This window comes from Stenotrophomonas sp. YJH_SMC_69 (assembly GCF_059370495.1).
In genome coordinates, this window is the sequence record NZ_JCAFTS010000001.1 from 505,730 (window position 1) to 561,344 (window position 55,615).

Sequence of the window (55,615 nt, forward strand, 5' to 3'; positions counted from 1 at the left end):
GTCCTCGCGCAGGCGCTGCACGTAGTTCTGCAGCCAGGTCTCGTAGTCCTGGCGCAGCGGATGCTGCGGCTCGGCCAATACCTGCTGCAGTTCTTCCAGCACCGCCCGCGCCAGGCGCTCGGCCAGGCTGTCGCCGATCTCATCGATCGGCTTCACCCAGTTCACCGTGCTCGAGAGCGTCGGCCATTCGCGCTGGATGTAGCGCACGATCAGCTGCGAGGCGCGTTCCTTCACTTCTGGCTGTTCCAGCCAGCGGCCGAGCCGCTGCAGGCCCTCGTCCAGCACGCGCTGGTGGCGCCCGTCGGCGGTCAGCAGGGCAAGCAGCTCACCGGCGGTGGCGGCGGCATTCCACTGCCGCAGCTGCTGCACCACGAACGCATGCAGCTGCCGGCGCACCGCTGTCTCGTCGAAGAAGTCCAGTGCCTGCAGGGCCCAGCCGCGTGCCATGTCGGCCAGCATCCGCGAGCGCGCCGGGTCGGCCAGCCAACTGCCGAGGCGGCTGGCCGGATCGAACACCTGCAGCTTGGCCAGCAGCACCTGCGGTTCCAGGAACTGGTCACGCACGAACAGGGCGAGGCTGTCGCCGATGCGTTCCTTGCTGCGCGGGATGATCGCAGTGTGCGGAATCGGCAGGCCCATCGGGCGCCGGAACAGCGCGACGACGGCGAACCAGTCGGCCAGTGCGCCCACGGCTGCGGCCTCGCAGAACGCCGAGACCCAGGCCCAGATGCCGCGTTCGCCCTGCCAGTGGCTGACCGCGAATCCGGCCAGCATCAACAGCAGCAGGCCCAGTGCGAGGGCTTTCAGGCGTCGCAGCTGAGCGCGGCGCGGATCGTGGGCAGGCGTCATGCCGGAAGTCTAACCGCAGCCCGGTGACGCCTGTCTGTAGAGCCGAGCCCATGCTCGGCTGCCTTGCGCGTGGCAAAGAGCAGCCGAGCATGGGCTCGGCTCCACAGAAGCGCGTCGAGAGCGCTTACAGCGCTTCCAGTTGCTTGCGCAACGCAGCCAGCTGCGCGCGCAGGGTGTCGTTCTCGCGGGTCAGCGCGACGACGCGGCGGCGCAGTGCCGGGGCATCCTCGCCCAGTTGTTCCAGCGCCGACAGCACCTCGGCGTCGCGGCTGGCGATCTGCTCCTCGTCCGGTTCCTCGAAGTCCATCTCGGCCGCTTCCGGCTTCGGTGCGCGCGGCTTGCGCTTGGACTCGCGCACGCGCTTGGCGGCCTGCTTCAGCTCGTCCTTGCCACCGGCGGCGGCGGCGCGCTGCTCTTCTTCCGGCAGGTCGGCCACGGCGGCGGCGGCGCTGATCGAGATCACGCCGGCCTTGACCGCTTCCACCACCTCGGCGGCGGCCTGGGCGTGGATGCGCTCGATCATGCCGACCTGGCTGGTGCTCAGCTTGGCTTCGCGCGCCAGCTCGGCGCGGCTGATCTTCGGTGCCGGTTCCCACGGCGGACTGTCTTCACCGGTCTCATCGGCGACGTCGGCGGTGCCATCGCTCTCGCGCTGCAGCTGCGCCTGCTCGACCTGCTTGCGGGCGGCCAGGATGTCGCGCTTGCGCAGCGCCAGCACGCCGCGCTGGAAGTCGGACACGCTGCGGCGGCCCAGATGCTGTTCGATCATCCACAGGTGCACGTCTTCCATGCTCTGGAAGCGGGTGTTCTGCACGGTATTGAAGGGCAGGCCATGCTTCTGGCAGATGCCGAAACGGTTATGGCCATCGACCAGTACATTCCCCCACAACACCAGCGCATCGCGGCAGCCTTCGGCCAGGATGCTGCGCTCCAGCGCGTCATGTTCGTCCGCGGTCAGCGGGTCGATGTAGGCCTTGAGTTCTTCTTTGACGACGATATCCATGGGCACGGCAGCGAGCAGGAGCGGAACCGCCCATTGTACCCGCTCGCCACCATCGGCCCGGCTCAGGCGGTGGCCCGGATCATCTCGCCCAGGGTGCCGGTGATCTGGTCGATCTGCGCCTTGTCCACGATCAGCGGCGGCGACAGCGCGATGATGTCGCCGGTGCAGCGCACCAGCAGTCGGCCGTCGTGGAAGCAGCGCCGGTAGACCTCGTAGCCCCGGCTGCCCGGCGCATCGCGGCGAGGCGCCAGCTCAACCGCGCCGACCAGGCCGAAGTTGCGGATGTCGATCACGTTGGGCAGGCCCTGCAGCGCATGCAGTCGTTCCTGCCAGTACTCGCCCAGCTCGATGGCGCGCTCGAACAGACGCTCCTCGGCATAGACCTCCAGCGTCGCCAGCGCCGCGGCGCAGGCCAGCGGGTGCCCCGAACAGGTATAGCCATGGAAAAGCTCGATGGCCTGTGGCGGTGCCTGCATCAGGGTTGCATGCACGGCGTCGCTGGCCAGCACGCCACCCAGCGGTACCGCGCCGTTGCTGACCGCCTTGGCGAAGGTCAGCAGGTCCGGGGTGACCCCGAAGCGCTGCGCGGCGAAGGGCATCCCAACCCGGCCGAAACCGGTGATGACCTCGTCGAACACCAGCAGGATGCCGTGCTGGTCGCACAGTTCGCGCAGGCGCTGCAGGTAACCCGGTGCGGGCAGGATCACCCCGGCTGAGCCGGCAATGGGTTCAACGAATACGGCGGCAATCGTCGAGGCATCATGCAGCGCGATCAGCCGTTCCAGGTCATCGGCCAGCTCCGCGCCCTGGCGCGGCAGGCCCCTGCTGAACGCATTGCGCGGCAGGTCCAGGGTGTGGCGCAGGTAGTCGACGCCGCCCAGCTGCAGGCCGAACGGCTTGCGGTTGTTGGGCAGCCCGCCCAGCGCCATGCCGCCGAAACCCACCCCGTGGTAGGCCTTCTCGCGGCTGATGAAGCGCGTGCGCTGGCCCTCGCCGCGCTGGCGGTGGTAGGCCAGCACGATCTTCATCGCGGTATCCACCGCCTCGGAACCGGAGCTGGTGAAGAACACATGGTTGAGCGGGCCCGGCGCCAAGGCGGCCAGCCGCTGCGCCAGGGCGAACGCCGGCGGCGAGCCCATCTGGAAGGCCGGCGAATAGTCGAGCGTGCGCGCCTGCTCGACGATGGCCTCGACGATGCGCGGCCGTGCATGGCCCGCGTTGCAGCACCAGAGGCCGGCGGTGCCATCGAGGATCTGGCGGCCGTCGACATCCTCGTAGTGCATGCCCTCGGCACGCACCAGCACACGCGGCGCGGCCTTGAACTGGCGGTTGGCGGTGAACGGCATCCAGTACGCCTCCAATGACTCCGGGCGTCGGGTGGCCAGATCGTGCAGGTCGCTCGCGGAACGCTTCATGCCAGCTCCATCGGGTCCGATGGGGGAAATGTAGCGCAGCCACGTCACGGTGGAGTCGCGGCCGCGCCGGTATAACCGGGGAAACTGTTCCGAGGAGCCCGACATGGCCGACTTTCCCGACCACAGCCACTGGCAGGCGCTGGCCCAGCAGCTTTCGTTACCCGGACAGGCCTTTATCGAGGGTCGTTACACCGACGCTGCCAGCGGCGCGCGCTTCGACTGCATCAGCCCGATTGATGGTCGCGTGCTGGGGGTGGTCGCCGACTGCGATGCACAGGACGTGGAGCGCGCAGTGGGCGCGGCGCGGCGTGCCTTCGATGCGGGCCACTGGTCACAGGCCAGCCCGGCCCATCGCAAGCGCGTGCTGCTGGCGTTGGCGGCGTTGGTGGAAAAACACGCGGACGAGCTGGCCCTGCTGGAAACCCTGGACATGGGCAAGCCGGTGCGTGATGCGCGTCGTATCGACCTGCCCGGCGCGGTGCGCTGCCTGCGCTGGACGGCCGAAGCGGTGGACAAGCTGTACGGTGAGGTCGCGCCCACCGGCCCGCATGAGCTGGGCCTGGTCACGCGCGAGCCCGCCGGCGTGGTGGCGGCGATCGTGCCGTGGAATTTCCCGTTGCTGATGGCGTGCTGGAAGATCGCGCCTGCATTGGCCATGGGCAACTCGGTGGTGCTCAAGCCTTCCGAGCGCTCGCCCCTGAGTGCGTTGCGGCTGGCGGCGCTGGCCGCCGAAGCGGGGCTGCCGGAGGGCGTGCTGAACGTGCTGCCGGGCCACGGTGCGCGCGTCGGTGAGCCGTTGGCCCTGCACATGGATGTGGACGTGCTGGCGTTCACCGGCTCCACGGCCACCGGCGCGCGGCTGCTGCAGTATTCAGGGCGGTCCAACCTCAAGCGGGTCTGGCTGGAGTGTGGTGGCAAGAGCCCGCACGTGGTGTTTGCCGATGCCCCCGATCTGGATGCCGCTGCGAAGGCGGTGGCACGGGGCATCTTCTTCAACCAGGGCGAGGTCTGTACTGCCGGGTCACGGCTGCTGGTGCAGCGCTCGATCCGCGAGGATTTCGTGCACCAGGTGGTTGCCTACGGCCAGCACATGCAGCCGCGCCACCCGCTTGACGCCGACGCACCGATGGGCGCGCTGGTGGATGCCGCGCATCTGGACAAGGTGATGGGGGATATCGTGCGTGCCGAAAGCGAGGGCGCCCGCCTGCTGCTGGGCGGTCATCGCGCCGATGTCGAGGCGGGCGGTTGTTATGTGCAGCCCACGGTGTTCGATCAGGTGAGCCCCGACCAGGCATTGGCGCGCGAGGAAGTATTCGGGCCGGTGCTGGCGGTGCTCGGCTTTGACGACGAAGCCGAAGCGGTGCGCCTGGCCAATGACAGCCGCTACGGCCTCGCCGCCGGCCTGTGGACGCGCGATCTGGGCCGCGCCCACCGCGTCGCACGCCAGCTGCGCGCCGGCAGCGTCTGGGTGAACGGCTGGGATGGCGGTGACATGACCGCCCCGTTCGGTGGCTACAAGCAGTCCGGCAATGGGCGCGACAAATCGCTGCATGCGTTCGACAAGTACAGCGAGATCAAGGCCACCTGGATCCAGCTGTAACGGCGTCGGGGCTTGCGCCCACATGTAGAGCCGAGCCGATCCTCGGCTGCATTTCGTGGAATGGTCGAGCAGGGGCGAGAACCTGCAGAACAATGGCGCCTGCCACCCTCGTTGGCATCGGTGTCGGCTGAAACCATCGTCCCGTGCGGCCACCGGCCCGTGGCAGAATCGGGCGATCCGCCGTTACCCGTGTTGCCGATGTCGACGATCACCGCTGCCGCACCGCCCGTGAACTCTCCCCGCCGCGTCCTGTTGGCCAGCCTGATCGGCACCACCATCGAATTCTTCGATTTCTACATCTACGCCACGGCCGCAGTGCTGGTGTTCCCGCACCTGTTCTTCCCGGACAGCAGCGAACAGGCGGCGCTGTTGCAGTCACTGGCGACCTTCGCGGTGGCGTTCATCGCACGGCCGGTCGGCTCGGCGGTGTTCGGCCATTTCGGCGACCGCATCGGCCGCAAGGCCACCCTGGTCGCCGCGTTGCTGACCATGGGCCTGTCCACGGTGCTGATCGGTCTGCTGCCGACCCACGCGCAGATTGGCCTGTGGGCGCCCGCGCTGCTGGCGCTGTGCCGCTTCGGCCAGGGCCTGGGGCTGGGCGGCGAGTGGGGTGGGGCGGTGCTGCTGGCCACCGAGAACGCGCCGCCGGGCAAGCGCGCCTGGTACGGCATGTTCCCGCAGCTGGGCGCGCCGATCGGTTTCCTGTTGTCGGCGGGCATTTTCCTGGCGCTCGGCCGCTGCCTGAGCCAGGACGACTTCCTGCAGTGGGGCTGGCGTATTCCGTTCGTGGCCAGCGCGCTGCTGGTCGGCCTGGGCCTGTGGGTGCGCCTGAACATCCATGAGACGCCCGACTTCAAGCAGGCACTGGAGCGCAAGGCGCCGGTGCGGCTGCCGATGTGGACGGTGCTGCGTGACCATCCGGTGGCGATGCTGCTGGGCACGCTGGGGGCGTTCGCCACCTTCGTGCTGTTCTACCTGATGACCGTGTTCAGCCTCGGCCATGGCACCGCCGTGCTGGGCTACAGCCGCGAGCAGTTCCTGCTGATGCAGATGGCCGGCATGCTGTTCTTCGCGCTGGGCATCCCGTTGTCGGCGCGCTATGGCGACCGCTGGGGCACGCGTCGCACGATGATCGTGGCCAGCGTGCTGATCATCGGCTTCGGCGTGCTGTTCGCTCCGCTGTTCCAGCCGCACAGTCCCTGGCTGGTCACGGCGTTCCTGTGCCTGGGCCTGTTTCTGATGGGGCTGACCTACGGCCCCTGCGGCACCTTCCTGGCCGAGATCTACCCGGTGGAAGTGCGCTACACCGGCGCCTCGCTGTCATTCAACCTGGCCGGCATTCTGGGTGCGGCGCCGGCGCCGTACCTGGCCACCTGGCTGGCGGAACGCTTCGGCCTGGTCGCGGTCGGCTACTACCTGTGCCTGACTGCGGCAGCGACCCTGTGCGCGCTGGTGGCCCTGCACCGGCGCGCGCTGCGGCTCAGCCAAAGAAGCGCTTGAGCGTGCGCCCCAGCCAACCGCCGCCCTGGTGTTCGCGGGCGAACTGGTTCAAGTGCGCCTTGACCTGTTCGGCGTAGGCCTGGTCATCGCCGCGGATGTGGTTGAACAACCAGCGCGAGAGCATGGTGCGCAGTTCATCGCTGATGTCCTCGCCGGCCTGGAAGCGCATGCGGTACTCCGATACCCGCTTGATGAAGACTTCATGCACGCGCTTGTGCGCGGCACAGAACGGATAGCCCGCTTCCTCCATCAGTTCTTCCTCGAACGCGAAGTGCGACATGGTGTAGTCCACCACTTCGTCGATCACCTCGCCCACTGCCGCACGCTGCATGCTGGCCTGGGCCACGTGCAAATGGTTGAGCATCTCGATGATGCGGCGGTGTTGTTGGTCGATCACATCGATGCCGATGTTCAGATCGTCCTGCCAGACCAGTAGTGCCATCCCCGGCTCCCCTTCATGCGTATGTCGGGGCTGACTGTAGAGCTGCCGCGCTGGCGCGGCGTTGATCTGGATCAAGGCTGCCCGGTCAGGTCAGCGCGGGCTCGCGCGGGCGCAGCGGGCTGGCCACCGTGGTGCAGCTGACCCGGTTGCGGCCGCCGGCCTTGGCCAGGTACAGCTGGCGGTCGGCTTCGGAGATCAGCCGGTGCAGTGCATCGCGCTGCGGGCGCAGGCAGCACAGGCCGATGCTCACCGTCATGCGCAGGCTGGCGGTGCCGATGTCCACTTCCAGCGCGGCGATGCGCTGGCGCAGTTCCTCGAAGTACAGCAGGGCCTCGTCCTGCTCCATGTCCGGCACCAGCAGGCAGAACTCCTCGCCGCCGAAGCGGGCGGTCAGGTCGTGGCTGCGGGCATGCGCGGCCACCGCACCGGCCACCGCGCGCAGCGCGTCATCGCCGGCTTCGTGACCGTAGGTGTCGTTGATGTGCTTGAAGTGGTCGATGTCGATCATTGCCACCGCCACGCACTGGCCATGCAGCTGCAGTTGCGGCAGCTGGCGCTGGCTCTGTTCCAGGAAGCAGCGACGGTTGGGCAGGCCGGTGAGGAAGTCGCGGGTGGCCAGGTCCTGCAGCGTGCCGATCAGCTCCAGCTGATCCACGTTCTGCGAGACCCGGCAGAAGAACTCCTCGCGCGAGAACGGCTTGCGCAGGAAGTCGTTGGCGCCGTTCTTCAGGAAGCGCGGGATCAGCGAAGCGTCGGTGTTACCGGAAATGCCGATCACCGCCACCTTGTCGCGCGAGCGCAGGGTGCGCAGGCGGCGGGTGAACTCCACGCCCTGCATGCCGGGCATTTCCTGGTCGACCACGGCCAGGCGGATCGCAGGATGCGCGTCGATCGCGGCCAGGCCCTCGTTGCCGTCAGCGGCCTCGTGCACCTCGTGGCCGTACATGCGCAGCAGGGCGGCGGCATAGCCGCGCGCGGACGGCGAGTCGTCCACCACCAGTGCCGCAATGCGCCGGTTGCGCTCCAGGCGCTGCACCAGCCACACCAGGTAGTCGATGCTGCCCGGCGTGTTCTTCAGCACGTAGTCGATGATCTGCTGCTGCAGTACGCGCTTGCGCAGATCCTCGTCGTAGACGCTGCTGACCACCACGGTGGGCAGGCCGCGCCTGAGGAAGAACTCGACCACCGCGTCGCGGTCGCCGTCGGCCAGCACCAGCCCGGTCAGTACCAGGAACCAGCCCCCATCCTCGCTCAGCAGGCGATCGGCCTCGGCCAGGGTGGAAGCGATCACCACCGGCAGTTCCAGGCGCTGCTCGATGGCCTCGCGCAGCATGCCGGTGAACGCACGGGAGTTTTCGACCAGCAGGATCCGCTGCGGCAGCGGATCGGCCAGGTCGCCATCGACGGCGGCCTGCGGCAGGACGGGCATGATGCGGTGGCTCACGAGGGAGGGACTCGGCACGGATAGCGGCGGTTTCGGGTGCAACTTTAGCCGGAGCAGCGTGCCCTGCGCGTCGTTCACCGATCAGGCAGGCGATGCGAATGCCGCCGCTGTACCCGCAAGCGATTCGTGCAGGACGAGCCGGAGCCGGTTGCCACGGCAATGCACCGTGCCGCCGTAGGCCATTATCCGGCCGGCCAGACGCTCGATGGCCTGCTGAACGGTCCGGTTCGACAGCGTGCGACCGCGGTCAAGCAGGCCAACGACCACCACGATGCCGCGCCGGTCGCCCGCCTGGCCGCTCCGGGCGCGCACGCTGACCTGTCCCGACTCCAGTTCCAGCAGCAGCGACACCGCCTCGATCAGCGAGCGATAGATGGCGAGCTGCAGGTCGACAGTCAGCAGGCAGGGGTTGCCCTCCAGCCGGGGCGGAATCACGCGATGGGAGTTGTCCCAGCTTTCGCATGCGCCGCCAACCCGCAGCGCGATATACAGCCCAACCTGCTCCAGCCCCGTGGGGTAGACCAGACTGGCCTGTTCACGGAACAGCCGCGAGTGCACGGATGAGGCGTGCTGCAGGCTGTTGGCCACCGCATGATGCCCCTGCGCCTTCAGCCAGCTGACCATCTCGCCGAGCGAGCTGTCCATGCCTTCGCCGAGTTGCTTGAGATGGGAGGCGCGCTCGCGAAGCTCACGCTCACGGGTCTGGTGCGAACTACGTGCCAGGCGCAACGTGGTTTCCTCTGCCAGTCCACGGCACCGTGCACGCTCATGGTGATAGCTGATGCTGGACCCCAGGGCGAGCAGTGCGACACTCATCACGGCCATGTTCTGCTGGGTGGCGAAGGTGCCCAGGTCGAACGAGGACGGTAGGCCGGTGCTGGGTGTGGCGAAATGGAGTGGAAGGTTCAACAGCGGAATCGCGATGGCAGCGCCACGCCACCCATGCATGAAGGTCAGGGCGATCGCTGGGAGGGAGGACAGCAGTACCAGGTGGGTGCGTGTGGTGTGGGCGCTGATGGCCGTAAGCTGCATGCACAGGCCCAGGACCAGCATCACCAGGATGGCCGTGACCGTAGGCGCAGCAAAGCGGCGCGTCCAATTGGGGGCCGCGTGTCGTCGCGACCAGAGGAATGCCAACGGCACGAGGGTGATGATGGCGGCGAAGTGGCCAAAGATCGTGCGATCAACTGCGCTAAGCAGGTTGCTCGGCGGTGGGTTCGACCACAGAGCAAATGAAATGCCCATATTGAGAGCCGGGACGAACAACGCCGTGCAGAAGGTCAACGACAGCAACCAGAGGCCGGTGGCGGACTCCGATGGCATTCTAATGCGATGCAGGTAGACCACCAGCATCGCCACCGGCATCAGCAGCGTCGAGGCCAGGATGACCCAGGCCAGGCCGTAGCTGTCGATCATGGGAATGCGCAAGGTTGCGAAGTACGCGTACTCGCCAAGCAGCAGGTAGGGCCACAGGCGGGTCGGGACGATCAGTAGTGCCGCTGCCCGGATGCCCGCGGGCAGGAAGAACTGATCCAGCGAGAACTGACGCGAGGCAAGGCAGCCCAAGGCGTAGACGGCCGCGAGTGCGATTCCGACGGGTCGGATCCGGAAGCTCAGTTCAATTGCTTCTTTGAATCGGTCCAAGCCCGCGCCTCTCGTCTCCCGGCCAATGATGACTGACCACTTCCGCAGACACTATCGACAGTTGGAGATGGGTGCAATCGAGGTGTCTGGCCTCCCTTTGCGCTGCAATCGGCGGCTTCCCATGCTTCGAGGCCCTACATGCCCGGCAGTGCGGCGGCATAGCCACCAGAGGACGGTGAATCATCCACAATCAGTGCGCCCATGTGTCGATCGCGTTTCAGCCGTTGCACCCGCCACATTCGGCGGTTGATGCTGTCCGCTGTGTTCGCCGTCACACAATCGACGACATCCTGCTGTTGCACGCGCCTGTCCAGGTCCTTGTCGCAGATGCCGCTGACCCGCACCGTGCGCGGGTTTCGCCGCGGGTATTGGCGATTTCGGAGGCAGATTCGGCGTGGCATGGGTTTGCATCGATCCAGTGGATTATCTCCGACAGGCACTGCGGAGTCCGCCCGGTATATGCTGATGCGATTGGCGGTAGCATCCTTCTTGATCCGTATTGCATCCAACCTGGAGGTCAGTGTGAGAAGTTTCCGAATTCATGCATTTGCTGGTGCATTGATGTTGGTGCCGGTATCCGTTTTTGCTTTTGCCCCGAGTGACGACCATGGAATCAAGTTGGCCGGCCAAGGACTCGGCCAGTCGATTCCGCAGGCACAAGACCTCAGCGTGGATCCCGGCTGGTTGGTCTATGGGTTCGAGCGCGATGGCATGGATTATTTCCAGGTAAACGATCTCGCAGGGCACGTGCACATCGTGATCGGCAATGCTGCCGGCACGTTCTGGGTGCTGCCGGCAGGTGACCCGTCTGCGAAGGTGTCGTTGCCGGAGCAGCGCCTGCCTGTTCCCGCCAAGGCCACCAGAACGGTTGTCTATCGGGCCCCCGCATTCACGCTGGTCAGATATGCAAGCGGAGCTGATGTGTTGTGGGCAGTAGAGGCACCCTGATACTGACAGTTGCCGGGATATCGGCCAGCTTCAGTATCAGACTGCATGGGCACCCGGTGTTCGCCGGGTGCCCATGACGCCCTGGGCCAGGGGGACGAGCGGGACGTTATGCGATTCTGCTGTGTTGGTTCGATCCGGTCGCTTGACTGTGAAATGCACTACTGCAGCGCAGAGGGTGCGGGGCAGCCGTACCGCGATGGAGTACTGGCTACTGCCTCCAGTCTGGTTTCGCGGTCGAGGAACAGAATCCTGACCCGGTTGCGATAGCAGTCAACGGTCCCGTCATAGGGGAGGGTTCGCCCGGTCAGTCGCTCGAACGCTGCCATCGTTGTCTGCTTGGAAAGGCGTCTGCGCTGTTCCAGCAGTGACACGACCATGAGGATTCCGCGCCTGGAGCCCATTCTGCCGCACCTTGCACGAATGCGAATCTGACCACCTTCATGCTTGAGAAGAATGGAGACCGCGTCAATCAGTGTCCGGTAAGCGGCCAATTGCAGTTCCACGCTCAGGTTGCAGGGGTCGCCTTTCAGATCCGGGCGGAGAACGCGCTCCGTCAGCTTCCACGACTCACGGATGCCACCCGCCTGCAGGGCCACGTAAAGCCCAAGATGCTCCAGGCCCGAGGGATAGACCATGCTTGTCTGTTCGCGAAAGAGCCGCGAATGTACATTCGAGGTATGCAGAAGGCTGTTGGCCACTGCGTGATGTCCCTGGGCCTTGAGCCATTCGGCCAGCTCAACCAGCGACGTATCAATGCCGTCGCCGAGCTTGCGAAGGTGCAGGGCACGTTCACGCAGCTCCATCTCGCTGGCCAATTGCGAGCTCCTCGCCAGATGGATGGCGTCCCTTTCCCCCATCTCGCGCAGCCTGTAACGGTGGTAGAAGTGGGTGATGCGTGATCCGAGCAGCAGCAATACGATGCCGCTGATCGCCATGATCTGCTGGGTGATGAAGGCCGCTGGATCGAATGCGGTGGGATGGGTGTTGGGCGTGGTCAGGCCGATGACCATGTTGAGCACCGGCACTGCAAGGGCAGCCCCCTTCCAGCCATACAGGCAGGTAAGCGCGGCCGCGGGGAGTGCCAACAGCAGCAGGAACGTTGCCTTCAATGCAATCCAGTCTGCGGGCAGTTGAGTCGCTGCTATCCCGATCAGCAGCATCGATGAAAGTGCTGCCAGCATCGGGGTCTTTCGTCGAGCGTTCCACTCCTGCCCCACGTCCTGCCGCGCCCACAGCATGGCGATGGGGGCCACCGTCAGAATGCCGATGAAATCACCCACGCTGAAGCGCGCGGCATTGGTCAGGAAGGGTGTGGAAGGAGGTGTTGGCCAGAGCAGATGGGAAAAGCTGAGGTTGAGCAGAGTAATAACGACGCTGGAAGCGGCGGCAATCAACAAGAGGCCGATCGTCTGCGACTCCGCCATCAGTCGCCGTTGCAGCTTCACAATCAGCATCACCGCTGGCATGAGGAATGCGGAGGCAACAATGACCCATGTCAGGCCGTACTTCTCGATCATCGGCACGCGGGACTGTGCAAAGTACGCATATTCGCCCAGCAGCAGGTAGGGCCACAGGCGCGGCGGGCACAACAGCACGGCTGCCACCCGGATGCCGGCTGGCAAATAGAACTGATCCAGCGACAGCTGTCGGGTTGCCCAATAGGCAACTGCATAAAGCAAGGCAATCATCAGGCCAGCCGGACGAATGCGCACCTTCAGCAACAATCCTTCTTTCCACCAGTCCAATCGCACGTCCCCCTCTCCTACGTGTCCCCTGTCAGCATCCATTCGCCGCGGGGCCCGGTTTCTCAGGACGGTATCGGTCTGCGAACGATTATGCAATTGCATAGCTGCGCATTTAGGAAATTGTCCAGCCATCCATCACAGATGTCGCGTGAAAATCTGTGACGTGTGCAGCACGATCAGCGCTGCGGTACGTTTGTCAGAACGTTCAATACAGGTGGAGATGCAGAATCTTCACCACAACGCATCCCGCAGCTTGTACCAGGACATCGCCGCCACCAGCAGCGGCGTGCGCAGCAGCCGGCCGCCGGGGAAGGGCGCATGCCGAAGGCGCTGGAACACGTCCAGGCGCTCGCTCTGGCCGGCAATGGCGGCGGCGATCACCTCGCCGGCCAGCCCGGCGGCGGCCACCCCATGGCCGGAGAAGCCCTGCGCGAAGTACAGGTCGCCGTCCAGCCGGCCCCAATGCGGGGCGCGGTTGCGGGTGATGTCCACATAGCCGCCCCAGACCTGGTCCAGCGCCACGTCGGCCAGCTGTGGGAACACCTGGTGCATGCGCCGCTGCATCACCCCGCGCAGGCCGGGTGGGGGCAGCGCCGAGTAGCTGGCGCGCCCGCCAAACAGCAGCCGATGGTCATGGCTGAGGCGGAAATAGTCCAATGCCCAGGCGGTGTCGGCCACGGCCATGTCGTTGCCGATCAGGGCGCGGGCGCGCTCGGCCCCCAGCGGCGCGCTGGCGCCGATATAGGTGCCGACCGGCATGATCCGCCGTTCCAGCTCGGGCAACAGGCCCTGCAGCCAGGCATTTCCGGCCACCACCAGATGCGCGGCGCGTACGCTGCCCTGCGCGGTGTGCAGGGTGGGCTGCGGTCCGCGCTGCACGCGGGTTACCGCCGAATCCTCGTGGATCACCACGCCGGCCGCGCGCGCCGCATCGGCCAGACCGCGCGCATAGGCCAGCGGGTGCAGGTGCGCGCTGAGCGGATCGAACATCGCGGCACGATAGCGCGGGCTGTCCAGCTGCGCGCGCAGGGCGTCACGGTCCCACCACTGCATGGGGTAGTCGTAATGGCGTTGCAGGTGCTCGCAGTTGGCCCGCAGCTCGCGCTCATGGCGTTCGCGGATGGCGACGCTGGCGTGGCCTTCCACCCAATGGCAGTCAATGCCGTGGCGATTGATGCGGGCGCGCATCGCCTGCACCGCGTCGCGCGACCAGTCGAACAGGTGGCGCGCATCATCACGACCGAGCTGACGCTCCAGTTCGTCCACCTCGCAGCCATAGCCGACCAGCGCCTGCCCGCCGTTGCGGCCGGACGCGCCCCAGCCGATCCGCTGCGCTTCCAGCACTACCACGCGCCGGCCACGTGCCGCCAGTTCCAGGGCTGCGGTCAGGCCGGTATAGCCGGCGCCCAGCACCGCAACGTCGGCCTGCACATTACCCTGCAGCGGGGGCAGTGCGGGCGGTTCGGGCAGGCTGGCGGCGTACCAGCTGGGCGGGAACGCGGCGCTCACTGCAGGCCTCGCGGGTGCAGGGCGGGAGGGCGGAGCGGGGCAGGTCGATCGGCGTTCACCCCGGTAGTTTCGCCGATGCGTGACGGCTGTGGTGTGACGGCACCGACTTGCCGCCTTCGCCGGACGGCAGGTAACGTGTCGGCACGCCAAGGAGTGTCCCCATGCGCCGCCTGCCCTGGGTGGGCCTGCCCACCGACAGCACCGTGCTCGGCCATCACCGTTTCGCGATGGCCGGCGAGAAGTACGTGCGCGCGCTGGCCGAGGCGGCCGAGGTGACTCCGGTAGTGTTGCCGAGCCTGCAGCCACCGCTGCCGGCCGGTAACTGGCTGCAGGGGCTGGATGGCCTGCTGCTGACCGGCGCGGTCAGCAATATCGAACCGCAGCACTACGAAGGTGGCCGCAGCTGGCCAGGCAATCCACATGACCCGGCCCGCGATGCCAATGCCTTCGCGTTGCTGCACGAGGCACTGGCGCTGGACCTGCCGGTGCTGGCGATCTGCCGCGGCTTCCAGGAGTTGAACGTCGCGCTGGGCGGCAGCCTGCATCCGCAGGTGCACGCGGTGCCTGGCCTGGCCGACCATCGCGAAGAACCGCAGGCGCCGGTGGAGGTGCAGTATGGGCCGGCGCACGCGGTCACGCTGGCCGCCGATGGCTGGCTGGCGCAGTGGCACGGCAGTGGCCGCGCGCAGGTCAATTCGGTACACGGGCAGGGTGTCGCCCGCCTGGCGCAGGGGCTGCAGGTCGAGGCCGTGGCCGACGATGGGCTGGTCGAAGCGGCACGCAGCCTGCACCATCGTTTCGTGCTCGGCGTACAGTGGCACCCGGAGTGGCGTGTCATGCAGGCGCCGTTCTATCACGCTATTTTCCGTGCGTTCGGCCAGGCTTGCCGGCAGCACCAACAGAACCGACTGGATTCCCGATGAGTTCCCGAACGCGCCCGCGCAAGACGGCCACGCCCCCCGCACCGCAGGAAAGCACGCTGCTGCGCTGGCTGAAGGAGCGGCGCATCACCGAGGTGGAATGCCTGGTGCCGGACATCACCGGCAACGCGCGCGGCAAGATCATTCCCGCCGACAAGTTCTCGCACGACTACGGCACGCGCCTGCCTGAGGGCATCTTCGCCACCACCGTCACCGGCGAGTTCCCTGACGATTATTACGAGCTGACCTCGCCGTCCGACTCGGACATGATGCTGCGCCCCGATCCGGACACGGTGCGCATGGTGCCGTGGGCGGCCGACGCCACCGCGCAGGTCATCCACGATTGCTACACCAAGAGCGGTGAGCCGCACGAACTGGCGCCGCGCAACGTGCTGCGCCGCGTGCTGGCAGCCTACGCCGAGCTGGGCCTGCGCCCGGTGGTGGCGCCGGAACTGGAGTTCTTCCTGGTGCAGAAGAACACCGACCCGGACTTCCCGCTGCTGCCACCGGCCGGCCGCTCCGGGCGCCCGGAGACCGCGCGGCAGTCGTACTCGATCGATGCGGTCAACGAGTTCGACCCGATCCTCGACCTGATGTACGACTACGCCGATGCGATGAAGCTGGATGTGGACACGCTGATCCACGAGTCCGGCGCGGCGCAGCTGGAGGTCAACTTCACCCATGCCGATGCGATGGACCTGGCCGACCAGGTGTTCCTGTTCAAGCGCACCATGCGCGAAGCGGCGATGCGCCACGGGGTGTATGCCACGTTCCTGGCCAAGCCGATGGAAAACGAGCCGGGCAGTGCCATGCACATCCACCAGAGCCTGGTGCGGGTGAGCGATGGCAGCAACGTGTTCGCTGGCGAGACCGATGCCGAGGGCGAGTTCAGCCCGGTGTTCGGCCACTACCTGGGCGGCCTGCAGAAGTACGCACCGCAGGCGATGGCGTTCTTCGCGCCGAACGTGAACTCCTACCGCCGGCTGGTGTTCGGCGAAGTCTCGCCGAGCAACGTCCACTGGGGCTTCGACAACCGCACCTGCGGCCTGCGCGTGCCGCTGGATACGCCGGAGAACATGCGCGTGGAGAGCCGTTTCGCCGGGTCCGATGCCAATCCCTACCTGGCGATGGCCGCGACCCTGGCCTGCGGCCTGCTGGGCATCCGCGAGCGGCTGGCACCGGATGCGCCGGTGACCGGCAGCGCCAAGGAACTGGGCTACGACCTGCCGCGCTCGCTGGGCGAGGCGCTGGACGGGCTGGAGCGGTGCAGCGAGCTGCAGGCCCTGCTGGGTGAGCGCTTCTGCCGGGCCTACATCTCGGTCAAGCGCAAGGAATACGAGACCTTTTTCCGCGTCATCAGCTCGTGGGAGCGCGAGTTCCTGCTGCTGAACGTCTGAGCATCCGGAATAGAAAAATCCGCCGCCGGGGGGTAGGCTGGCACCCGTCGCCGGCCCCGCCGGCCCCCCCTTCCCGCATTCTGGAGCACCCGATGAAGCTGCGTATCCTCACGCTCGGCCTGGCCTCCGCCATGCTCGCCGCCTGCGGCGGTGGCAATGGCGGCGCGCAGGACAGCCAGGTCCTGAACGTCTACAACTACAGCGATTACATCGCCGAGGACACCATTCCGACCTTCGAGAAGGAGAGCGGGATCAAGGTGACCTACGATGTGTTCGACAGTGACGAGATGGTCGAGACCAAACTGCTGGCCGGCAACAGCGGCTATGACGTGGTGGTGCCGACCCTGAACTTCTTCGGTCGCCAGATCCAGGCCGGTGTGTTCCTGCCGCTGGACAAGAGCAAGATCCCGAACCTGGCCAACCTCGATCCGGCGGTGATGAAGCGCATCGCCACCCAGGACCCGGGCAACCAGTACGGCGTGCCGTACATGATCGGCACCACCGGCATCGGCTACAACGTGGACATGCTGAAGCAGCGCTTCGGCGGCAGCGCCGACATCGCCAACAGCTGGGACCTGGTGTTCAAGCCGGAGAACATCAGCAAGATGAAGGACTGCGGCGTGACCATCCTGGACACGCCGGCGGACATGATCCCGATCGCACTGCATTACCTGGGCCTGGACCCGCACAGCGGCGACCCGGCCGAGCTGCAGAAGGCCGCCGACCTGCTGAAGTCGATCCGCCCGTACGTGCAGAACTTCCACTCCTCGCAGTACGTGGGTTCGCTGGCCAACGGCGGTACCTGCCTGGTGGTCGGCTGGTCGGGTGACATCATCCAGGCCCGCGACCGCGCCGAGGAAGCCAGCAATGGCGTGCACGTGGCCTATTCGATCCCGAAGGAAGGCGCACCGCAGTGGTTCGACATGCTGGCGATCCCGAAGGACGCCAAGCATCCGGAAGCCGCGTACGCCTTCATCAACTACCTGCTGCAGCCGAAGGTTGCCGCGGCCAACACCAACTTCATCCACTACGCAAACCCGGTGCCGACCGCGACCCCGCTGGTGGACGAGGCGATCCGTACCGACCCGACCATCTACCCGCCGGCCGACGTGGCCGAGAAGATGTTCACCTACTCGATCAACACGCCGGAGACCGACAAGCTCTACACCCGGCTGTGGACCGAGGTGAAGACCGGGCGCTAAGGGCTGGCTGGCAGGTGGGTGCCGACCGTTGGTCGGCATGCTTTTCCGGCAGGGCCGACCAACGGTCGGCCCCCACCAGATCTGCAGATCCCCCCGGCCCGGTGGGTGCCACCCGTCGCCGTCATATCCCCTGCAGCCCCCGGCCGTTAGAATGGCGGCCGCTGTCCACCGCCCGCTCCCGGAGCCCCCATGCCCGTTGAAGCCCAGCCGGTAGCCGCCGTCGTCGACACGACCGGTGCGCCCGGCTATCTCTCCATTCGTGACCTGCGCAAGGAATTCGACGGTTTCGTCGCCGTCGACGACGTCAATCTGGACGTGCGCAAGGGCGAGATCTTTGCCCTGCTCGGTGGCTCCGGCAGCGGCAAGTCGACCCTGCTGCGCTGCCTGGGCGGCTTCGAGACGCCCACCAAGGGCAGCATCACCGTCGATGGCCAGCGCCTGGACGCGCTGCCGCCGTACCAGCGGCCGGTCAACATGATGTTCCAGTCCTATGCGCTGTTCCCGCACATGACGGTGGAGCAGAACATTGCCTTCGGCCTGAAGCAGGATGGCCTGGGCAAGGACGCGATTAGCAAGCGCGTCGGCGAGATGCTCGACCTGGTGCAGATGGGCCACCTGGGCAAGCGCAAGCCGCACCAGCTGTCCGGTGGCCAGCAGCAGCGCGTGGCGCTGGCGCGGTCGCTGGCCAAGGGGCCGAAGCTGCTGCTGCTGGACGAGCCGATGGGCGCACTGGACAAGAAGCTGCGCTCGCAGATGCAGCTGGAACTGGTCAGCATCATCGAGTCGTCGGGCGTGACCTGCGTGATGGTCACCCACGACCAGGAAGAAGCGATGACCATGGCTACCCGCATCGCGGTGATGGATGCCGGCTGGATCCAGCAGGTCGGCAAGCCGGACGAGGTCTACGAGCAGCCGGCCAACCGCTTCGTCGCCGAGTTCATCGGTTCGGTCAACCTGTTCGACGGGGTGATCGACGAGGACCTGCCCGAATACGTGACCGTGCGCTCGCCGCTGTTCCCGGCACCGATCTACATCGCCCATGGCATCACCTGTTACGAAGGGCAGCCGGTCGCATTCGCGCTGCGCCCGGAAAAGGTGATGATCGGCAAGGACGAGCCGGAAGGGCACACCAACAAAGCGCAGGGCGTGATCGAGGACATCGCCTATTTCGGCAGCCATTCGGTCTACCACGTGCGGCTGCCCAGCGGCGCCAAGGTGCTGGCCAACTTCGCCAACTCGCAGCGCTGGGCCAGCGACGGCCTGACCTGGGGTGACAGCGTATGGGTGCACTGGCGCGACAACGACGGCGTGGTGCTGACCTCATGAGCGTCGCCGGCCTGAAGCGCTGGCTGCCGGGGCTGCGTGCCACGGTGATCGGCATTCCGTACCTGTGGCTGCTGCTGTTCTTCGCAGTGCCGTTCCTGATCGTGCTGATGATCAGCTTCTCGCTCAGCCGGGTCGGCTCGCCGCCGTATACCTGGCTGCTGCAGTACGCCGACGGCGGCTTCTCGCTGAAGCTGAACCTGGAGAACTACCTGGCGCTGTTCCGCGATTCGATCTATGCGCAGGCGTTCCTGAGCTCGATCAAGATCGCGGCGATCTCCACCTTCTTCACCCTGCTGATCGGCTATCCGATGGCCTATGCCATCGCGCGCCTGTCGCCGGCCGCACGCAACGTGGCGATGATGCTGGTGGTGCTGCCGTCGTGGACCTCGTTCCTGATCCGCGTGTATGCGTGGAAGGCAATCCTGGACCGCAATGGCCTGCTCGACCAGTTCCTGCAGTTCACCGGCCTGCAGACGCTGATGACGTCGATGGGGCTGCCGAAACTGCAGCTGATCGATACGCCGACCGCCGCCTATATCGGCATCGTCTACTGCTACCTGCCGTTCATGGTGCTGCCGCTGTACGCCAACCTGGTCAAGCATGACCACCGCCTGCTGGAAGCGGCCTACGACCTCGGCGCCAAGCCGTGGCAGGCGTTCCTGCGCATCACGTTGCCGCTGTCGAAGGCCGGCATCATTGCCGGCTGCATGCTGGTGATGATCCCGGCCGTGGGTGAATTCGTGATCCCGGAAATGCTCGGTGGTTCGGAGACGCTGATGGTCGGCCGCCAGTTGTGGAACGAGTTCTTCAACAATCGCAACTGGCCGGGCGCTTCGGCGATGGCGGTGGCGATGATCCTGTTGCTGCTGGTGCCGATCCTGCTGTTCAACCGTTCCCAGCAGCGCCTGCTGGAAGGGAAGCAGGCATGAGCCCGCGTACCGCCAAGGGCCTGGGGCTGGGCGTGCTGCTGCTCGGCTTCGCCTTCCTGTACCTGCCGATCCTGTTGTTGATGTTCTACTCGTTCAACAGCTCGCGGCTGGCGATGGTCTGGGCCGGGTTCTCCACCCGCGCCTACAGCGACCTGTTCGCCGACCGCGCGCTGATGGACGCGATGTGGACCAGCCTGGTGGTGGCGTTCTGGACCGCCTGTACCGCCACCGTGCTGGGTACGCTGGCGGCGATGGTGATGACCCGCTTCAAGCGATTCCGTGGCAAGCCACTGTTCGGCGCGCTGGTGACCGCGCCGCTGGTGATGCCGGACGTGATCCTGGGCTTCTCGCTGATGGCGCTGCTGGCATCGATGGGCGCGATTCCCGGCTTCCCGGCGCGTGGCCTGGCCACCATCTGGATCGCGCACGTGACCTTCACCCTCTGCTTCGTCACCGTGGTGGTGTCCTCGCGCCTGCAGGAAATGGACCTGTCGCTGGAAGAAGCGGCGATGGACCTGGGCGCCAGCCGGTTGACCGTGTTCACCCGCATCACCCTGCCCATCATCGCACCGGCGCTGGTGGCGGGTTGGCTGCTGGCCTTCACCCTGTCGCTGGATGACGTGGTGGTGGCCAGCTTCGTGGCCACGCCGGGCTCGACCACGCTGCCGATGAAGGTGTTCGCTTCGGTGCGCATGGGCATCAGTCCGAAGATCAACGCGTTGGCCACGCTGCTGGTGTCGGCGGTGTCGATCGCTGCGGTGATCGGCTGGTACATCAACGCCCGCGCCGAGAAGCGGCGCCAGCGCGACCTGCAGCTGGCGCGGCAGGACAACGGCTGAGTACACGGCCTGTCGACAGCGCCGGCAACATCCGGCTCACGGACAGCGGCGCACAATGGGGGTCTTCCAGATGGAGATCCCCCATGACCGTCGAGATCATCGACCCGGCCACCGGCCAGGTGACCTACCGCCATGAACTGATGGGCGCTGCTGACATCGAGCAGCGCCTGCAGGCTGCCGCCGATGCCTTCCCCGGCTGGGCCGATCGCTCGCTGCAGGATCGCGGTGCCGTCCTTCGCCAGATCGCCGCGCAGCTGCGCACGCGTCGCGACGACCTGCAGCAGGCGATGACCCATGAGATGGGCAAGCTCAAGGCCGAGGCGCTGGCCGAGGTCGACAAGTGCGCTGCCGCCTGCGAGTACTACGCCGACCACGCGGCCGACTATCTCAAGCCGCAGCTGATCGATACCGAAGCCCAGCGCAGCTACGTGCGTTACGAGCCGATCGGCTGCGTGTTCGCGGTGATGCCATGGAATTTCCCGGTCTGGCAGGTGTTCCGTTTCCTGGCCCCGGCGTTCATGGCTGGCAACGTGGCCCTGCTCAAGCACGCCAGCAACGTGCCGCAGTGCGCCGACCTGATCCTGGCGGTGTGTCGTGACGGAGGCCTGCCTGAGGGCGTGTTCGACGTGCTGCACATCGACAACGACCAGGCTGCCGAGGTGCTGCGCGACGCACGGGTGAAGGCGGTGACGCTGACCGGCAGCGAACGGGCAGGGCGCTCGATCGCCTCCAATGCCGGCAGCCAGCTGAAGAAGTCGGTGATGGAGCTGGGTGGCAGCGATGCCTTCGTGGTACTCGACGATGCCGACCTCGACAAGGCCGTGGCGGCGGCGGTGAAGTCGCGTTTCGACAACAGCGGGCAGACCTGCATTGCGGCCAAGCGCTTCATCGTGGTCGATGCGGTGGCCGATGACTTCACCCGACGCTTCGTTGAAGCCGCGGGCCAGCGCCAGTATGGCGATCCCAGTGAGCGTGGCACCACGCTGGCGCCGATGGCGCGCGCGGACCTGCGCGATGAGCTGCACAAACAGGTGCAGGCCAGCGTGGCGAAAGGTGCGCGCGTTCTGGTCGGCGGCGAGCCCATTGCCGGCACCCATGCGGGCTATCCGGCGACCGTGCTCGATCAGGTCGGCCCAGGCATGCCTGCCTACGACGAGGAGCTGTTCGGGCCGGTGGCTGCGGTGATCCGGGTCAAGGATGAGGCCGAGGCGCTGCGCGTGGCCAACGACACCCGCTTCGGCCTGGGCGGCAGCGTGTGGACGCGCGACCCGGTGCGCGGCGAAGCCTTCGCGCAGCGCATGGAATGCGGCGCCGCGTTCGTCAACGCCATCGTCAAGAGCGACGCTCGGCTGCCGTTCGGTGGCAGCAAGCAGTCCGGCTTCGGCCGGGAGCTGGCCGACCACGGCATCCACGAGTTCATGAACATCAAGACCGTCTACGTGGCTTGATGCCGAACGGTAGTGCCGGCCGCTGGCCGGCATTGCCCTGGTTGCCGGCCAGCGGCCGGCACTACCAGAAGCGGGGCATATGCCACGACCAACGGTCGCGGCCTACCGTATTGCTGGGTATCGACGCCCCCGTGCATGGTGGGTATCGACCGTTGGTCGATTCGCGCTACAACCACTTCGCGCGCTTGAACAACCGGTACAGGCCCACGCACACACCGCCCACGCCGACAATCATCAGCGGATACGACCACGGCTGGCTCAGCTCGGGCATGTGGCTGAAGTTCATGCCGTACCAGCTGGTGATCAGCGTCGGCGCCGCCAGCAGTGCGGCCCATGCACCCAGGCGCTTGACCGTCTCGCCCTGCGCCAGCGTCACCAGCGACAGGTTCACGCTCAGTGCGGTGCCCAGCATCTCGCGCAGGGTGTCGATCACATCGCTGATGCGTACCGCGTGGTCATGCACGTCGCGCACGTAGAGCTTCACTTCATCGGGAATCAGGTCACCCTGGTAGCGGCGCAGCTGCGCCAGCACATCCTGCAGCGGTGCCACCGCCATCCGCATCTTGTTCAGTTCGCGCTTGAGCTCGTAAAGCCGTACCACCGTGCTGCGCTTGTAGCTGTCGGCAAAGATGTCCTTTTCCAGCAGGTCCAGGGTGTCGCGGAAGCGGTGCACGATCGGCAGGTAGTTGTCGACCACGAAGTCGGTCACCGCGTACAGGCAGTACGACGGGCCCATCTTCAGCAGCTGCGGTTCACGCTCGACCCGTGCACGCACCGGGGCGTAGGACAGCGAGGCGCCGTGGCGCACCGTCACCAGGAAACGCGGGCCGAGGAAGGCGTGGGTTTCGCCGTACTGGATGCGTTCGTCCACCATCTGCGCGGTGGTCACCACCACGAACAGCGAATTGCCGTAGGTCTCGACCTTGGGCCGCTGGTGCGCATTGCGCGCGTCCTCGATGGCCAGATCGTGCAGGCAGAACTCTTCCTGCAGTTTCAGCAGCACATCGTCGTTGGGGTCGTACAGGCCGACCCAGACGAAGCCGTTGCCACTGGCAATGACATCGCTGATGGCATCCAGGCTGATGTCGTGGCGTTTGCCGTCGTCATCGTAGTGGACGCAGTTGATGACGCAGGCGGGGTTGGCCGAGGCAGGGGCGGAAGCGGAGGCGGGCAATGACATGCCCGCCATCGTGCGTCAGTGCCGTGTTTCGGACAAGTGAGGACGGCGCCCCAGTACCCACGCCAGCGCGACGTGGACGGGCAGCAGCAGCACGATCCACTGCACGTTGTACTGCGCCTGCAGGCTCAGCCAGTGCAGCACCAGCGCCGCCACGGCCTGCACCGCCAGCAGCCACAGCACGACCCTGAACATGCGGCCCGGCGCGCGCCGGCGCAGCAGCGCGATCGCGCCTGGCAGCAGCAGCACGGCCAGTGGCGAAAGCAGCAGCAGGTTGCGGTTGGCCCAGGCGGCGTAGTGGGTGCTGAAGCCCCACAGGAACGCCAGCAGGCTGCCGGCGATGGCACACAGCAGCCAGAACGGCAGGGCCAGCCCGGCCAGCAGGCGCGGGCGGTTGCGCAGCGCCAGCACGCCGCCGGCCACGACCAGCCCAAGCAGCAGCCACGGCCACCAGCGGCGTGCGAATTCCTTCGGCTCCGGGTCGATGCGGTGCGGCAGCAGTTCCTGTTCGGACTGCACCAGCGGCCGGCCATCGCTGTTGCGCGCCTGGCGCAGCGCATCGGCCAGGCGCATCGGCACGAAGGCTTCCTGCCAGCGCGACAGCGGCTGGTCGGCGAACGGCCCGAGGCCGACATCGAAGCCCAGCCACATCCATGGTGCCGGCGAGGCCAGGCGCACCGATTCACTGCGGTAGGTATTGCCGCGCGAGCGCCCCGACAGCTGCGACTGCAGGCCGCCACCCAGCGCCTTGTCCACCGTGTCGCGTACCATCGTGGCGCAGTTGGCGGTGTAGTAGTCGTAGTGGTAGCGCGCGTTTTCCGGCTTGGCCCGCTCGGCCAGGGCGGCGGCCAGTGCACGTGCCTGCTCCGGGCGCAGGTCCAGCCACTGCACGCTGGCGCCACGGCCGGTCTCGTCGTAGTACGACAGATCCTGCTGCAGCGGCAGCGCCACCAGGTAGTACATCATGTCGCCGCGCACGAAGCGGCTGATGAAATCGTCCTCGGACGGATCGAAGTAGCCGAAGTTGTACGAGGTCGCTTCGCCGCTGAGCGGATCGATCACGACGATGGCGTCGTGGCCGAAGCGCTCGAAGAACACCGTGCCCGGCTGCATGGTCACCACCCCGATGCGCGGGGCGGGAGCCTCGGCGCTGGTGGCGGGTGCAGCAGGTTCGGGTGCCGCCGGCTGCGCGAAGGCGGCCAGCGGCAGGGCCGTGGCCAGCACGCACAGTGCCAGCCACAGCCTCAGGCGCAGTGCCAGGAGGGCGCCGCGCTTCAAGCGTCGTCCTGCGCGTCCGGCGGCAGCACGGTCACGTGGAAGGCCTGGACCCGGCGCGCATCGGCGCGGGCCACGCGGAACATGAAGCGGTCCAGCGCCAGCTCGTCACCGACTTCCGGCAGGTGGCCCACGGCCTCGGTGACCAGGCCACCGATGGTGTCGTAGTCCTCGTCGGAGAAGGTAGCGCCGAAGCGTTCGTTGAAGTCGCCGATCGGGGTCAGCGCGTCGACCACGTACTGGCCGTCGGACTGGATGGCGATCTGCGCCGACGGATCCTCGGCCTCGTCATGCTCGTCGTCGATCTCGCCGACGATCTGTTCCAGCACGTCCTCGATGGTGACCAGGCCGGCGACACCGCCGTACTCGTCGACCACGATGGCCATGTGGTTGCGCGACAGGCGGAATTCCTTCAGCAGCACGTTGAGCTTCTTCGCCTCCGGGATCAGCACTGCCGGGCGCAGCAGCTCGCGCACGTTGGCCGGGCCGTTGTCGGCGACCACGCCGCGCAGCAGGTCCTTGGCCAGCAGGATGCCAAGGATGTCGTCCTTGTTCTCGCCGTGCACCGGGAAGCGCGAATGGCCGGATTCGACCACCTGCTTCATCAGTTCCAGGAAGGGCGCTTCGACCGGCAGCGAAACCATCTGCGAGCGCGAGATCATCACGTCGCCCACGGTCAGCTCGGCCACCGAAATGGCGCCTTCCATCATCTTCAGGGTATCGGCGGCGATCAGGCCCTCTTCCTGCGCGGTGTGCAGGACAGCGACCAGCTCGTCGCGGGTATGGGGTTCGCCGGAGAAGGCGGAGGTCAGGCGTTCAAGCCAGCCGCGCTTCTTTTCACTGGGCTCCTGTGCGGAGCTACTACTGTCGTCTTCTGACATCTCTGGAAAAAGGGCACCCGGCAAGCCGGGCGTTGGCCCAAGTCTAGCAGGATGTGGCGGCCTGTCAGTGACCGTCGCTGCCCGGTCCGGTGATCGGCGGCGGGGCCAGTTCAGGCCGGGCGGGGGCTTCTTCCTCGGGCAGGTCCAGGCTGTAGGTGCAGCCGGCCAGGGTTTTGCCGGGATGGGAGGCCACGGTGGAGACGCTGAGGATGATCGACTCGATCCGGGCCTCGCCGGTCTTCGGATCGGTCACGTCGCGGCTGACCAGCTCGCGGCCGGCCATGAACTTGCCGTCCTGGTCGTAGCCGGTCTCCAGCCCCAGCTGCCTGGCCAGCGGCCGCGGATCGGCCTGGTCGAGGATCGCCATGACGCTGGACCCGGCCACGGCGACCCGTTCGGTGCGGGCGCCGAACACGCTGATCGGCTGGGCCAGCCGGTACTCGCTCATGAACTGGTTGCCCTGCGGCAGCGGCTGCAGGCCGTGGGCGACGGCTTTCAGCGGATCAGCCAGCAGGGGCGCCAACGCGGCCTGCTCGGCCACGCCCTGGCGGCATTCAATCAGGGCCGGCAGGTCCAGGGCAGCGGCCGGGGCGGACACGGCGAGCAGCAGGGGCAGGGCAATACGCAGCACGGGCACGGGATCCGCAACGGAAGGCAGGCCGGTGATCGTACCGGTCCCGGCCAGCCATCGCGAGCGCCCCAAGGCAATCAGGGCGGATGCCTGCGCGTGGTCGCTGGGTACCAGCGCAGCCTGACCGGGTAGCCCAGTTGCACTTGCAAGTGGTCGCGCACGGCCGCCGCCGTCGCGCGGTTGGCCGGGGTATCCCGCAGCTCAACCTCCAGTTCCCCGGTCGTGACATCCAGGCTATAGCCGAACAGGTCGGGCAGCTGGGCCAGCAGCCAGTCCCGCTGTGCGTGCAGGCGGCGCTGCATCTCCGCTTCGGTCATCGCGGCGCCGGTGATGTAGCGCACGCGTTGCGGGCCATCCGCCCCTGGATGTGTCTCATCGGCCGCGGGTGCTGGGCCAGTCAGTCGAACGACGACGTTCCAACCTGCCGCGTTGTCCACCCAGATTCCGGCGAGGCGTGCCGCGTGGCGCGCTTTCAAACGTTCCATCAATGCGTGCTGCTGCGCCTCGGCGACCGCCTGACGCGCCGTCTGTTGGCTGACGTCAAAGAACGCCTGCACCTCGGCGACCTTGGCGGCAATGTCGGCGGCGCTGTCGCTGGCCGGGAACGGCGACGGTCGTTCCCGGCCGGGGTCGATGCCCGGGGCAGTGGTCACCTGCAGAAGAGCGGCGATGAGTGCGGGCAGCAGCGCGATGGGCGCGTCCTCCGTGAAGATCCCGGTGTGCGTGGGCCTCAGCGCTCGCCGGCGTAGGGGTCGGCGATGCCGAGCTCGGCCAGGATCTCGCGCTCCAGCTGTTCCATGGCGTCGGCTTCCTTGTCGTCCTCGTGGTCCCAGCCGAGCAGGTGCAGCACGCCGTGCACGGTCAGGTGTGCGTAGTGGGCGTTGAGCGCCTTGCCCTGTTCATCGGCCTCGCGGGCCACCACCGGTGCGCAGATCACCAGGTCGCCCAGCAGCGGAAACTTCACGCCCTTGGGCAGCCCTTCGGGCACTTCGGCCGGGAAGCTGAGCACGTTGGTCGCGTAATCCTTGCCGCGATAATGGCGGTTCAATGACTGCCCTTCCTTGGCATCGACCACGCGGATGGCCAGGTCGGCCTCGCGGATGCGGCCTTTCAGCGCAGCAGCCACCCACTTGCGGAAGCTGACCGCCGCCGGCAGGCCGGTGCGCGGCAGGGCATAACTGACGGCGACGTCCAGTCGCACGGGACCACGGGTCATGGAGTTGCTCCAGGTTGGATCTGATGCAGGTCACGGCGATCGTAGGCGCTGACGATGCGCGCCACCAGCGGGTGGCGGACCACGTCGCGCGACTCGAAGAAGGTGAAGCTGACGCCCTCGACCTCGCGCAGCACGTCGATGGCATCGCGCAGGCCGGACTTCACGTGCTTGGGGAGATCGGTCTGGGTCAGGTCGCCGGTGACCACGGCGGTGGAACCGTAGCCGAGGCGGGTCAGGAACATCTTCATCTGCTCGATGGTGGTGTTCTGTGCTTCGTCCAGGATCACGAAGGCATCGTTGAGCGTGCGGCCACGCATGTAGGCCAGCGGCGCGATTTCGATGACGTTCTTTTCCAGCAGCTTGACGACCTTCTCCACGCCCATCATCTCGTAGAGGGCGTCGTACAGCGGTCGCAGGTAGGGGTCGACCTTCTGGCTCAGGTCACCGGGCAGGAAGCCCAGCTTCTCGCCGGCCTCCACCGCCGGGCGCACCAGGATCAGGCGCTGCACCCGTGATTCGTTCAGCGCTTCGACCGCGCTGGCCACGGCCAGGAAGGTCTTGCCGGTGCCGGCCGGGCCGATGCCGAAGTTGATGTCATGCGTGGCGATCTGGTGCAGGTAGCGGCCCTGGTTGGCACCGCGACCGCGCACCGTGCCGCGCTTGACCTTGATCGCCACCTCCTGCGCTTCGTAGGAGCGTTCGGCGATCTGCTCGACGTTGGCCTGCGCCAGGCGCAGGTGGATGGCGTGGTTGTCGAAGGTGGTTTCGCCGGCTTCGGCGTACAGCGCTTCAACCAGCTTCTGCGCCTCGACGATGGCTTCGTTGGGCCCGCTGATGCGGAACACGAAACCGCGGTTGGCGATCTCCACGCCGAGCTTCAGCTCGATCTGGCGCAGGTGCCCATCGAAGGGGCCGCACAGGTTGGCCAGCCGCTCGGTGTCTTCCGGCGACAGGGTGAAGTCTCGATGTTCGATGCTTTTCATTGCCTTGGGTGGGGCGGAAGCCTTCCACCGCAGTGTATTCAGGGAGGACAAGGGTAGCGCGCGCAGCGGGCGCGCGGCCAGCACGGGGTCGATACATGCTTTTCCACACCCGGTGTGGACGGGGGCTGCGGAAACCTGTGGATAGACCTCTACAGTGCTTGTGCCACAAGCGTCATGAGGGGGTGGTGAAAAAATCGTCACGGACCCGGGCGTGCCGGCACCCGCAGGACGGGCGGACCGGGAGGGAGGGCACGTCGCAGCGCGTGGCCGAGAACTTCCCGGGCACGCCGGCGTTCTTCGTGATCGCAGCGCAGGTTCCGCTGCCAGGCGAGCAACAGGATCCCGTGTTGCCGGTTTTCCACACCGGTTGTGGAATGATGCCGAATCAACCTGTGGATAGGTGGCGCGGAGCCTTGCAGCCAAAGGCTCGCCAACGCGTGGTGAAAAAACCGTCAGGGCTGATCGGAATCATAGAGGGTGCACGGGGCGGATGGCACCGTGGCGCCGTCGCAGGAGGGGATGGCATGGGCATCGGCAACGGGATGCGTGGAATCGGATTGGTGGGTATCGGCCTGCTGGCCGGGTGTGGGCAGGCGCCGCCTGCAGCGCTCGGCACGCTGGAGTGGGACCGGATCACGGTGCCGGCGCCGGCGGCCGAAGTGATCGCCACGGTGGAGGTGCGCGAGGGGCAGCAGGTCAAGGCCGGAGCAGTGCTGATGCAGCTCGACCCCGCCCGCGGCGACGCGCAGTTCGCCGCGGCGCAGGCCGACACGGTGCGCGCGCAGGCCCAGTTGGAAGAACTGAAGATCGGCCCGCGCCAGGAACAGATCGCGCAGGCCCAGGCGCAGCTGGCCGCGTTGCGCGCGCAGTCTGCTGAAGCCACGGCCTATTACCGTCGGGTGCAACCGCTGGCACGCCAGCGCCTGATCGCCGCCGCCGAGCTGGACCGTGCACGGGCGGCTGCCGGCAGTGCCGAGGCCAGCGTGCGGGCCGCCGAGCAGGCCTGGCTGGAACTGGTGCACGGCAGCCGCGCGCAGGACATCGCCCAGGGCCAGGCGGCCGCCGATGCCGCGCAGGCGCAGCAGGTGGTGCAGGGCGTCAACCTGCAGAAGTTGCAGCTGCGCGCGCCGCGCGATGGTGTTGTCGATGCCCTGCCTTACCGGCAGGGTGACCAGGCGCCGATCGGGGCGCCACTGGCGGTGATGCTGGTCGGCGAGCGCCCCTATGCACGAGTCTACCTGCCGCAGCCGCTGCGCCTGCAGGTCAAGGTCGGGCAGGCTGCGCAGGTGCAGCTGGAAGACGGCAGCACCGTGCTGAAGGGGCACGTGCGCTCAATCCGCAGCGAGCCCTCGTTCACCCCGTACTACGCACTGACCGGTGATGACGTCGAGCGCCTGAGCTATCTGGCCGAGATCGAAGTGGACACGGCCACCGACATGCAGAAGCTTCCGGCCGGACTGCCGGTGCAGGTGCGCTTCTGAACACCGGCGACGACATCGCGGTGCATGCGCAGGACTTGACCCGCCGCTTCGGCGATCTTCTGGCTGTGGACAATGTCGACCTGACCGTGCCGCGCGGGCAGGTGTACGGCTTCCTGGGGCCGAATGGATCCGGAAAGTCGACCACCATCCGCATGCTGTGCGGCCTGCTGGAGCCGAGCGCTGGGCAGATCCAGGTGCTGGGGCTGGCGGTTCCCGAGCAGGCCGAAGCACTGCGCCGGCGCATCGGCTACATGACCCAGCGCTTCTCGTTGTATGAGGACCTGTCGGTGCGCGAGAACCTGGAATTCCTCGCCGCCATCCAGGATCTGCCACGCGCGCAGGCCCGGCGGCGGGTCGACGAGCTGCTGCAGCAGTACCGTCTGCTGGACCGGCAGCCGCAGCTGGCCGGAACCCTCAGCGGTGGCCAGAAGCAGCGCCTCGCCCTGGCCGGCGCCGTCGTGCACGCGCCCGAGCTGCTGTTCCTGGACGAGCCGACCAGCGCGGTCGATCCGGAATCGCGCCGTGATTTCTGGGAAGCCCTGTTTGAACTTGCCGACGCCGGTACCACCGTGCTGGTGTCGACCCACTACATGGACGAGGCCGAGCGCTGCCACCGGATGGCAATCCTGGATCGTGGTGCACTGGTTGCCGATGGCACGCCGGCTGAGCTGTGCGCACGATTGGACGGCCGCACGTTGCAGGTCACGTCGTCGCAGCCGCGGCAGGCCAGCCGCGCACTGTCTGAGCTGCCCGGTGTGCTGAGCGTGGCGCAGATCGGCACCCAGCTGCGCGTGCTGTGCAATGAGGGCGCAGCGGACGTCGCAGTGCTGGCCCGTGCACTTGCCAACGCTGACCCGCAGGCCCGCATCCAGACGGTGGCGCCAAACCTGGAAGATGTGTTCGTGGCCGCCACCCGTGGCCGCGGCCGGGAGCCGGCGGCATGAACCTGCGCCGGCTGTCGGCGATCATGCTCAAGGAGCTGCGGCAGCTGCGCCGCGACCGCATCACGCTGGCGATGATCGTTGGCATTCCGGTGATGCAGCTGTTGCTGTTCGGCTATGCGATCAACCTCAACCTGCGTCATCTCGATGCGGGTGTCGCCGATCAGGCCAACAGCGCCGCTTCGCGCGCGCTGGTGCAGGACATGGTGGCCACCGGCGTGATCACGCCGCGCAGCGAAGCCTACACGCCTGCCCAGCTGATGCAGGCGCTGCGCCGTGGCGAGATCAGTGTCGGCATCGTGGTGCCGGCCGACTTCGAGCGTCGCCGCTTCGATGGACGCGAGGCGGTGCAGGTGCTGGTCGATGGCAGTGACACCGTGGTGCAGAGCGCGGCGATCCAGCTGGCGCAGGTGCCGCTGGACACGCGCCCGACCAGCAACACCCGTCCCCTGCGCGAAGGCAGCATCGCCAGTGGTCCGGTCGGCGTGACCAGCTTCTACAACCCGCAGCGGCGCTCGGCGGTGAACATCGTACCGGGCCTGATCGGGGTGATCCTGACCATGACCCTGGTGATGTTCACGGCGGTAGCGGTGGTGCGCGAACGCGAGCGCGGCAACATGGAACTGCTGATCGCCACGCCGGTGTCGCGCAGCGAGCTGATGGTCGGCAAGGTGCTGCCCTATGCGGCCATCGGCCTGCTGCAGACCACGCTGGTGCTGGTGCTGGGCACCTGGCTGTTCCAGGTACCCATTCGCGGCAGCCTGCTGGACATCTATCTGGCCGCGGTGCTGCTGGTGCTGGCCAACCTGGCGCTGGGCCTGCTGATCTCCACGCGTGCGCGCTCGCAGTTCCAGGCGATGCAGATGACCCTGTTCCTGTTCCTGCCGTCGATCCTGCTGTCGGGCTTCATGTTCCCGTTCGCAGGCATGCCGCGGCCGGTGCAGTGGCTGGCCGAGGTGCTGCCGCTGACCCACTTCCTGCGCCTGGTGCGCGGCATCATGCTGCGCGGCGCCTCATTGTGGGAGCTGTGGCACGACGCGCTGGCGCTGCTGGCCTTCATCGTGGTGATGATGACCCTGGCGATCCTGCGCTTCCGCAAGCGCCTGGATTGAAGGCAGGGGGTCGGATCCCCGCAGGGGCTCCGACCCCAATTTATCGGGCCGGCGGGTCGGAGCCCCTTTGGGGCTCCGACCCGAAGATTCATTCCGCCACCACCCGCGCGCGCAGCGAATTGGTCAGCGCTTCGGTGATCACCACATCCACGAACTGGCCGATCAGGCGCGCCGGCGCCGGGAAGTTCACCGAACGCATGTTCTCGGTCTTGCCGGTCAGCTCGTTCGGGTTCTTGCGCGAGGGCCCTTCCACCAGCACGGTCTGCACGGTGCCGACCATCTTCTCGGAAATGCCGGCGGCATGCGCATTGATGCGCTCCTGCAGGCGCGACAGGCGCGCGTGCTTTTCGGCATCGCTGATCGTGTCCTCCAGGTCCGCGGCCGGCGTGCCGGGGCGGCGTGAATAGATGAAGGAGAAGCTGTGGTCGAAGCCGATGTCCTCGATCAGCTTCATGGTCTTCTCGAAATCGGCGTCGGTCTCGCCGGGGAAGCCGACGATGAAGTCCGAGCTGATCGAGATGTCCGGGCGCACCGCCCGCAGCTTGCGGATCTTCGACTTGAACTCCAGCGCGGTGTAGCCGCGTTTCATCGCCGACAGCACGCGGTCGCTGCCGGCCTGTACCGGCAGGTGCAGGAAGTTGGCCAGCTGTGGCACGTCACGGAACGCATCGATCAGCGAATCGCTGAACTCCAGCGGATGCGAGGTGGTGAAGCGGATGCGGCCGACGCCATCGATCTCGGCGATGGTGCGGATCAGCAGGCCGAGGTCGGCGAACTCACCGTCACCATAGGGCCCGCGATACGCGTTGACGTTCTGCCCGAGCAGGTTGATCTCGCGCACGCCCTGTGCGGCCAGCTGCGCCACCTCCACCACCACGTCCTCGAACGGGCGGCTGACTTCGGTGCCGCGGGTGTAGGGCACCACGCAGAACGAACAGTACTTGGAACAGCCTTCCATGATCGACACGAATGCCGAGGGTCCTTCGGCGCGCGGCTCGGGCAGGCGATCGAATTTCTCGATCTCGGGGAAGCTGATGTCGACCTGCGGGCGCTTCTGTTCGCGGCGTGCGCGGATCAGCTCCGGCAGCCGGTGCAGGGTCTGCGGGCCGAACACCAGGTCGACGAACGGCGCACGCTTGATGATCGCTTCGCCTTCCTGCGAGGCGACGCAGCCGCCGACGCCGATGATGACTTCACGGCCCTTGTTCTTCAGCCCCTTCCACACGCCCAGCTGGCTGAACACCTTCTCCTGCGCCTTCTCGCGGATGGAGCAGGTGTTGACCAGGATGACGTCGGCGTCGTCCGGGCTGTCGGTCAGTTCCAGGCCATCGCTGGCGGCAAGCACGTCGGCCATCTTGGCCGAGTCGTACTCGTTCATCTGGCAACCGTGGGTCTTGATGTACAGCTTGCCTTTCACCTGGTCGGGCTTGCGCGGACCAGCGGGCAGGGCAACGAGGGGGGTACCGCCCGGTGTGGTGGGCGGAAAGACGTCTGGCGTCCCGGTCATGGCGCTTAATCCATTCGGGTGGCGGGAAAGCGGGTAATTCTACCCGCATCCCGCGCCAGCCGCCGCGCCCGTGCAACCGAGCCCATGCCCAGCGTGGCCATCACTGTAGAGCCGAGCCCGTGCTCGGCTGCCTTTGCAAGGCGGAGGAGCAGCCGAGCGTGGGCTCGGCTCTACAAGGGGCCGCTGCTTACGCCGCCAGCTCCGCATCGATCTGCCGCGAACGGTCGAAGGCGGTCATCGCGCTCATCCGTGCGATGTAATCGGCCGTGGCCGGCGCGGGCTGCACCAGGCCGAAGGCCGTGGTCCAGGCCAGCGCATTGCCCCACAGCACGTCGGCGGCGCTCATCGTCTCGCCGAGCAGGTAGGGGCCCTGCGCCAGCTGGGCCTCGATCACCTGCAGCACGGTCTCGGCGTCGTTGTACGGCGACATCAGGCGCGGCGGCGGCTCGCGGTGCATCGCCTTGTCGATCATCGCCGGCTCGAAACAGGCGCCATAGAAGGCCATCCAGCGCAGGTAGGGCCCGCGCAGGGCGTCGCCGATCGGCGGTGCCAGGCCGGCCTCCGGATACAGGTCGGCCAGGTACAGATAGATCGCCACCTGCTCGGTCACCAGCGCACCGTTGTGGACGATCGCCGGCACCTTGCCCATCGGGTTGATGGCCAGGTAGGCCGGGGCCAGGTTGGCGCCCGCCTTCAGGTCCAGCACCTGCATGCGGTAGTCGGCACCCAGTGCTTCGAGCAGGGCCACGGCGCCGCTCGAGCGGGAACGGGCGGCGTGGTACAGGGTGATCTGGCGTGAATTCATGGCATTGCTCCTTGCGGTGGGTGGTGAACTGGAGGCCATCCTGGGGCACTATTGCGGACGACTTCTGTCCTCGATCCTTCATGCGCCATACCGCCCATCGACTGCTGCGCCTGATCGCCCTGCTGCAGGCCCGTCGCCAGTGGTCCGGGGCCGAGCTCGCCGAGCGCATGGGCGTGGACCGGCGCAGCATCCGCCGTGACGTCGAGCGCCTGCGCGAGCTGGGTTATCCGGTCCGGGCCTCGTCCGGGGTTGGCGGCGGCTACCAGCTGGGGGCAGGGGCGCCGGTGCTGCCGATGCTGCTGGACGAGGAGGAGGCGACTACCCTGGCCATCGCCCTGCGCGCGGCCTCTGCGACCGTCGCCGGCATCGACGACACCGCGCGCGGCCTGTTGTCCAAGCTCGATCCGCTGGTGCCGACCCGTCGCCGCCAGCAGGCCGGCGAGGTGCATGCCGCCACCGCCACCCTGTCCGACCTTCCGTCCACCGACGCACGCCTGCTTGGGCAGCTGGCCCAGCACTGCCGGCAGGCGTCACGGCTGGCCTTCGAATACCGCAGTGCCCAGGAAGCGGTGACCCAGCGCGAGGTCGAGGCGCAGCACCTGGTCAACTACGGGCGGCGCTGGTACCTGCTGGCCTGGGACCTGGGCCGGCAGGACTGGCGCACCCTGCGCGTGGACCGGATGGGCGCGGTGCGCGAATGCGCCGAGCCGGGCATGCACCGCCGTACGCCCGCACCGCCGGATGTGATGGTGCGGCAGGCGGTCAGCCAGGCCCCGTTCGCCCTGCAGGCCATCGTCCGCCTGGCCGGCAGCCGCGCCGAGCTGGAAGGCCGCATCCCGCCCTGGTGTGGTGTGCTGGAGGACGATGGGCCCGACCATTGCCTGCTGCGCATGGGCGCCGAGAGCCGCGGCATGATGCTGGCGCAGATCCTCAGCCTGGACCGGGTGCCGGTGGCGGTGTGGACCACGCCGCCGGGCCTGCGCGATGAACTGGCACAGCGCCTGGCCGGATTGGGGCAGGTGCTGGCTGTGCCGCCCGTCACAGGCTGAGCCGCGTCGCTTGGCAAGCCCCGGCGAAGCTGGGACACTCGCCGGCATGAAGGGGATACTGGGGACAACGGCGATCATCATCGCTGCGCTGACCGCTGCGCCGGCCAGCGCGGGCACCCTGTTCAAGTGCCAGGGCGCCGACGGGGTCACCAGCTATGTCAGCAAGCGCCTGGCCGGGGCCCGCTGCAGCGCCATCAGCTACAGCCGCGACCTCCGCCCGGCACCGCGCCCGGTGGTGGCCGCGCCGAAGCCGGCGCCGACCACCGTGGCCAGCATCGAGCGCAACCCGGTGGCGGTGGCGGCCAGCGCTGCGACGCCGGCGGCTGCGCCAGCCGCCGTACCCGCGCCCCCGGTTGCCTCGCGCAGCGGGCGCATGGTCAGCGGCCAGGTCTATTCCTTCATGAAGGACGGCGTGCGCCACTACACCAGTGCGCGCCCGACCCAGGTCGCCAACCTCGGCCCGGTGCGCACCATCCGGTACAGTTTCATGGAGCGCTGCTACGCCTGTGGCGTCAACCCGCGCGTGGACTTCGGTTCGGTGCGGTTGAACACCACCGCGTTCCAGACCGAGATCAGCTCGGCCGCGCGCGAGTTCGGCGTCGACGAAGCCGTGGTGCGCGCCATCATCCACGCCGAGTCGGCCTACAACCCGACCGCGCTCAGCCGCGCCGGCGCGCAGGGCCTGATGCAGCTGATGCCGCCAACCGCGGCCCGTTTCGGAGTCAGCGATTCCTACGATGCCGGGCAGAACATCCGCGGTGGCGTGCAGTATCTTGCGTGGTTGTTGAAGCGTTTCAATGGCGACCTGACCCTGGCCGCGGCTGGCTACAACGCGGGCGAAGGCGCGGTTGACCGCCACGGTGGCGTGCCGCCCTACAGCGAGACCCAGTACTACGTGCGCCGGGTCGGGCAGCTGGCCGAGCGTTACCGCACCGCATTGACGCACCAGTAGTGCCGGCCGCTGGCCGGCAACCTTGGGCAATGGCCGGCACCGACCGGCCACTGGCTGGCAGCCCCGTAATCAATGTTGTTGCAATGCGTTGTGTGGCGCTCGACGGTTCCGCTACACTCGCCCATGATTCAATGCGGCTCTGGCCCCCACCGGATCCGCTGGCAGCCTTAAAGCTACCTAATCAATATCGGAGTGCCGGATGGCCAACGATGGGGTACACGATCCAGTCAACACCGGACGTCGGCGTTTTCTTTCTGCCACCACAGCCGTGGTGGGCGCCGTCGGCGTCGGATTCACCGCTGTTCCTTTCATCAAATCCTGGAACCCCAGTGCCCGTGCCAAGCTTGCCGGCGCACCGGTGGTGGCCGACATCAGCGCCCTGCAGGAAGGCCAACGCCTGATCGTGGAATGGCGTGGCCAGCCGATCTGGATCGTCAAGCGGTCCAAGGCGATCCTCGATGCACTGCACGGGCTCGATGGCCGCCTCAAGGACCCCGAGTCCGGCGAGAAGGACCAGCAGCCGGACTACGTGCTGAAGCAGAACCCCGAGCTGCGCTCGATCAAGCCGGACATTTCCGTGCTGGTCGGCCTGTGCACGCACCTGGGCTGTTCGCCGGAAATGGTCGCCGAGATCCGGCCTGAACCCTATGACCCGCAGTGGAAGGGCGGCTACTTCTGCCCCTGCCACAAGTCGCGCTTCGACATGTCCGGCCGCGTCTTCAAGGACGTGCCGGCGCCGATCAACCTGAAGGTGCCCGCGCACCATTACCAGGACGACAACACCATCATCATCGGTGTCGATCCGCAGGGGGCAGCCTGATGGCCAATATCCTCGCTCGTACCGCCAGCGGCGTGGCCGACTGGGTCAATGCCCGCGCGCCGGGCCTGATGCCGGTCTACCGCAAGCACGTCACCGAGTACTACGCGCCGAAGAACTTCAACATCTGGTACTACTTCGGTTCGCTGGCGCTGCTGGTGCTGGTCAACCAGATCGTCACCGGCATCTTCCTGACGATGCACTACAAGACCAACGCCGCCGAGGCGTTCGGCTCCATCGAATACATCATGCGTGATGTGGAGTGGGGCTGGCTGATCCGCTACATGCACTCCACCGGGGCCTCGCTGTTCTTCATCGTGGTCTACCTGCACATGTTCCGCGGCCTGCTGTACGGCAGTTACCAGAAGCCGCGCGAGCTGGTGTGGATCCTGGGCATGCTGATCTACCTGGTGCTGATGGCCGAAGCCTTCATGGGCTACGTGCTCCCGTGGGGGCAGATGTCGTTCTGGGGCGCCAAGGTGATCATTTCGCTGTTCGGCGCGATACCGGTGATCGGCAACGGCCTGACCGAGTGGATCATGGGCGACTACCTGCCCAGTGACGCCACGCTCAACCGCTTCTTCGCGCTGCACGTCATCGCACTGCCGCTGGTGCTGCTGTTGCTGGTGGTGCTGCACCTGGGCGCGCTGCACGAGGTGGGGTCGAACAACCCCGATGGCGTGGAGATCAAGAAGGGGCCCAAGGGCAATCGCTGGTCGCCGAACGCCCCGGCCGACGGCATTCCGTTCCATCCGTACTACACGCTCAAGGATGGCGTCGGTGCCGGCTTCCTGCTGATCATCGCCGCCTTCATCATCTTCTTCGCCCCCGGTTTCGGCGGCCTGTTCCTGGAGCACGACAACTTCACCGAAGCCAACCGCCTGGTGACCCCGGAACACATCAAGCCGGTCTGGTACTACACGCCGTACTACGCGATGTTGCGCGTGGTGCCGAACAAGCTGGGCGGCGTGCTGGTGATGTTCTCGGCCATCGCGATCCTGTTCCTGGTGCCGTGGCTGGACAAGGCGAAGGTGAAATCGGTGCGCTACCGCGGCTGGATCTCGAAGGTGATGCTGGGCGTGCTGGCGGTGTGCTTCGTGTGGCTGGGCGTGATTGGTTCCGGCCCGGGCACCGATGTGCACGAGACCTACATCGGGCGGGTGTTGACCTTCCTGTACTTCGCGTTCTTCATCACCATGCCGCTATGGACAAGGTTGGACAGGACCAAGCCGGTACCGGAGAGGGTGACCACGCATGACTGAGCGCTGGATGGTCCGGCTGGCCCTGGCGGCCACCCTGATGCTGGGCAGTTTCCTGGCCTCCGCCGCCGAAGGCGGCACCCCGCTGCTGCAGGCCGGCAACGACCTCGGTGACCGCGCCTCGCTGCAGCGCGGCGCGCAGCTGTACATGAACTACTGCTCCGGCTGCCACGCATTGAAGTACCTGCGCTATTCGCGGATGGCGCAGGACCTCGGCCTGACCGAGGAAGAGGTGATGAACAACCTCAACTTCACCGGCTCGGCGATCGGCGACCCGATCCCGGTGGCGATGCCCAAGGAGAACGCGGAGAAGTGGTTCGGCAAGATGCCGCCCGATCTCAGCCTGATCTCGCGCGTGCGGGGCAGTGACTGGGTCTACACCTATCTCAAGTCGTTCTATCTGGACAGCAGCCGCCCGCTGGGCTGGAACAACGCGCTGTTCGCCAATGCCTCCATGCCCAACCCGCTGTGGGAGATGCAGGGCCTGCAGCATGCGGTGCACGGCAAGGCGGAAGCGCCTGGCATGGACCCGCCGGTGACCGGCCTGAAAATCGAAACGCCCGGGTCGGTCGATGCCGGCCAGTACGATCAGGCCGTTCGGGACATCACCAACTTCCTCGAATACGCCGGTGAACCGGCCGCGCTCAAGCGGCAGCAGCTGGGCGTATGGGTGATCCTGTTCCTGGCCCTGCTGACTTTCCTGCTGTACCTGCTGAAGAAGGAATACTGGAAGGACGTCCACTGATTCTGCCGCCGGCCATCGCCCGGGCCTATTGGCTTTTGTGATGGTCGGTTGCACACTCGGGGTGGAGTCGACCGCTGGCACGGTGCCGGCGGCGCCGATGCGGCAGGCGGTCTCCTGTCGTGGGAGAGCCTTTGATGGCGGCGAGCGTACGCATGCGCAATACACTGACGCTGTTTTCCTCGAACGACGACGTACTGTGCCACCGGGTACGCCTGGTGCTGGCGGCCAAGGGGGTCACCTTCGACTTTGTCCCGGTCGATCCGCAGAACCCGCCTGAAGACCTGATCGATCTCAATCCGTACCACTCGGTGCCGACCCTGGTCGAGCGCGAGCTGGTGCTGTACGCCGCGTCGGTGGTCAGCGAATACTTGGACGAACGCTACCCGCATCCTCCGCTGATGCCGGTCGATCCGCTCTCGCGTGCGCGTATCCGCTTGGCCATGCTGCGCATCGAGCACGACTGGGTACCGCAGGTGCAGGCCATCCAGCTGGGCAACAAGACCCAGGCCGAGGCCGGCCGCAAGCGCCTGAAGGAACTGCTGACCGCCTCGCTGCCGCTGTTCAAGGCCAGCAAGTTCTTCCTCAATCCGGAAATGAGCCTGGCCGACTGTGCAATGGCACCGATCATCTGGCGCCTGCAGTCGCTGGACGTGCCGCTGCCGAAGGACGGCAAGGCGATCGAGGACTATGGCAACCGCATCTTCCGTCACCCGGGTTTCGTCCGCAGCCTGACCGACCAGGAAAAGAAGCTGCGCGATCTGCCGGTCTGATCCGACCTTGCGTAACCCGTCTGCACGCCGACCGGCGTGCAGGCGATCCGCCCCGGCGGGGCGCCGGGCGCGTACACTTCACGCATGACCGAAGACTTCTTCCACATGACCAGCCACCGCCCGTACCTGCTGCGGGCGCTGGTGGAATGGATCAACGACAACCAGCTGACCCCGCACATCCTGGTCGACGCCGGCGTCCCCGGCGTGCAGGTGCCGCCTTCGGCGGTCAAGGATGGCCGGGTCGTGCTCAACATCGCCGAACGCGCCGTCGTGCGGCTGATGATCGACAACGAAATGGTGAGCTTCTCGGCCCGCTTCTCCGGCACGAGCTACCCGGTGCAGGTACCGATCAGCGCCGTGCTGGCGGTCTATGCCCGCGAGACCGGGCAGGGCATGGCGCTGCCGGATGACATTCCGGGCAGCGAGACCGCGCCGACCAGTGACGAACTGCTGCACGAGGACGGCACGCCGCCGGACGATACGCCACCGGCCAGTCCGCCGCCCAAGGGCCGCCCGAACCTGCGCGTGGTCAAGTAACCATTCCGACGCCGCCCCGATGGGCGGCGTCTTCCTTTGCAGGTTTTACCGGTGGGTGCCGGAATTGTGTGGGTGCCGACCGTTGGTCGGCACACCTTCAGTTCTTACACATCCTCGGCATCCTCCACATCCGGCCGGATCTGGCTGATCCGCGCGGCACCGGGGCCGGTGAACGAGATCAGCTGGTCGCCGCGCAGCACCATGCGGCCCACGTGGCGATCGATGCCATCGTAGGAATACTCGAACTTGAAGGTGCGCTCGAAACCGAGCCGTCCGTCCTCGCCACGCGACAGTCGCAGGCCGGTGGCATGTACCGCCTGATCCAGCCACTGCACGTCGGCAGCGCGGCAGGCATTGCGGCCCAGCTCGACCGCGCGCTCGGCGGCCGAACGCGCCGCATTCCAGAAGAAATAGATGATTCCGCCGGCAATCAGCAACAACAGCAGGGTGGGCATGGCGTCAGCCGTCAGAGGTGGATCCGGCAAAGATGGCGGCGAACGCGCGCTGGATCAAGCGCTGCACTCACCGCCGTGGCTGCGGTTCGCTGGACATCGGTGATGCGGGCACGTTAGACGGCGCCGTCGCCGGCACCGTCTGCATCGGCGCGGCGGAGGGCGAAGGCATCACCAATGGCGCGGTCGCCGTCAGCTGCAGCAGCGCTGCCCAGTCCTGGCGGTTGAAGCTGCATTCGTCCTCGCGGCCCGGCGTGCAGCTGGGCTCGATGCCGGTGCTGTTGCGTTCGCGCGCCGGCGGCAGCTTGATCAACCCGGTGCGGTCCAGCGGCAGCAGTCGCATCGCCACCGTGTTCATCACGTTGCCGCCCACCAGGTACAGGGTCTGGTCGCCCCCCAGGTTGGCGGCCACCACTACTTCGCAATGTGATTTCCAGTGGCCCACCGAACCGTTGCCCAGTGCCTGCACCAGCCCACTGTAGCTGAGCGTGGTGCTGCGATCGCGCAGGAAGCACAGCAGGTCGCCCGGTGCGGGCTTTGCGGTCGCGGGATCGACCAGCCGGTACGGCACGCCCGAGGGTCCGCCCTGGTACGCGGCACGGATGTAGTCGATGTGGCGTGGCGACGCGTTGAAGCCGGGGACGCCGGACTGCACCATCACCCAGGAAATGAACGCGGCCGACCACGGGTTGTCGATCAGGAAGGTGCGGCAGTCGCTGTCGGTGTAGCGCGTGCCCAGTGGTGCCAGACAGCTGCTGGCGCCGGCGATGCTGCCCATCGCGTTGAGCGTGCCGCTGTTGCGCCAGTAGCCGGCCACGCGTTGCCAGGCAATCAGCCCGTTGTCGGTCAGATGTTCGTTCTCAGCCTCGGTGACACTCAGGCTCGCCGCGCGGCCATCGCGATCGATGAAAGGCCGGAACCAGAGCCGGTGTTCATTGCAGGCAGTATTGCGGATGGCCACCGCCAATGGGCTCAGGCCGAAACGCGGTGGCACATCGCAGGCTTCGGCCGCCGCTGCGGACAGGGGGGCCGCGGCCAGCAGCAGACAGGCAGGCAAGAGCATCCGGCGCATGCGCGGCTCCTGTGGGGGATGCCGGCAGCGTCGCAGAGGCGGCCGTAGCCGAGCCGTGAAGGCGTCCCGGGTCGTGTAGAGCCGAGCCCATGCTCGGCTCATCGCGCGAAGCGCGCGCAGGGCGTGCCGCAAATCGACAAGCAGCCGAGCGTAGGCTCGGCTCTACAAGTCCTGCAGGCCTCAGCCCGGCGGTGGGCCGAGCTTCAACGACAGATCGATGGCCTGCACGTGCTTGGTCAGGCCGCCGATGGAGATGCAGTCGACGCCATCCTCGGCGATCGAGCGCAGGCCACCCAGGCCGACGCTGCCGGACACTTCCAGCGGAATGCGGCCGGCCGTGATGCGTACCGCCTCGCGGCGCAGGTCGGGGCTGAAGTCGTCCAGCAGGATGCGTTCGCAACCAGCGTCGAGCGCCTGGCGCAGCTGCGCCAGATCCTCGACCTCGACCACCAGCGGCAGCGCAGGCCACTGCCGGCGTGCGCCCGCCACGGCGTCGGCCAGTGAACCGGCAGCGCGGATGTGGTTTTCCTTCAGCATCACCGTGTCGTACAGGCCGAAACGATGGTTCTCGCCACCGCCGCAGCGCACCGCGTACTTCTGAGCCAGGCGCAGGCCGGGCAGGGTCTTGCGGGTGTCGAGGATGCGCGTGCCGGTACCGGCCACCGCCGCCACGTAGCGGGCGGTGGTGGTTGCCGTACCGGACAGCGTCTGCAGGAAGTTGAGCGAGGTGCGTTCGGCGCTGACCAGGCTGCGGCTGCGCCCATGCAGCAGGGCCAGCACGGTGCCTGCGGTGACCGCGTCGCCGTCGGAAACCTGCCATTCGATGCGTACGTCCGGGTCGAGCGCGCGGTGGGTGGCGTCGAACCAGGGGCGGCCGGCGATCACCCCGTCCTGCTTGCACAGCAGGTAGGCGCTGTCGGCCTGGTCGGGCAGCAGGGCGGCGGTGACATCACCGCTGCCCAGGTCCTCGGCCAGTGCACGCGCGACATCGGCGGCGACAACGGCCGCATCCGGCGTCGGCAGCGTGCTCATGCGGTCGGGAAATCGGCGATCTGGGCGGTCGGGATGGCTTCCTCGGCCAGCAGCACCGGGATGCCGTCGTCGACGCGGAAGACCTGCTTGCGGTCGCGGGTGACCAGCGCTTCGCGCAGCGGCTGCGCCAGCGGGTTGCCATCGGCCTTGTTCACCGCGCCGGCGGAAATGGCCTTGTTGAGGGCTTCCAGGCCCTTGCCATCCAGCAGGGACAGGGGCTGGCGGGTGTCAGGCGACACCAGCAGGTCGAGCAGCTTGCGATCCATGGTTCTTCGTCTTGCGTGGAAGATGGCTAGAATACGTCTTTAAGGCAGGTGACGGCCAATGACCCCCAACCCGATCGCGCCGCTTGTCGGCATCGTCATGGGTTCCCGTTCCGACTGGGAAACCATGCAGCACGCCGCCCAGAAGCTTGAAGCCCTGGGTGTTCCGTTCGAAGTGAAGGTGGTGTCCGCGCATCGGACGCCGGATGTGTTGTTCAGTTACGCCGAGCAGGCGGGCCCGCGTGGCCTGCGCGCGATCATCGCCGGTGCCGGCGGGGCCGCCCACCTGCCAGGCATGATCGCCGCCAAGACCGCCGTGCCGGTGCTGGGCGTGCCGGTGCAGTCCAAGGCCCTCAACGGCATGGATTCGCTGCTGTCGATCGTGCAGATGCCGGCCGGTATCCCGGTCGCCACCTTCGCCATCGGCAATGCCGGCGCGTCCAACGCGGCGCTGTTCGCCGCCGCGATGCTGGCCAGCGACCAGCCGGCGATCGGCCAGGCGCTCGACGCCTTCCGTGCACGCCAGGCCGAAGACGTGATGGCCCACGACGATCCGCGCCAATGAGCCTGACCGTCGGCATCCTGGGCGGCGGCCAGCTCGCCCGCATGATGGTCCTGGCCGGTGCGCCGCTGGGGCTGCGCTTCGAACTGTATGACCCGGCGGCCGACGCCTGCAGCGGCCCGCTGGCGCCGCTCACCGTCGGTGCCTTCGACGACCGCCAGGCGCTGGCGGACTTCGCTGCCAAGGTCGATGTGGTCACCTTCGATTTCGAGAATGTGCCCGCCGACAGTGCACAGTTCCTGGCCGACCGCGTGCCGGTCTACCCGCCGCCGGCCGCGCTGGCGGTGGCCCAGGACCGGTTGAGCGAGAAGACCCTGTTCCAGCAGCTGGGCATCCCGCTGCCGGCCTTCGCTGATATCCGCAGCCGCGACGAGCTGGCGGCGAAGGCCGCCGAATTCGGCCTGCCGTGCATCCTCAAGACCCGCCGCCTGGGCTACGACGGCAAGGGCCAGTTCCGCCTGCGCAGCGAAGCCGACATTGATGCCGCCTGGGATGCGCTGGGTGCACAGGTCGAGCGCACCGGACTGATCCTGGAGGGCTTCGTGGCCTTCCAGCGCGAGGTCAGCGTGGTGGCCGTGCGTGGCCGCGATGGCAGTTTCGAAGCCTGGCCGATCACCGGCAACTGGCATGTCGACGGTGTGCTGTCGGCCAGCGTGGCCCCGGCCGTGCTGTCCGCCGCCGAGCAGCAGGCAGCCATCGGCTATGCACGCTGTGTCGCAGAACACCTGCAGTACGTCGGCGTGTTCGCGCTGGAACTGTTCTGCCGCGATGGCGAGCTGCTGGCCAACGAGATGGCGCCACGCGTGCACAACTCCGGGCACTGGACCATCGAAGGCAGCGAGACCTCGCAGTTCGAGAACCACCTGCGCGCCGTGCTGGGCCTGCCGCTGGGCAGCACCCGCATGCTCGGCCATGCCTGCATGCTGAACTGGCTGGGCCGGATGCCCGACCCGTTGCCGGTGCTGGCCCAGGCCAGTGGCCACTGGCATGACTATGGCAAGGAGTCGCGCGAAGGCCGCAAGGTCGGCCATGCCACGTTGCGCGATGACGATGCCGCAGCACTGGCCGACGCGTTGGACCAGGTGGGCCTGGAACTGGACCGCCAGGCCCAGGTGGCACCGGCGGTGCACGCGCTGCGCAACCGCTGAGTCCGGTAGTGCCGGCCGCTGGCCGGCAGTGCAACGGTGTGGCGCACCGGTGCAGCCATCGGCACAACATTCCCGGTGGTAGCGTGGAGCTCCTTTCACAGGAGTCACGACCATGCTCGACTGGAATGCCTACCGCAAGGAACTGAAGGGCCGCATCGGCGAGATCGGCAAGCTCTCGCCGGATACGGTCAAGGGCTACGCCACCCTGGCCAATGCCGGTGCCCAGACCAACCACCTGGATGCCAAGACCCGGGAGTTGATCGCGCTGGCGGTGGCGGTGACCACCCGCTGTGACGGCTGCATCACCGTGCACGTGGACGCGGCGCTGAAGCATGGCGCCAGCCGCGAGGAAATCGCCGAGGCGCTGGGCGTGGCGGTCTCGCTCAACGCCGGGGCCGCGCTGGTGTACTCGGCGCGGGTGATGGATGCGGTGGCCGCGCACGAGAGCGCGTGAAGCTTCATCTGTAAGCCGAGCCCATGCTCGGCTGCTGTCCGGCCAGCCGAGCATGGGCTCGGCTCTACAGGGGGTCAGCGCAGCTGGCTCTCGGCGAATTCCCAGTTGACCATCTGCCAGAACGCGTCCAGGTAACGCGCGCGGTCATTCTGGTAGTCGGTGTAGTACGCGTGCTCCCACACGTCGCAGCACAGCAGCGGGGTGCTGTCGCCGGTCAGGGGCGTGCCGGCGTTGCGGGTGGCCTGGATGCCCAGCTGGCCCCCCGGGTGCTGCACCAGCCACACCCAGCCCGAGCCGAACAGGCCCAGTGCAGTGCGGTTGAATTCCTCGCGCAGGCGCTGCGCGTCACCGAACTGGCGCTTGACCAGCTCGCCCAGCCGGCCCTGTGGTTCGCCGCCGCCGCGCGGGCGCAGGCACTGCCAGTAGAAGCCGTGGTTCCAGGCCTGGGCGGCCGCATCGAACAGCGTGCCCTGGGCATGGCGCACGATCTCTTCCAGTGACGCCTCCTCCCACTCGGTGCCGAGGGTGCCGGCGTTGACCGCGTCGACATAGGCGCGGTGGTGGCGGCCGTGATGCAGTTCCACGGTCTGCGCGGACAGGTGGGGCTGCAGGGAGCCGGAGAGGTAGGGCAGGGCGGGCAATTCGACGGGCATGTGCAGGTTCGTGGCCAGGGGACGGCGGCAGCCTGTTCCATCCGCTTACAATGGCGGCTACCGTGGGCAGTCTAGCCGACCATCACGGTCGGGTTGTCCGGCGAAGCAAGGAGTGTGGTTGTGGCGGTGATGCAGCAAATCCAGGCCGAGGTCGATCGTTACCCGCTCGTGCTGTTCATGAAGGGCACCCCGCAGTACCCGATGTGCGGCTTTTCCAGCCGCGCCGTGCAGGCGTTGATGGCTGCCGGCGCCGTCACCCTGCGCACCGTCAACGTGCTCGAAGAACCGGAGATCCGCGCCAACCTGCCGCGCTTCTCCAACCTGCCGACCTTCCCGCAGCTGTTCATCAACGGCGAGTTGATCGGCGGCTGCGACATCGTCATGGAACTGTTTGAATCCGGCGAACTCAAGCGCATCGTCGAAGAGGCGACCCAGGGATGAGTGCCTGGCCGTCGACGTCACCGACTGACGGGGCGCTCGATGGCCGCCCGTTGCAGGACCGCGTGGTGCTGGTTGCCGGTGCCGGCGGCGGGCTGGGCAGTGCGGCGGCGATTGCCGCTGCGGCGGCCGGGGCTACCGTGGTCCTGCTGGGGCGCAAGCCGCGCCGGCTGGACCGGGTCTATGCCCAGGTCCAGGCGGTCGGCCCGGAACCCCTGCTGTACCCGATGGACCTGGAGGGTGCCGGCCCCGATGACTATGCCGAACTGGCCCAGGCCCTGCAGCGTGAGCTGGGGCGGCTGGATGGCCTGCTGGTCTGCGCCGCGCATTTCCCCGGCCTGACCCCGTTCGAGCTGGCCGACCCGGCCAGTTTCGCCCGCGCGGTCCATGTCACCCTGACCGCCCCGGCCTGGCTGGCCCAGGCCTGCCTGCCGCTGCTGCGGCAGCGCGAGGATGCCGCCCTGGTGTTCGCGGTCGATGCCGCTGAACGGGTGGGGCAGGCCTACTGGGGAGGGTACGGCGTGGCCCAGCACGGCCTGCGTGGCCTGATCGCCAGCCTGCACGATGAACTGGGCCGCAGTCCTGTCCGGGTCAGCGGCCTGTACCCCGGCCCCCTGCGCACGGCGCTGCGCGCACGTGCCTATTCCGTCGACCAGGACCCGGCTGCGCAAGGCACGGAAGCCGCAGCGGCAGCGGCGGTGACCCTGTTGTCCGGGGCCGGCCATGCCTGGCGGGGGACGATTCTCGATGCCAGCGGGGCAGTTCCCCGCGAGTGAGCCCCGGGGAAAGGCGGAGTGAAGAACCCGTCACGATTGCATTGCGAACCGGTGCCGTTTGTCGCACAACCGTCACATTGATGGCGTAGCGTGTTAATCTAGTGTTAACCGTTATGGCTGCCTTCAGCCAAGCGGTAGGGAACCCCAGATAACTCTCCGACCAGCCACCCGCAGGGCTGTTTGGATGCGCTTTTTTTTCCGCCATCGCCAACTCGCATCGAGGCTACCGAAAAATGACCCACCCACTCCGGATGTCCAAGCTTACCCTTGGTCTCGTGGCTGCACTTGCTGCCGCTCCCGCCTTCGCCCAGACCACCACTGCCGGTGTCGGCGGCCAGGTCGTGACCAGCGGCGGCCAGCCCGTCGCCGGTGCTGAAGTCACCATCACCCACACCGAGTCGGGCACGGTTTCGCGCGCTACCACCGACGCGGCGGGTCGCTACAACGCGCGCGGCCTGCGCGTGGGTGGTCCCTATACCATCACCATCACCAAGCCGGGTGAAGGCACCAAGACCGAAGATGGTGTCTACCTGGGCGTGAACCAGACCGGCACCATCAATGCCATCCTGACCGGTGACGTGGCCAAGGCCACCAACCTGGACACCGTGCAGGTCACCGCCGTCGGCGGCGGCTCGGAAGTGTTCAGCGCCACCAAGATGGGCTCGGGCACCAACATCAGCCAGGAGCAGATCGAGATTGCGCCGTCCATCGGCGGCAACATCCAGGATCTGATGCGCCTGGATCCGCGCGTGACCTTCATCGACCGCGCCTCGGGCTCGATCTCGGCCGGTGGCCAGAACCCGCGCTACAACTCGATCAACATCGACGGCGTCTCGGCCAGCGACACCTTCGGCCTGGAAGGCAACAACATGCCGACCCGCCGCCAGCCGGTCGCGATGGAGGCCATCGAAGCGCTGGACATCAACCTGTCCAACTACGACGTCAGCATCGCTGGCGCTGCCGGTGCCACCGTCAATGCGGTGACCAAGTCCGGTACCAATGAATTCCACGGTTCGGTGTACGGCACCTACCGTGACGGTGACTGGTTCGGCAAGAACCCGGAAGGCAAGAAGTTCAACGGCTTCAACGACGAAAAGACCTACGGCATGACCCTGGGCGGCCCGATCGTCAAGGACAAGCTGTTCTTCTTCGCCAACTACGAGAAGTTCAAGCAGTCCGCGCCGGGCGCCGACCTGTCCAGCACCGCGCTGGGCAAGGCCAATGCCGACTACAGCATGGCTGACGTGACCCGTGCCCAGGAAATCGCCAAGGGTTATGGCTTCGATGCCGGCGGTATCGAAAGCAACGGCAACACGGATCTGGAAGAGTACGCGCTGAAGCTCGACTGGAACATCAACGAGAACCACCGCGCCAACATCCGTTACAGCAAGCTCGAGCAGAGCAAGCTGCGCATCAACGGCATGGGCTCGACCTCGCAGGCTTCGCTGAGTTCTTACTGGTACCAGCACGTCAAGACCAACGAGAGCTACGTCGCCCAGGTCTTCAGCGACTGGACCGACACCTTCTCGACCGAGTTGAAGGCTTCGTACCGCGAGTACTCGGCCGTCCGCGAGGTGCCGACCAATGCCCCGAGCATCCGCATCTACTTCCCGCGCGGTGGCGATGTGACCACGCCGGAAGGCGACTCGCTGTTCCTGGGTACCGAGACCAACTCGCAGAACAACGTGCTGGAAACCAAGGCGTGGAACTACTACGCCGCCGGTACGCTGACCTTGGGTGACCACGACCTGAAGTTCGGTGGTTCGTACGACACCAACGATGTCTACAACTACTATGGCGCTGGCTCGTGGGGTGCTTACACCTTCTATGGCCTGGACAATTTCGCCAAGGGGCAGTGGCAGACCTACCAGCTGAACAAGGAAAAGAGCGCGAACTCGATCGCGGCTGACTACAAGTACAGCAACCTGGCCCTGTTCGTGCAGGACACCTGGTACGTCAACAGCAACCTGACCCTGACCATGGGTCTGCGTGGCGACCGACCGAAGGTGAGCCCGGCGCCGGCGTACAACCAGAAGGCGCAGACTGTCTTCGGTTATGACAATAGTGCGGTGTTCCCGAGCAAGTTCCTGATCCAGCCGCGCTTCGGCTTCAACTACACCTTCGACACCGAGCGCCCGACACAGCTGCGCGGCGGCATCGGCCTGTTCCAGGGTGATGCACCGCAGGTGTGGATCAGCAACAGCTACTCCACCACCGGCTTCAACTACGACTCGTACAACATCAGCCGCTACAACGGCCAGAAGTTCAATCCGGACAAGGACAACCAGCCGGTCCCGACCACTCCGGGCAGCGCGCTGCAGAACGTCAACTTCGTCGGCCGCGACTTCAAGCTGCCGTCGCTGTACAAGGCCAACCTGGCCTTCGATCACGAGCTGCCTTGGTACGGCATGGTCGCCTCGGCCGAGCTGCTGGTCACCAAGGTCAAGGATGGCCTGTACTACCAGCACCTGAACCTGGGCAAGGGCCGTCAGGTCGGTGCCGATGGTCGCGTGAACTACTACGTGCCTTCGGCTGACGGCAGGGCGTGGGGCACCAACGATGCGCGTAATGGTTACGCCGCACAGGGCTTCAACAACGTCTACCTGATCGACAACACCGATCAGGGCCGCACCTCGCAGTTCACCGTCTCGCTGAGCAAGCCGTGGAGCGCGAGCAGCGACTGGTCCTGGAACCTGGGCTACACCTACACCGATGCCAAGGAAGTGGGTAGCCTGACCAGCTCCACCGCCAGCTCGGGCTGGGGCTACCAGTATGCCTTCAATGCCAACGAGGAAATGCTGAACACCTCGCGCTACCAGATCCGAGACCGCCTGTCGGGCTCGCTGAACTGGAAGCACAAGTTCTTCGGCGACTACGAGACCAAGGTGGGTCTGGTGTACGAAGGCCGCAGCGGCCGCCCGTACAGCTACATCTATGTGAACGACGCCAACGGCGACGGCCGTTCGGGCAACGACCTGTTCTACGTGCCGCGTCGCGGCGAGGTCCTGTTCGGTACCCTGTCCAACAACGGCAAGTTCACCGCCGATGCGGCGATGGAGAAGTCGTTCTTCGACTGGCTGGCGGCCAACCCGCAGCTGGCCAAGTACGAAGGCCAGGTGGCTCCGGCCAACCAGTTCCGTACCGGCTGGATCAACACCTTCGACATCCGTATCAGCCAGCAGCTGCCGGGCTTCACGAAGGGCCACAAGTCGGAGATCTGGCTGGACATCCAGAACGTCGGCAACATGCTCAACAAGAAGTGGGGCAACATCTACGACTACGGCTTCTACGCCAACGCTCGTGTTGCCAGCCTGCAGGGCCTGTACAACGGCAAGTACGTCTACAACTACCGTGGCGCGGACCTGCCGAGCGTCGCCAACTCCGATGCTGACGGCTTCGACGTCGGTGTCTCGCAGTGGTCGATGCAGCTGGGCTTCCGCTACCAGTTCTGATGCACTGACGTAGCGCTGCTGTAAACGGAAACGGCCGGGGAAACCCGGCCGTTTCCCGTTCAGGCGAAAGTCCTTGCGGGGCGCTGGGCAACGGCGTAGCATCTGGAAATGTGCGCGGCGTCAACGCCGCCCAGGCGGTCCCAGACAGGCGAACGCGGGCAGCACACATCCAACGGTCGGGCTTCCCGGCCGTTTTGCTTTTTAAGGGGGCGGCAGTACAGTCGGAAACCTTGAAGGAAGCGAAAAATTGGATATGACCACGAACGAAAAATCAGCCCGTGCACTGCCGGTGCAGGATGCGCGGATCTACCCGCGCGGTGGGCTGGATGTGCTGTCGCGCGCCGAGGTCGCACGCCTGCGCGATGCCTCCGCCGGCGGCATGCATGAGCTGCTGCGCCGCTGCGCGCTGGCTGTGCTGACCAGCGGCAGCGCTTCGGACGATCCGCGCGCGGCGCGCGACCTCTACCCTGATTTCGACATCCAGGTGGCGCAGCAGGATCGCGGCGTGCGCATCGACCTGGTCAACGCACCGGCGATGGCCTTCGTCGACGGCGAGATCATCCGCGGTGTCGCCGAACTGCTGTTCGCCGTCGTGCGCGACCTGGCCTACATGGCCATCGAGATGGGCCCGGCCTACGCGGCCGAGCTGGAGTCGTCCGAGGGCATCACCAACGCGGTGTTCGGCCTGCTGCGCAATGCGCGCATCCTCAACCCGGGCGATCCGAACCTGGTGGTGTGCTGGGGCGGCCATTCGATCTCGCGCGACGAGTACCTGTACACCAAGCAGGTGGGTTACGAGCTGGGCCTGCGCGGCCTGGACATCTGCACCGGCTGCGGTCCGGGTGCGATGAAGGGCCCGATGAAGGGCGCCACCATCGCCCATGCCAAGCAGCGCCGTACCGTGACGCGCTACATCGGCCTCACCGAGCCGGGCATCATCGCGGCCGAGTCGCCGAACCCGATCGTCAACCACCTGGTGATCATGCCGGACATCGAGAAGCGCCTTGAGGCCTTCGTCCGCATCGGCCACGGCATCATCGTGTTCGCCGGTGGCGTCGGCACTGCCGAAGAGATCCTGTACCTGCTCGGCATCCTGCTGCGCGAGGAGAACAGGGACCTGCCGTTCCCGCTGATCCTTACAGGCCCGACCGTGGCGGCGCCGTACTTCGAGCAGATCGACCGCTTCATCCGCCTGACCCTGGGTGATGAGGCTGCCGAGCGCTACGAGATCATCATCGGTGACCCGGTCGCGGTGGCCAAGAAGATGGCCAACGGCATCAAGCGCGTGCGCGAGCACCGCCTGGCGCAGAAGGACTCGTTCTTCTTCAACTGGTCGATCGAGATCCCGTGGGAGTACCAGCAGCCGTTCGTGCCGACCCACGAGGCGATGGCCGCGCTGGACCTGCACCACGGGCGTGCGCCGCACGCGCTGGCGGCCGACCTTCGCCGGGCGTTCTCGGGCATCGTGGCCGGCAACGTGAAGGAGGACGGCATGCGCCGCATCGAGCAGTTCGGGCCGTTCCAGATCCACGGGGACCCGGACATGATGCAGGCGCTGGATGCGCTGCTGCGCGCCTTCGTCGAGCAGCGCCGGATGAAGATCTCCGGCGAATACCAGCCCTGCTACCAGGTGCTGGCCTGAACCCGGGCCGGCGCGATGGGGATCGCGCCGGCACGGGCAGGGGAGGGCGGGTCGTCAAGCCTTTGACGCCCGTCGCCCCGGATTGACCGTTCATCCTGCCGCCGCTTGCCGGTGGCGGGGCGATGGCCCATCGTGGCCACCAACACGCTGGGGAGCGTCCAATGTCTTTGCGCCGGGAAAGCGGCTTCACCTTGATCGAGCTGATGGTCACCATCGCCGTGGTGGCGATCCTGGCTGCGATCGCCTTTCCAAGTTTCCAGGGCACGATTCGTTCGAGCCGGGTGAGCTCGACCAACAACGAGGTCCTGGGCCTGCTCAGTCTTGCCCGCAGCGAGGCGATCCGCAGCAACCGCGGTGGCGGCGTCTGTGGAAGCAGCGACGGTGCCAGCTGTGATGGTGGCTGGTCGGGCGGCATGCTGGCCTTTGCCGATGCCAATGGCGACGGTGCGCTGTCGGCAGGTGAAACCGTCCTGCGCTTCGTCAGTGGCAATCCCAAGCTGAAGATCACTGGGCCGGCCACGGAGATCGCCTTCGACGGGCGCGGCCGTCGCCGCGCCAGCGCCGAGCAGGAGGTACGGCTGGAGCCGGACGTCTGTAGCAGGGGCGCACTGCACAAGCGCACACTGTCGGTGAACGCCTCCGGGCAGATCCGCAGCACCAAGGAAGCCTGTCCATGACCACCCGTACCTTCCGCGCGCGCCAGGCCGGGGGCTTCACCCTGCTGGAAGTACTGATCGCCATCATCGTGCTGGCGTTCGGCCTGCTGGGTTTTGCCCTCTTGCAGACCCTGAACGTCCGCTTCGTGCAGAGCGCCAATTATCGAACCCAGGCCACCAACCTGGCTTACGACCTGACCGAGCAGATGCGCAGCAACCGCTTCCAGGCGGCCTGGTACACCGGCGCGTCGTTCGCGGCAGGCAGCAAGACCGCCGCCACTGCGTGCACCAGCGATACCGGCGACGTCTCCATTGAAAAGAAGATCGCGCGCTGGCAATGCCAGGTGGTGAAGGCGCTGGGCGACGATGCAGGCGCCAATGTCACCTTCAGTGGTGGCGTGGTCAATGTGGCCATTACCTGGGGCGACCAGCGCTGGGATCCGGATGACCCGGACAAGGCCACCACCTTTGCACTGGCTACGGAGCTGTGAGCATGCGCCTGAACCGACGTGCCACCATGGCCGGCCTGTCGCTGGTGGAACTGATGATCGCCCTGGTGATCAGCCTGGTGCTGATGCTGGGCGTGGTGCAGGTCTTCATGGCCTCGCAGGCTGCCTCGCGCCTGTCCGAGGGGGCCTCGCGCGTGCAGGAGAACGCCCGTTTCGCGCTGGATTTCCTTGAGCGCGACATCCGCATGGCCGGGCACATGGGCTGCGTGAACGACCAGGCCCACGTGGTGAAGAACCAGGGCGATCCGGTATCGCACCTGGGTGCATCCTCGGGCGATGGCAGCCCGCTTGATTTCAGCGTTTCCATCCAGGGCTTCGATGCACCGGGAACCGCGCCGGGCGGGAGGCTCGCACTCGGGGCGACATGGTCCGCACCGTCAGCGCTGCCGGCAGCGATCACCCGGCTCAGCCCCGCGCCGGCGGGCGGAAGCGATGTGCTGGTGCTGCGCTACCTGGCGCCTGAGGGGGTGCCGGTGACCGGCATTTCGTCCAGCGGCGGCAATGCGCTTCTGGACATGGACAGCACCCGGGTGGCCCGACTCACCTCGGGGGGCGTGGCGGCACCGACCTTGTTCGGCATCGCCGACTGTGCCCACGCGGACATCTTCGCCGGTACGTTGAGTGCGGCCCGTGTGACCGCGCCCTCGCTGGACCTGTCGCGCTATGCCGCGCAGCCGACCGGGCAGACGATGCTCTACCGGGCCGAGTCGATGGTCTATTACGTCGGCATCAATCCGGAGACCGGACAGCCGGGCCTGCGTCGTGCCCGCGCCAACAGTGCTGGCGCCTATGCGGTCAATGAAGAACTCGTGGAAGGCATCGAAAGCCTGCAGCTGCTGTATGGCCTGGACAGTACCGCCAACATCAGCCTGGGCACGCCACCGGCCGGCAACATCACCAACCTGGCCGCCGCAACTGGCGTCAGCACCAACGCGAACGCGTCCGGTGCCGCGCAGTGGCTGCGGGTCGGGCAGGTGCAGGTGGGGCTGCTGGCACGCAGCCCGACGCCGTCGTCTTCGAGCACACCTGCCAACCCGCTGTCGGTACTCGGCGTGGGCTTTGTCAGCAGCGACAGACCTGACGGCCGCTACCGCTCCAGCTATGAAGTCTCGATTGCACTGCGCAATCGCCTGTTCGGGAACTGACCATGACGACCTTTTCACGTTCGTTCAGGCCCGCCCCCGCTCGCACCCAGCGCGGCGCCGTGCTCTATGTCGCGTTGATCATGCTTATCCTGCTGGCGCTGCTGGGCATTGCGGGCATGCAGGTGGCCGGCATGCAGGAGAAGATGGCTGCGAACTACCGCGCCGCCAACCGGGCCTTCCAGAACTCCGAGGGCGTGGTGCGTGCGGCCGAACGCTCGGTGGAGAAAATCGCCAACCGCCAGGATGTGGGGAGCGGCAGCCTGGTGCAGTCCAGCACTCTGTCGCGGGCCTGCGATGACGGCTTCGATCCGGTTATGTGGGCGGAAAATCGCCGCAACCAGACGCGTCCTGCGGTCAATGTCCGCCAGATCGACAGCTGTGTGATGGGCGAATCGTCGCTCGACATGGGCCGTCCGCTGGAAGACGTCACGCCGATTTACCAGATTACCGGCTTCGCGACCGACGATGCCGATGCGAGCTCGTCGTCGGTGGTCATCGATACCGTATTCAAACTCTGAGGACGCAGGCCATGGCTTCGCGCAAATTCCGTTTCATGGCCGCAGGCAGCGTCGCATTGGCGCTGGGGGGGGGCTATGTCATCTACAGCCTGATGGCGGCCCAGGCCCAGGGCACGCTGGCGCAGGCACCGCTGAACATCCAGGTACAGACGCCGCCGGCCTTCCTGATGGCGCTGGATGATTCCGGCTCGATGTTGTGGGAGACGTTGAACAACACGCGCGATGGCGTGTACCGCTGGGATGGCAGTGGCTTCTACAACCAGGGTGCCGTCAACGGCTACGATGGGTCCGGGCAGCGCTACCTGTACGTTTTCCCCAGCTATGGGCGCGACGACCAGGCAGCCATTCCGCCGCTTGACAGCTTTGGTTTCGCCCGATCACCTGACGTCAACTCGTCCTACTACGATCCGCGTGAGATCTATCCTGGCTGGAAGACGGGCTTGTCCGATACAGCCCTCGCCAACTATCTGGACATCAGGGCGTCCAGTGCGCCGCTGGACCCGCGTCCGGACAATGCACCGAACAAGATCGCCGGCGCCCTGGAC

Annotated in this window: 55 protein-coding genes (2 of these 55 cut by a window edge); 32 read left to right on the top strand and 23 right to left on the bottom strand. The window is 66.8% G+C overall.

Annotated elements, in window-relative coordinates; translation table 11 throughout:
* The 3 genes from AC5P8F_RS02365 to aptA all read right to left on the bottom strand — a co-directional run.
* Positions 1-849, bottom strand: partial view of a DUF445 domain-containing protein gene (locus AC5P8F_RS02365; protein ID WP_049405926.1) — the 5' portion only. 438 nt of this gene lie to the left of the window's left edge; 849 of the gene's 1,287 nt are visible here — the first part of the coding sequence; it begins with the start codon at positions 847-849; its stop codon lies off the left edge, out of view.
* A 124-nt stretch (positions 850-973) separates the two neighbouring features.
* Positions 974-1,852, bottom strand: coding sequence for a ParB N-terminal domain-containing protein (locus tag AC5P8F_RS02370; protein ID WP_014646555.1), 879 nt, complete (start codon positions 1,850-1,852; stop codon positions 974-976).
* 62 nt (positions 1,853-1,914) lie between these two features.
* Positions 1,915-3,267, bottom strand: coding sequence for an omega-aminotransferase AptA (aptA, locus tag AC5P8F_RS02375; protein WP_014646556.1), 1,353 nt, complete (start codon positions 3,265-3,267; stop codon positions 1,915-1,917).
* Between the two features lie 103 nt (positions 3,268-3,370).
* Here aptA and AC5P8F_RS02380 point away from each other — a divergent pair, with 103 nt between their 5' ends.
* Together AC5P8F_RS02380 and AC5P8F_RS02385 are read left to right on the top strand one after the other, a co-directional pair.
* Positions 3,371-4,867: an aldehyde dehydrogenase gene (locus tag AC5P8F_RS02380; RefSeq protein WP_495227582.1), complete on the top strand. Its 1,497-nt coding sequence runs from the start codon at positions 3,371-3,373 to the stop codon at positions 4,865-4,867.
* Between the two features lie 198 nt (positions 4,868-5,065).
* A complete protein-coding gene (locus AC5P8F_RS02385; RefSeq protein ID WP_032961593.1) occupies positions 5,066-6,367 on the top strand; it encodes an MFS transporter in 1,302 nt (433 codons plus the stop codon).
* Here AC5P8F_RS02385 and AC5P8F_RS02390 read toward each other — a convergent pair.
* The 4 genes from AC5P8F_RS02390 to AC5P8F_RS02405 all read right to left on the bottom strand — a co-directional run bounded on the left by AC5P8F_RS02390 (position 6,348) and on the right by AC5P8F_RS02405 (position 10,298).
* Positions 6,348-6,809: a bacteriohemerythrin gene (locus AC5P8F_RS02390; protein WP_004151683.1), complete on the bottom strand. Its 462-nt coding sequence runs from the start codon at positions 6,807-6,809 to the stop codon at positions 6,348-6,350. The genes AC5P8F_RS02385 and AC5P8F_RS02390 overlap by 20 nt on opposite strands.
* A gap of 85 nt (positions 6,810-6,894) precedes the next feature.
* Positions 6,895-8,238, bottom strand: coding sequence for a diguanylate cyclase (locus tag AC5P8F_RS02395; RefSeq protein ID WP_041863220.1), 1,344 nt, complete (start codon positions 8,236-8,238; stop codon positions 6,895-6,897).
* 96 nt (positions 8,239-8,334) lie between these two features.
* Complete coding sequence (locus tag AC5P8F_RS02400) at positions 8,335-9,897, bottom strand: MASE1 domain-containing protein (protein ID WP_227863811.1); 1,563 nt, start codon at positions 9,895-9,897, stop codon at positions 8,335-8,337.
* Between the two features lie 134 nt (positions 9,898-10,031).
* A complete protein-coding gene (locus AC5P8F_RS02405) occupies positions 10,032-10,298 on the bottom strand; it encodes a hypothetical protein (protein ID WP_136191675.1) in 267 nt (88 codons plus the stop codon).
* Positions 10,299-10,356: 58 nt separating this feature from the next.
* Here AC5P8F_RS02405 and AC5P8F_RS02410 point away from each other — a divergent pair, with 58 nt between their 5' ends.
* The gene (locus AC5P8F_RS02410) at positions 10,357-10,845 is read left to right on the top strand and encodes a hypothetical protein (protein WP_049405537.1); all 489 of its coding nucleotides are present in this window, start codon (positions 10,357-10,359) and stop codon (positions 10,843-10,845) included.
* Positions 10,846-11,003: 158 nt separating this feature from the next.
* Here AC5P8F_RS02410 and AC5P8F_RS02415 read toward each other — a convergent pair whose 3' ends face one another.
* Positions 11,004-12,596, bottom strand: a complete 1,593-nt coding sequence (locus AC5P8F_RS02415) for an MASE1 domain-containing protein (protein WP_049405548.1) — start codon at positions 12,594-12,596, stop codon at positions 11,004-11,006.
* A 225-nt stretch (positions 12,597-12,821) separates the two neighbouring features.
* The gene (locus AC5P8F_RS02420) at positions 12,822-14,099 is read right to left on the bottom strand and encodes an NAD(P)/FAD-dependent oxidoreductase (protein WP_164232471.1); all 1,278 of its coding nucleotides are present in this window, start codon (positions 14,097-14,099) and stop codon (positions 12,822-12,824) included.
* A 161-nt stretch (positions 14,100-14,260) separates the two neighbouring features.
* Between AC5P8F_RS02420 and AC5P8F_RS02425 the strand changes: the two genes are divergently transcribed.
* The 7 genes from AC5P8F_RS02425 to AC5P8F_RS02455 all read left to right on the top strand — a co-directional run bounded on the left by AC5P8F_RS02425 (position 14,261) and on the right by AC5P8F_RS02455 (position 22,160).
* A complete protein-coding gene (locus AC5P8F_RS02425; protein WP_197574670.1) occupies positions 14,261-15,022 on the top strand; it encodes a gamma-glutamyl-gamma-aminobutyrate hydrolase family protein in 762 nt (253 codons plus the stop codon).
* Positions 15,019-16,416 (top strand): glutamine synthetase family protein, encoded by a 1,398-nt coding sequence (locus tag AC5P8F_RS02430; protein WP_046429791.1) that lies wholly within the window; start codon positions 15,019-15,021, stop codon positions 16,414-16,416. Before AC5P8F_RS02425 ends, AC5P8F_RS02430 begins: the two co-directional genes overlap by 4 nt.
* Before the next feature lie 92 nt (positions 16,417-16,508).
* On the top strand, positions 16,509-17,618 hold the full coding sequence (locus AC5P8F_RS02435; RefSeq protein ID WP_014646565.1) for a polyamine ABC transporter substrate-binding protein: 1,110 nt from the start codon (positions 16,509-16,511) through the stop codon (positions 17,616-17,618).
* A 189-nt stretch (positions 17,619-17,807) separates the two neighbouring features.
* The gene (locus AC5P8F_RS02440) at positions 17,808-18,944 is read left to right on the top strand and encodes an ABC transporter ATP-binding protein (RefSeq protein WP_014646566.1); all 1,137 of its coding nucleotides are present in this window, start codon (positions 17,808-17,810) and stop codon (positions 18,942-18,944) included.
* The gene (locus tag AC5P8F_RS02445; protein WP_014646567.1) at positions 18,941-19,873 is read left to right on the top strand and encodes an ABC transporter permease subunit; all 933 of its coding nucleotides are present in this window, start codon (positions 18,941-18,943) and stop codon (positions 19,871-19,873) included. The genes AC5P8F_RS02440 and AC5P8F_RS02445 overlap by 4 nt, the downstream gene beginning before the upstream one ends.
* The gene (locus tag AC5P8F_RS02450) at positions 19,870-20,712 is read left to right on the top strand and encodes an ABC transporter permease subunit (protein ID WP_005415928.1); all 843 of its coding nucleotides are present in this window, start codon (positions 19,870-19,872) and stop codon (positions 20,710-20,712) included. Before AC5P8F_RS02445 ends, AC5P8F_RS02450 begins: the two co-directional genes overlap by 4 nt.
* A gap of 83 nt (positions 20,713-20,795) precedes the next feature.
* Positions 20,796-22,160, top strand: a complete 1,365-nt coding sequence (locus AC5P8F_RS02455) for an NAD-dependent succinate-semialdehyde dehydrogenase (protein WP_049408076.1) — start codon at positions 20,796-20,798, stop codon at positions 22,158-22,160.
* A 166-nt stretch (positions 22,161-22,326) separates the two neighbouring features.
* On the opposite strand, the gene AC5P8F_RS02460 is transcribed toward AC5P8F_RS02455, so the two are convergent.
* From AC5P8F_RS02460 to AC5P8F_RS02490, 7 genes are all read right to left on the bottom strand, one after another.
* Complete coding sequence (locus AC5P8F_RS02460) at positions 22,327-23,349, bottom strand: magnesium and cobalt transport protein CorA (protein WP_014646569.1); 1,023 nt, start codon at positions 23,347-23,349, stop codon at positions 22,327-22,329.
* A 6-nt stretch (positions 23,350-23,355) separates the two neighbouring features.
* Positions 23,356-24,615 (bottom strand): lipoprotein N-acyltransferase Lnb domain-containing protein, encoded by a 1,260-nt coding sequence (locus AC5P8F_RS02465; protein WP_495227583.1) that lies wholly within the window; start codon positions 24,613-24,615, stop codon positions 23,356-23,358.
* Positions 24,612-25,493, bottom strand: coding sequence for a CorC family transporter (locus AC5P8F_RS02470; RefSeq protein ID WP_014036584.1), 882 nt, complete (start codon positions 25,491-25,493; stop codon positions 24,612-24,614). Before AC5P8F_RS02470 ends, AC5P8F_RS02465 begins: the two co-directional genes overlap by 4 nt.
* A 64-nt stretch (positions 25,494-25,557) precedes the next feature.
* The gene (locus AC5P8F_RS02475) at positions 25,558-26,124 is read right to left on the bottom strand and encodes a hypothetical protein (RefSeq protein ID WP_014646571.1); all 567 of its coding nucleotides are present in this window, start codon (positions 26,122-26,124) and stop codon (positions 25,558-25,560) included.
* Between the two features lie 77 nt (positions 26,125-26,201).
* Complete coding sequence (locus tag AC5P8F_RS02480; RefSeq protein WP_014646572.1) at positions 26,202-26,777, bottom strand: hypothetical protein; 576 nt, start codon at positions 26,775-26,777, stop codon at positions 26,202-26,204.
* Positions 26,778-26,854: 77 nt separating this feature from the next.
* Complete coding sequence (gene ybeY, locus AC5P8F_RS02485) at positions 26,855-27,340, bottom strand: rRNA maturation RNase YbeY (protein WP_014036587.1); 486 nt, start codon at positions 27,338-27,340, stop codon at positions 26,855-26,857.
* Positions 27,337-28,323: a PhoH family protein gene (locus AC5P8F_RS02490; RefSeq protein WP_032960924.1), complete on the bottom strand. Its 987-nt coding sequence runs from the start codon at positions 28,321-28,323 to the stop codon at positions 27,337-27,339. Before AC5P8F_RS02490 ends, ybeY begins: the two co-directional genes overlap by 4 nt.
* 524 nt (positions 28,324-28,847) lie before the next feature.
* Between AC5P8F_RS02490 and AC5P8F_RS02495 the strand changes: the two genes are divergently transcribed.
* Genes AC5P8F_RS02495 through AC5P8F_RS02505 form a run of 3 tightly spaced genes read left to right on the top strand, consistent with a single transcriptional unit; the run spans position 28,848 to position 31,857 of the window.
* A complete protein-coding gene (locus AC5P8F_RS02495; RefSeq protein WP_014646574.1) occupies positions 28,848-29,804 on the top strand; it encodes an HlyD family secretion protein in 957 nt (318 codons plus the stop codon).
* A gap of 20 nt (positions 29,805-29,824) precedes the next feature.
* Positions 29,825-30,748, top strand: coding sequence for an ABC transporter ATP-binding protein (locus AC5P8F_RS02500; protein ID WP_495227584.1), 924 nt, complete (start codon positions 29,825-29,827; stop codon positions 30,746-30,748).
* The gene (locus tag AC5P8F_RS02505) at positions 30,745-31,857 is read left to right on the top strand and encodes an ABC transporter permease (RefSeq protein WP_197606739.1); all 1,113 of its coding nucleotides are present in this window, start codon (positions 30,745-30,747) and stop codon (positions 31,855-31,857) included. The genes AC5P8F_RS02500 and AC5P8F_RS02505 overlap by 4 nt, the downstream gene beginning before the upstream one ends.
* Positions 31,858-31,945: 88 nt before the next feature.
* Here AC5P8F_RS02505 and miaB read toward each other — a convergent pair whose 3' ends face one another.
* Positions 31,946-33,364, bottom strand: coding sequence for a tRNA (N6-isopentenyl adenosine(37)-C2)-methylthiotransferase MiaB (miaB, locus tag AC5P8F_RS02510; protein ID WP_014646577.1), 1,419 nt, complete (start codon positions 33,362-33,364; stop codon positions 31,946-31,948).
* Positions 33,365-33,551: 187 nt separating this feature from the next.
* Complete coding sequence (locus AC5P8F_RS02515) at positions 33,552-34,169, bottom strand: glutathione S-transferase family protein (protein ID WP_014646578.1); 618 nt, start codon at positions 34,167-34,169, stop codon at positions 33,552-33,554.
* A gap of 80 nt (positions 34,170-34,249) precedes the next feature.
* Between AC5P8F_RS02515 and AC5P8F_RS02520 the strand changes: the two genes are divergently transcribed.
* The 7 genes from AC5P8F_RS02520 to AC5P8F_RS02550 all read left to right on the top strand — a co-directional run bounded on the left by AC5P8F_RS02520 (position 34,250) and on the right by AC5P8F_RS02550 (position 40,298).
* Complete coding sequence (locus AC5P8F_RS02520; protein ID WP_014646579.1) at positions 34,250-35,218, top strand: helix-turn-helix transcriptional regulator; 969 nt, start codon at positions 34,250-34,252, stop codon at positions 35,216-35,218.
* A 46-nt stretch (positions 35,219-35,264) separates the two neighbouring features.
* The gene (locus tag AC5P8F_RS02525) at positions 35,265-36,170 is read left to right on the top strand and encodes a lytic transglycosylase domain-containing protein (RefSeq protein WP_111205949.1); all 906 of its coding nucleotides are present in this window, start codon (positions 35,265-35,267) and stop codon (positions 36,168-36,170) included.
* A 199-nt stretch (positions 36,171-36,369) separates the two neighbouring features.
* Positions 36,370-36,990, top strand: coding sequence for a ubiquinol-cytochrome c reductase iron-sulfur subunit (gene petA, locus AC5P8F_RS02530; RefSeq protein ID WP_004151998.1), 621 nt, complete (start codon positions 36,370-36,372; stop codon positions 36,988-36,990).
* Positions 36,990-38,249: a cytochrome b gene (locus AC5P8F_RS02535; protein ID WP_014646581.1), complete on the top strand. Its 1,260-nt coding sequence runs from the start codon at positions 36,990-36,992 to the stop codon at positions 38,247-38,249. Before petA ends, AC5P8F_RS02535 begins: the two co-directional genes overlap by 1 nt.
* Entirely contained in the window at positions 38,242-38,991 is a 750-nt protein-coding gene (locus tag AC5P8F_RS02540; RefSeq protein WP_032960911.1) for a cytochrome c1, read from the top strand. The genes AC5P8F_RS02535 and AC5P8F_RS02540 overlap by 8 nt, the downstream gene beginning before the upstream one ends.
* 134 nt (positions 38,992-39,125) lie before the next feature.
* Positions 39,126-39,761, top strand: a complete 636-nt coding sequence (locus tag AC5P8F_RS02545) for a glutathione S-transferase N-terminal domain-containing protein (RefSeq protein ID WP_005408842.1) — start codon at positions 39,126-39,128, stop codon at positions 39,759-39,761.
* Positions 39,762-39,845: 84 nt separating this feature from the next.
* On the top strand, positions 39,846-40,298 hold the full coding sequence (locus AC5P8F_RS02550; protein ID WP_014646584.1) for a ClpXP protease specificity-enhancing factor: 453 nt from the start codon (positions 39,846-39,848) through the stop codon (positions 40,296-40,298).
* Between the two features lie 104 nt (positions 40,299-40,402).
* Here the strand turns inward: AC5P8F_RS02550 and AC5P8F_RS02555 are convergent, their stop codons facing one another.
* The 4 genes from AC5P8F_RS02555 to AC5P8F_RS02570 form a co-directional block, all read right to left on the bottom strand.
* A complete protein-coding gene (locus AC5P8F_RS02555; protein WP_005415950.1) occupies positions 40,403-40,753 on the bottom strand; it encodes a DUF3301 domain-containing protein in 351 nt (116 codons plus the stop codon).
* Between the two features lie 67 nt (positions 40,754-40,820).
* Positions 40,821-41,822: a DUF2272 domain-containing protein gene (locus tag AC5P8F_RS02560; protein ID WP_111205951.1), complete on the bottom strand. Its 1,002-nt coding sequence runs from the start codon at positions 41,820-41,822 to the stop codon at positions 40,821-40,823.
* A gap of 180 nt (positions 41,823-42,002) precedes the next feature.
* Positions 42,003-42,854: a carboxylating nicotinate-nucleotide diphosphorylase gene (gene nadC, locus AC5P8F_RS02565; protein WP_014646586.1), complete on the bottom strand. Its 852-nt coding sequence runs from the start codon at positions 42,852-42,854 to the stop codon at positions 42,003-42,005.
* Positions 42,851-43,120: a Trm112 family protein gene (locus tag AC5P8F_RS02570; protein ID WP_014036599.1), complete on the bottom strand. Its 270-nt coding sequence runs from the start codon at positions 43,118-43,120 to the stop codon at positions 42,851-42,853. The genes nadC and AC5P8F_RS02570 overlap by 4 nt, the downstream gene beginning before the upstream one ends.
* Positions 43,121-43,178: 58 nt before the next feature.
* Here AC5P8F_RS02570 and purE point away from each other — a divergent pair, with 58 nt between their 5' ends.
* The 3 genes from purE to AC5P8F_RS02585 all read left to right on the top strand — a co-directional run bounded on the left by purE (position 43,179) and on the right by AC5P8F_RS02585 (position 45,281).
* The gene (gene purE, locus AC5P8F_RS02575; protein ID WP_495227585.1) at positions 43,179-43,682 is read left to right on the top strand and encodes a 5-(carboxyamino)imidazole ribonucleotide mutase; all 504 of its coding nucleotides are present in this window, start codon (positions 43,179-43,181) and stop codon (positions 43,680-43,682) included.
* Positions 43,679-44,827 carry a 5-(carboxyamino)imidazole ribonucleotide synthase gene (locus AC5P8F_RS02580; protein WP_049442243.1) on the top strand — a complete coding sequence of 383 codons (1,149 nt, stop codon included), beginning with the start codon at positions 43,679-43,681 and terminating at the stop codon, positions 44,825-44,827. The genes purE and AC5P8F_RS02580 overlap by 4 nt, the downstream gene beginning before the upstream one ends.
* Positions 44,828-44,939: 112 nt before the next feature.
* Positions 44,940-45,281 carry a carboxymuconolactone decarboxylase family protein gene (locus AC5P8F_RS02585; protein ID WP_004152082.1) on the top strand — a complete coding sequence of 114 codons (342 nt, stop codon included), beginning with the start codon at positions 44,940-44,942 and terminating at the stop codon, positions 45,279-45,281.
* A 74-nt stretch (positions 45,282-45,355) separates the two neighbouring features.
* On the opposite strand, the gene AC5P8F_RS02590 is transcribed toward AC5P8F_RS02585, so the two are convergent.
* Complete coding sequence (locus AC5P8F_RS02590; RefSeq protein WP_014646588.1) at positions 45,356-45,934, bottom strand: superoxide dismutase; 579 nt, start codon at positions 45,932-45,934, stop codon at positions 45,356-45,358.
* A 120-nt stretch (positions 45,935-46,054) separates the two neighbouring features.
* On the opposite strand from AC5P8F_RS02590, the gene grxD reads away from it, so the two are divergent.
* From grxD to AC5P8F_RS02635, 9 genes are all read left to right on the top strand, one after another.
* A complete protein-coding gene (grxD, locus tag AC5P8F_RS02595; RefSeq protein WP_005415957.1) occupies positions 46,055-46,375 on the top strand; it encodes a Grx4 family monothiol glutaredoxin in 321 nt (106 codons plus the stop codon).
* Positions 46,372-47,148 carry an SDR family NAD(P)-dependent oxidoreductase gene (locus AC5P8F_RS02600; protein WP_414612031.1) on the top strand — a complete coding sequence of 259 codons (777 nt, stop codon included), beginning with the start codon at positions 46,372-46,374 and terminating at the stop codon, positions 47,146-47,148. Before grxD ends, AC5P8F_RS02600 begins: the two co-directional genes overlap by 4 nt.
* A gap of 233 nt (positions 47,149-47,381) precedes the next feature.
* The gene (locus AC5P8F_RS02605) at positions 47,382-50,600 is read left to right on the top strand and encodes a TonB-dependent receptor (RefSeq protein WP_495227586.1); all 3,219 of its coding nucleotides are present in this window, start codon (positions 47,382-47,384) and stop codon (positions 50,598-50,600) included.
* 253 nt (positions 50,601-50,853) lie between these two features.
* Complete coding sequence (gene ppnN, locus AC5P8F_RS02610; protein ID WP_075075696.1) at positions 50,854-52,242, top strand: nucleotide 5'-monophosphate nucleosidase PpnN; 1,389 nt, start codon at positions 50,854-50,856, stop codon at positions 52,240-52,242.
* Positions 52,243-52,403: 161 nt separating this feature from the next.
* Positions 52,404-52,919, top strand: a complete 516-nt coding sequence (locus AC5P8F_RS02615; RefSeq protein WP_032960898.1) for a GspH/FimT family pseudopilin — start codon at positions 52,404-52,406, stop codon at positions 52,917-52,919.
* Positions 52,916-53,389 (top strand): type IV pilus modification protein PilV, encoded by a 474-nt coding sequence (gene pilV, locus AC5P8F_RS02620; protein WP_032960895.1) that lies wholly within the window; start codon positions 52,916-52,918, stop codon positions 53,387-53,389. Before AC5P8F_RS02615 ends, pilV begins: the two co-directional genes overlap by 4 nt.
* A 2-nt stretch (positions 53,390-53,391) precedes the next feature.
* Positions 53,392-54,552 (top strand): PilW family protein, encoded by a 1,161-nt coding sequence (locus AC5P8F_RS02625; protein ID WP_032960892.1) that lies wholly within the window; start codon positions 53,392-53,394, stop codon positions 54,550-54,552.
* A 2-nt stretch (positions 54,553-54,554) separates the two neighbouring features.
* Entirely contained in the window at positions 54,555-55,070 is a 516-nt protein-coding gene (locus AC5P8F_RS02630) for a PilX N-terminal domain-containing pilus assembly protein (RefSeq protein WP_032960888.1), read from the top strand.
* An 11-nt stretch (positions 55,071-55,081) separates the two neighbouring features.
* Positions 55,082-55,615 carry the 5' end (the start) of a pilus assembly protein gene (locus tag AC5P8F_RS02635; RefSeq protein ID WP_032960885.1) on the top strand. The gene runs 3,213 nt beyond the window's last position, so the window shows 534 of its 3,747 coding nt (coding positions 1-534); it begins with the start codon at positions 55,082-55,084; its stop codon lies off the right edge, out of view.

Coding starts and splice junctions, on each gene's coding strand:
- AC5P8F_RS02385 (WP_032961593.1), top strand. CDS start 5,066: ATGTCGACGATCACCGCTGCCGCACCGCCCGTGAACTCTCCCCGCCGC.
- AC5P8F_RS02590 (WP_014646588.1), bottom strand. CDS start 45,934: ATGCCCGTCGAATTGCCCGCCCTGCCCTACCTCTCCGGCTCCCTGCAG.
- AC5P8F_RS02550 (WP_014646584.1), top strand. CDS start 39,846: ATGACCGAAGACTTCTTCCACATGACCAGCCACCGCCCGTACCTGCTG.
- AC5P8F_RS02370 (WP_014646555.1), bottom strand. CDS start 1,852: ATGGATATCGTCGTCAAAGAAGAACTCAAGGCCTACATCGACCCGCTG.
- AC5P8F_RS02570 (WP_014036599.1), bottom strand. CDS start 43,120: ATGGATCGCAAGCTGCTCGACCTGCTGGTGTCGCCTGACACCCGCCAG.
- AC5P8F_RS02390 (WP_004151683.1), bottom strand. CDS start 6,809: ATGGCACTACTGGTCTGGCAGGACGATCTGAACATCGGCATCGATGTG.
- AC5P8F_RS02600 (WP_414612031.1), top strand. CDS start 46,372: ATGAGTGCCTGGCCGTCGACGTCACCGACTGACGGGGCGCTCGATGGC.
- AC5P8F_RS02515 (WP_014646578.1), bottom strand. CDS start 34,169: ATGAATTCACGCCAGATCACCCTGTACCACGCCGCCCGTTCCCGCTCG.
- AC5P8F_RS02495 (WP_014646574.1), top strand. CDS start 28,848: ATGGGCATCGGCAACGGGATGCGTGGAATCGGATTGGTGGGTATCGGC.
- AC5P8F_RS02630 (WP_032960888.1), top strand. CDS start 54,555: ATGACGACCTTTTCACGTTCGTTCAGGCCCGCCCCCGCTCGCACCCAG.
- AC5P8F_RS02395 (WP_041863220.1), bottom strand. CDS start 8,238: ATGCCCGTCCTGCCGCAGGCCGCCGTCGATGGCGACCTGGCCGATCCG.
- AC5P8F_RS02545 (WP_005408842.1), top strand. CDS start 39,126: ATGGCGGCGAGCGTACGCATGCGCAATACACTGACGCTGTTTTCCTCG.
- AC5P8F_RS02535 (WP_014646581.1), top strand. CDS start 36,990: ATGGCCAATATCCTCGCTCGTACCGCCAGCGGCGTGGCCGACTGGGTC.
- nadC (WP_014646586.1), bottom strand. CDS start 42,854: ATGAGCACGCTGCCGACGCCGGATGCGGCCGTTGTCGCCGCCGATGTC.
- AC5P8F_RS02580 (WP_049442243.1), top strand. CDS start 43,679: ATGAGCCTGACCGTCGGCATCCTGGGCGGCGGCCAGCTCGCCCGCATG.
- AC5P8F_RS02520 (WP_014646579.1), top strand. CDS start 34,250: ATGCGCCATACCGCCCATCGACTGCTGCGCCTGATCGCCCTGCTGCAG.
- AC5P8F_RS02560 (WP_111205951.1), bottom strand. CDS start 41,822: ATGCGCCGGATGCTCTTGCCTGCCTGTCTGCTGCTGGCCGCGGCCCCC.
- AC5P8F_RS02445 (WP_014646567.1), top strand. CDS start 18,941: ATGAGCGTCGCCGGCCTGAAGCGCTGGCTGCCGGGGCTGCGTGCCACG.
- AC5P8F_RS02540 (WP_032960911.1), top strand. CDS start 38,242: ATGACTGAGCGCTGGATGGTCCGGCTGGCCCTGGCGGCCACCCTGATG.
- pilV (WP_032960895.1), top strand. CDS start 52,916: ATGACCACCCGTACCTTCCGCGCGCGCCAGGCCGGGGGCTTCACCCTG.
- AC5P8F_RS02490 (WP_032960924.1), bottom strand. CDS start 28,323: ATGAAAAGCATCGAACATCGAGACTTCACCCTGTCGCCGGAAGACACC.
- AC5P8F_RS02615 (WP_032960898.1), top strand. CDS start 52,404: ATGTCTTTGCGCCGGGAAAGCGGCTTCACCTTGATCGAGCTGATGGTC.
- ybeY (WP_014036587.1), bottom strand. CDS start 27,340: ATGACCCGTGGTCCCGTGCGACTGGACGTCGCCGTCAGTTATGCCCTG.
- AC5P8F_RS02585 (WP_004152082.1), top strand. CDS start 44,940: ATGCTCGACTGGAATGCCTACCGCAAGGAACTGAAGGGCCGCATCGGC.
- AC5P8F_RS02460 (WP_014646569.1), bottom strand. CDS start 23,349: ATGGCGGGCATGTCATTGCCCGCCTCCGCTTCCGCCCCTGCCTCGGCC.
- aptA (WP_014646556.1), bottom strand. CDS start 3,267: ATGAAGCGTTCCGCGAGCGACCTGCACGATCTGGCCACCCGACGCCCG.
- AC5P8F_RS02440 (WP_014646566.1), top strand. CDS start 17,808: ATGCCCGTTGAAGCCCAGCCGGTAGCCGCCGTCGTCGACACGACCGGT.
- AC5P8F_RS02410 (WP_049405537.1), top strand. CDS start 10,357: ATGCTGATGCGATTGGCGGTAGCATCCTTCTTGATCCGTATTGCATCC.
- AC5P8F_RS02450 (WP_005415928.1), top strand. CDS start 19,870: ATGAGCCCGCGTACCGCCAAGGGCCTGGGGCTGGGCGTGCTGCTGCTC.
- AC5P8F_RS02425 (WP_197574670.1), top strand. CDS start 14,261: ATGCGCCGCCTGCCCTGGGTGGGCCTGCCCACCGACAGCACCGTGCTC.
- AC5P8F_RS02435 (WP_014646565.1), top strand. CDS start 16,509: ATGAAGCTGCGTATCCTCACGCTCGGCCTGGCCTCCGCCATGCTCGCC.
- ppnN (WP_075075696.1), top strand. CDS start 50,854: ATGACCACGAACGAAAAATCAGCCCGTGCACTGCCGGTGCAGGATGCG.
- AC5P8F_RS02625 (WP_032960892.1), top strand. CDS start 53,392: ATGCGCCTGAACCGACGTGCCACCATGGCCGGCCTGTCGCTGGTGGAA.
- AC5P8F_RS02405 (WP_136191675.1), bottom strand. CDS start 10,298: ATGCCACGCCGAATCTGCCTCCGAAATCGCCAATACCCGCGGCGAAAC.
- AC5P8F_RS02555 (WP_005415950.1), bottom strand. CDS start 40,753: ATGCCCACCCTGCTGTTGTTGCTGATTGCCGGCGGAATCATCTATTTC.
- AC5P8F_RS02470 (WP_014036584.1), bottom strand. CDS start 25,493: ATGTCAGAAGACGACAGTAGTAGCTCCGCACAGGAGCCCAGTGAAAAG.
- purE (WP_495227585.1), top strand. CDS start 43,179: ATGACCCCCAACCCGATCGCGCCGCTTGTCGGCATCGTCATGGGTTCC.
- AC5P8F_RS02505 (WP_197606739.1), top strand. CDS start 30,745: ATGAACCTGCGCCGGCTGTCGGCGATCATGCTCAAGGAGCTGCGGCAG.
- AC5P8F_RS02525 (WP_111205949.1), top strand. CDS start 35,265: ATGAAGGGGATACTGGGGACAACGGCGATCATCATCGCTGCGCTGACC.
- AC5P8F_RS02380 (WP_495227582.1), top strand. CDS start 3,371: ATGGCCGACTTTCCCGACCACAGCCACTGGCAGGCGCTGGCCCAGCAG.
- petA (WP_004151998.1), top strand. CDS start 36,370: ATGGCCAACGATGGGGTACACGATCCAGTCAACACCGGACGTCGGCGT.
- AC5P8F_RS02430 (WP_046429791.1), top strand. CDS start 15,019: ATGAGTTCCCGAACGCGCCCGCGCAAGACGGCCACGCCCCCCGCACCG.
- miaB (WP_014646577.1), bottom strand. CDS start 33,364: ATGACCGGGACGCCAGACGTCTTTCCGCCCACCACACCGGGCGGTACC.
- AC5P8F_RS02455 (WP_049408076.1), top strand. CDS start 20,796: ATGACCGTCGAGATCATCGACCCGGCCACCGGCCAGGTGACCTACCGC.
- AC5P8F_RS02605 (WP_495227586.1), top strand. CDS start 47,382: ATGACCCACCCACTCCGGATGTCCAAGCTTACCCTTGGTCTCGTGGCT.